Raw genomic sequence first — 54221 nt, 5'->3', positions numbered from 1 at the left:
AGGAATCACATCGATTGCCGATTCTGGAATCCCAGATTCAGCGTTCGAGTCAATCTGTCGCAGCAAAATGTGTGCATGCCCTAGTGCTTTCGCAGGGACGACGAGCGGAGAAAGCAGCGCGCGTCTCAATGCGACGCCAGCGGCACGTAGTCGTACTCTCCGACGCCTTGCAGGATCAAGAACGTCAGCGATGTCGTGCCGGCGTTGGTGACGAGGTGCGGGCGGGTCGGGCGGACGGCGTAGACTTCGCCGACCTTCAGGTTCACCTCCTCCTTCGGCTCCTGCAGGAACAGCCGCATCTGGCCCTCCAGCACATAGAACGTGTCGGAGATGTTGCTGTGGGTGTGCCACGGCACCTTCTGGGTCGGCGAGAGCTGCAGCTCCATGATGCGAAAGCCGGGGCGGGCGGCGTGCATGGCACGGTGCTCGACTTCGTAGAGGTGGCTGGCATCCTTGAGCGGTTGTCCTGACTTCACGGCGGCCTCCCGGAGATGTTCTTGTGACGCGCGATGCTAGTCCCGTTCGGCTGTCCGTGAAACGCTCGGAACGAGCATGACCGATGCGCGCGGACGAGGCCGTCGGGTCGTGATGGTTGCGTGACGTCACAACGTCGCGGACGACGCCCCCAGATGTCGAGTTCCGCGAAACGTGATCGTCTGGTTCAGCGAACGTTCAGGTCGGGGCGAAAAAACTCAGGGAGTGCAGTTGGTCCAACTCAGCAACAAAGGGAAACTCTCATGGAACGCCGCGATTTTCTGAAGATCGCCTTCGGTGTCGCCGCCGGAGCAGCCACGTTCGTAGCAACGGCCCAGGCGGCGCCGCTCGCGCCGCTTCCCCTCAACCAGGATGCACGCTCGCCGGCGACCAACGATGCGCATCCGGCCGTGACCACGGGCGACGAGGTCGATCGCCTGAAGCCCGAGCAGGTGCGCTGGCATCACGGTTGGCATCATCGGCGCTGGCACCACAGGCATTGGGGTTGGCGCCGCCGTCATTGGCGCCGTCACTGGCGCCGTCATCACTGGCGCCGCTGGTGATATCGACTCCATGTCGAAAAAGAAAAACCCCGCGCGAAGCGGGGTTTTGTTTGTTCGGAATGCGCCGCGATCAGATCGGGCGGCAACGGCCGTAGCGCCACATGAATCCGTAGGGGCAGGCGCGGACGCGCGGCGCCACCACGACGGGGCGCTCGACCACGACCGGCGGGCGGACGACAACGGCACCCGGAGCGACGACAACAGCGCCGCGGTTCCTGACGCAGCCGCCATAGGGACCACGATGCCAGCCGGGGCCGCAGCCACCGGCCGCATCAGCGGCGCTGATGCCAGCGAATGCGGTCGTCACCAAAACTGCTGCCGCAAAAAGATACTTCATGACTTCTCCTTTATTTAGGCCGCGCTGCGGCACCGCAACAAACTTTTAGATTACCGATTCGCCCGGCCGGATCATTGCAGAAGCCGTGCCCGATGTCGTCGACCATAATGTTGCGGACTGAATGCGACATGAATGTTGCGGGTCACACCTGCGTCAGTGCGTCGCAAGAACGCTCAGAATCATTTCGAAATATTTCGAAGCCGCGTGCGCAGCGTGCGTCACGATGCCGATGCAAATGTATCGGAGTGCGAGACAAGCGTGACGAGGGCGTGCGTGAAATAGCCGATGCCGATTTGAACGCGCGACGTTACTCGCCGGCGCCGAACAGCGCAGCGAACCGCTTCTCGCCGTTGCGCGAGAAATTGACGACGCGGCTGCCGGGCGTCGCGTCGCGCGCGGCCCATTTCAATTCGGTGAAGCGCTCCATCATCGCAGCGCCAAGCGTGCCGGCGAGATGATGCCGCCGCTCGCTCCAGTCGAGGCAGGCCTTGCACACCGGGCGGCGTGGATGCGTCAGCGTATCGGCGTCGATCTGCAGTTCCTCCGCCATGAAGCGTTTGCCTTCGCCGGTCAGCTCGATCGCCTGCTTGCTCTGGCGCACCAGCTTCTGCCGCTTCATGCTGTCGAGCATCTGCACACCGAGATCGCCGGCAAGATGGTCGTAGCAGATGCGGGCGCGGCGCAGCGCCGGATCCTTCGGCCCGGTGCGCACGCGCATGTGGCCGGCGCGGGCAGCGATGCCCTGCAGGCCTTCCAGCACATCGGCGACGTCGGGGTCGGAGAGGCGATAATAGCGGTGGCGGCCCTGCTTCTCGGGCTCGATCAGCCCGCCGGCCTCGAGCTTGGCAAGATGCGAGCTCGCCGTCTGCGGCGTGATGCCGGCCTCCTGCGCCAGCTCGCTCGCGGTCAGCGCGCGGCCGGTCATCAGCGCGGTCAGCATGTTGCAGCGTGCGGGATCGCCGACCAGGGCGGCGATCCGGGAGATGTCGGGTCCTGCTTTCATAGTTCGATGATAGCCGAAGCATCGAGGTCGGGCAAGGCGGTAGTGTCTCACCGTGCCGTTATTGCGAGGAGCTCGCGACAAAATGGCGAAGCGATTTTGCGCTGAAGCGACGAAGCAATCCATGCCAACGCGAGTGGAGCCGTGGATTGCTTCGCTGCGCTCGCAATGACCGAGAACAGAGGACATCCCAATGACCATCACCGTCTTCATTCGCTACCAGCTCGATCCGTTCAAGCGCGCGATGTTCGAGGAGTATTCGCGGAACTGGCTGTCGATCATCCCGCGCTGCGGCGGCGATCTGCTCGGCTACTGGATGCCGCATGAGGGCACCAACAACATCGGCTTCGCGCTGATCTCGTTCGAGAGCCTCGCCGCCTACGAGGCCTATCGCGCGCGGCTGCGCCAGGACAAAGAGGGCATGGCGAATTTCAACTTCGCGGAAGAAAACCGCTTCATCCTCGCCGAGGAGCGGACATTTCTGCGCAAGGTCGAGCTATAGTCGTTCCGCAACAAGAATGAGCGGAGGCGCCCATGATCGCCGTGATCTTCGAAGTCTGGCCGAAGCCGGAGCACCGGAATCTGTATTTCGACCTGGCCGCCGAACTGAAACCGATCCTGCAGGAGATCGACGGCTTCATCTCGGTCGAGCGGTTCGAAAGCCTCACCGAGAAGGGCAAGTTCGTGTCGCTGTCATTCTTCCGCGACGAGGCCGCGGTAGAAGCCTGGCGCAACACCATCGAGCACCGCCGCACCCAGGCCAAGGGCCGCGCGCGGATTTTTGACAACTATCGCCTGCGCGTTGCGAGTGTGATGCGCGACTACGGCCTGAACGAACGCGAGCAGGCGCCGAAAGACAGTCGCGCGGTACATGAGCCGCACTAGCGCGCAGCAGGGCTCGTGCCTATCTCTGCGCGGCCAACGAATCTAGGGAGCGACCGATGCCACTGCCAACTGCTGACAAACGCACAGCCTTCAAGAAGCTGCACGAGAGCGGGTGCTTCATCATTCCAAATCCGTTCGATGCCGGCAGCGCCCGCGCATTGCAGCATCTCGGCTTCAAGGCGCTGGCCTCGACCAGCGCGGGCTTTGCCTGGACCATCGCCAAGGCCGACAACCGCGTCACCATCGACGACGTCTGCGATCATCTGACAGCGGTGTGCGCGGCGGTCGATATTCCCGTCAACGCGGATTTCGAGGGCGGCTTCGCCGTCGAGCCCGAGAAGGTTGCGATCAATGTCGCGCGCGGCGTCAAGACCGGCGTCGCCGGGCTGTCGATCGAGGACTCCACCGGTGACGCGGCCAATCCGCTGTTCGAGCACAATCTCGCGGTCGAGCGCATCAAAGCGGCGCGCAAGGCGATCGATGCCGACAACAGCGGCGTGTTGCTCACCGGCCGCTGCGAAGCATTCCTGTGGGGGAAGAAGGACCTCAACCTGGTGATCGAAAGGCTGCAGGCCTATTCGGAAGCCGGGGCGGACGTCCTCTATTCGCCGGGCATCTCGACGAAAGAGGAAATTATCGCGGTCGTGAAGGCGGTAGCGCCGAAGCCGGTCAACCTCCTGATCGGCGGTGCGTCCGAGCTGACGCTGCAAGTGGTCGCCGACCTCGGCGTACGGCGGATCAGCGTCGGCGGGGCCCTTGCGCGAATGGCCTGGACCGGCGTCATGAAGGCGGCGAAGGAGATGGCCGAGAAGGGCACCTTCACCGAATTCGCCAACGGCTATCCCGGCGGCGAGCTCAACAAGATGTTCAAGTAGACCTTGCGCGCAAAAAGGCAGCGGACCGTTTCGGCCCGCTGCTCGCGCCTGGTAGTGTCAGTTATTGCTTCGAAGTCCCGGCCGGCGGGGCGGCGGGCTTGTTCATGTCAGACTTGTTCATGTCCGACGGCGGGCTGGCCGGCTGCGCCGGCGCCGCGCCCGTGGTCACGCCGGGCTGGCTGTTGGGCTTCGGCGTCACGTCGCGCATGCCCGGAGGCGCCCCGGCCGGATTGGCCGGCTGTTGCTGCGCGGTCTGCGTCGACGGCGTCGTGCCCGCCTCGTGGACCGACGTATTGTTCAACCCATAGAACAGCGCGCCGAGCACCACGGCCACCGCAACTGCGAACATCGCGATCTTGGTGCTGCTTGCCGATCCCTCCCGTAGTTCCGGATCGGGCTGCAACTCGTTGTCCAGGCTGTTGAAGCGCGCCTGACGGCGGATTTCGTCATCGGTCAGGTTGGCGCGATACGGATCGTCAGGGTTGTAAGCCATTGCAAAGTTCCTCCGTTAGCACCTCAAAGCTAAACGCAGGGGACAATGGCTGGCGCGTCGGGATGTTCCGCGCCAATGTTGCAACCAGTTCATGCAGGAACCGGCGATTCCCAGCGGTTCCAAACCTGTTCCATGAGGCCTTTTCCATGTGGACCATGCCGCCCACCGATTCGGTGCTGCACGTGCTCTCGTTCATTGCCGTTGCGGCGCAAGCGATGACGGCGGCGCTGGCGGCCGGTCGACGCAGCATGGATTGGGCCGGCGTCTGCATGTTAGGCGCAATCACCGCGCTCGGCGGCGGCACCATCCGCGACGTGCTGCTCGGGCATTATCCGCTGCTCTGGGTCGCGAACCCGATCTACCTCGCGGTCGCGGCGGCCAGCGCCTTCGCGACCATCCTGCTGGCGCGGCTGGTGGTCAGGCTCAATCTCGCATTCCTCGTGCTCGATGCGATCGGGCTCGTGGTGTTCACCATGGCGGGCTGCGACGTGGCCTGGCAGGTCGATGCCTCGCTGCCGATCGTGATCGTCTCCGGCATGATCACAGGCTGCGCCGGCGGCGTGCTGCGCGACATCCTCTGCAACGAGGTGCCGCTGCTGTTTCGCAGCGAGCTCTACGCCAGCGTCTCCGTGGTGACGGGGCTGTTCTATGCGACCGCGTTCGGACTGAACCTCAACCCGCCGATCTGGACCCTGCTGACCTTCGCGCTCGGCCTGAGCTTCCGGATGCTCGCGATCCGCTACAGATGGGAGATGCCGAAATTCGTGTTCTCTGACGAGGAGCGGTGAACCGCTATTTCGCCGTCCGCGCTTTGGCGACCTCGTCCGCGCTCACGGCCGGCGCCGAATTGCCCCAGGAATTGCGGATGTAGGTCGCAACGTCCGCGACCTCCTGATCGCTGAGTTTCGGATAGGCCGGCATCGACCCTGCGTTGGGCGCCCGCGGTGTGGTCACGGTCTGCGCACCGTCGAGGATGATGCGCAGCGTGCTCGCAGGATTGGCCGATTGCAGATTCGCGTTGCCGGGTAGCGGCGGATAGATCCGCGGCGCGCCGGAGCCGTCGAGCTCGTGGCAGGCGACGCAGGCCCCTCGATAGATCCGCTCGCCGTTGCTCATCTGCGCGGGCGAGGCTGAGGTGACCTGCGGCTCCGGTGCGCCGGCGGGCAGGCTCTTCAGATAGACGGCGATCGCGCGCACGTCGGCGTCGCTCATCTTCGAGGTCGAGTTGACCACCACCTCGGACATCAGCGGACCGGCATGGCTGTGCCCGTTGCGGCCGCTCTGCAGATATTCGGCGATGTCAGCTGCGCTCCAGGACTTCAGCCCGCCGCGCTCCGCGCCATCGAGCCGTGGCGCGAACATGCCCTGGACCATGCTGCCACTGAGCGCCTGGTCGCGCCTGTCGGCGCCGAAGGCATTCTTCGGCGTGTGGCAGGCGCCGCAATGGGCGAGTGCCTCGACCAGATAGCGGCCGCGATTCCATTCCGCGCCCTTGCTCTGGTCCGGCTGGATGATGCCGGACGTGAAGAACAGCGCATTCCAGGCGCGCATCAGGACGCGGTAGCAATACGGCCAGCGCAACTGGGCTGGCGGCGCCCTGTTATTGACCGGCGCCAGCGTCGCGAGATAGGCGCGGATCGCCAGGATGTCGTCGCGGATCAGCTTCGTGAAAGAGGGGTAGGGGAAGGCGGGATAATAATGCTTCCCGTTCGGCGAGACGCCGCTGCGCAGCGCGCGGAGGAAGTCGTCGTCGCTCCAGCCGCCGATGCCGGTATCGCGATCGGGTGTGAGGTTCGCAGAGAACACCGCACCGAACGGCGTGTCGATCCGCTTGCCGCCGGCGAAGGGCTTTGCCGGATCGGCGGTGTGGCAGCTCGCGCAGTCGCCGGCGACCGTGAGCGCCTTGCCGCGGGCGATGACGTCGTCGGTCGGCGCAGCAGTGCATTCGCGGGCCGCGAACGCACCGCACAACAGCACACCGGCCAGAATCGCACCTGTCGTTCGATGTCGTCGCCGCATCCATTCACCTTCCGCACCTTCCGGTCCACAAGACGCGTTACGCCATTTCGCCGCAGGCCTGTCCTGCGACAGAAACCGAAACCGCCCTCAGATATTCCCGGCACGATATTGCGATTTTTGAGCGACGGGCCTAGTCGCCCAGAATTGTGCTGCGCGGGCCGGAAAATCCGACATAGACTGGTTCTAACAAGTTCGGATGGCTAGCTAAAAAGCAGCCGTCGCGACCAGCGAAAAGAGGGCTAAATGGGAATCAACCAAGGGCCTATCAGCCTCGACCAGAAATATACCCAAGGCACCGGCCACGTCTTCATGACGGGCATCCAGGCGCTGGTCCGCCTGCCCATGGCGCAGATCAGACGCGACCGCGCCGCAGGCCTCAACACGGCAGGCTTCATCTCCGGCTATCGCGGTTCCCCCCTCGGCGGCTACGACCAGCAGCTGTTCGCCGCCCGCAAGCATCTCGAGCAGTACAACATCAAATTCCAGCCCGGCGTGAACGAGGACCTCGCGGCCACCGCGATCTGGGGCTCGCAGCAGCTCGGGCTGTCGGCCGGCGCCAAGTATGATGGCGCGGTCGGCATCTGGTACGGCAAGGGCCCCGGCGTTGACCGCTGCGGGGACGTGTTCCGCCACGGCAATGCGGCGGGCTCCGCCAAGCATGGCGGCGTACTCTGCCTTGCCGGCGACGACCACGGCGCAAAGTCCTCAACCGTCCCGCATCAGTCCGACCACGCCTTCATCTCCGCGCTGATGCCCTACCTCTATCCCTCCAGCATCCACGAAATGATCGAGATGGGCCTCTTGGGTATCGCGATGTCGCGCTACTCGGGCTGCTGGGTCGGCATGAAGGTGATCACCGAGACGGTCGAGACCACGGCCGAGATCGACCTCACCGACGAGATGACGCCCTTCATCATCCCGGCCGATTTCGAGCTGCCGCCGGGCGGGCTGAACATCCGCTGGCCCGACGATCGCTTCGAGCAGGACCGCAGGTTGCAGGACTACAAGGGCTTTGCCGCGATCGCCTTTGCCCGCGCCAACAAGGTCAACCGCATCACCATGGATTCGCCGAACGCGCGCTACGGCATCATGGCTTCGGGCAAGAGCTATGAGGACATCCGCCAGGCACTGCGCGAGCTCGGCATCACGCCCGAGATCGCCGCCAAGATCGGCATCCGCCTCTGCAAGATCGGCATGCCCTGGCCGCTGGAGCCGGAAGGCGTGCGCAATTTCGCTGTCGGCCTCGAGGAGATCTTCATCGTCGAGGAACGCCGCGAGATCGTCGAGAACCAGGTCAAGCAGGAGCTGTTCAACTGGCGCGACGACGTGCGCCCGCGCATCGTCGGCAAGATGGACGATCACGACAAGCGCTTCCTGACCTTCGCCGCCGAGCTCAGCGTGGCCTCGCTTGCGAGCTCGCTGACCGAACGGCTGCTTCGACTTAATCTCAATCCTGAAATCGCCGAGATGCTGCGCGCCAAGGCCGACTGGTTCAACGGCCGCCAGTCGACCCAGATGCAGGCGACGGCGCCGGTCAGCCGCACGCCGTATTTCTGCTCGGGCTGCCCGCACAATACCTCGACCAAGGTGCCGGAAGGCAGCCGCGCGCTCGGCGGCATCGGCTGCCACTTCATGGCGCTGTGGATGAATCGCTCGACCGAGACCTTCACCCATATGGGCGGCGAGGGCGTACCGTGGGTCGGCATCGCGCCGTTCACCAACGAGAACCACATCTTCGCCAATCTCGGCGACGGCACGTACTTCCACTCCGGCATTCTCGCGATCCGCCAGTCGATCGCCTCCAAAGCCAACATCACCTACAAGATCCTCTACAACGACGCGGTCGCCATGACCGGCGGCCAGCGCCATGATGGCGACCTGTCGCCGCAGCAGATCACCTTCCAGCTCCACGCCGAAGGCATTCGCGAGATCTATCTGGTCTCGGAAAATCCCGGCGCCTATCCGGCCGATACCATCGCGCCCGGCGTCAAGCTGTTCCATCGCGACGAGCTCGAGAACGTCCAGAAGATGTGCCGCGACACCAAGGGCACCTCGGCGATCGTGTTCGTGCAGACCTGCGCTGCGGAAAAACGCCGTCGCCGCAAGCGCGGCCTGATGGAGGATCCGGCGCGCCGCGTGCTGATCAATCCGGCCGTCTGCGAAGGCTGCGGCGATTGCTCGGTGCAGTCTAACTGCATCTCGGTCGAGCCGCTGGAGACCGAATTGGGGCGCAAGCGCACCATCAACCAGTCGACCTGCAACAAGGATTATTCCTGCGTGAAGGGCTTCTGTCCGTCCTTCGTCACGGTCGATGGCGGCACGCTCAAGCGTCGCGCGCCCACTGAACTCGGCGACATCGGCGCCTTGCCGGAGCCGGCCACCAAGCCCCCGCTGGATCGGCCCTACAACATCGCGGTCGGCGGCGTCGGCGGCACCGGCGTGCTGACGATCGGCGCGCTGCTTGGCATGGCCGCGCATATCGAGGGCAAGGCCTCGATGATTCTCGACATGTCGGGTCTGGCGCAAAAGGGCGGCGCGGTGCTCAGCCATGTGCGGCTCTCCGAGCATACCGCCGACGTGACCTGCTCGCGCATCGTGACCGGCACGGCGGATCTCGTCCTCGCAGCCGATGAAGTCGTGGCGGTGTCGAAGGACACCATGACGCTGTGCGAGGCGAGCCGCACCGTCGGCATCATCAACAGCCACGTCATCCCGACCGCGGACTTTATCCTGAACCGCGACTTCAATTTCCAGAGCCGCAAGGTCACCGGCGTGCTGGAGACTGAGCTGCGCAAGGACTCTGCCTTCTTCGACTTCACCAAGCCGGCCGAAGCGCTGCTCGGCGACTCCATCGCCACCAACATCATGATGATGGGCTTTGCCTATCAGCGCGGGCTGCTGCCGCTGTCGGCGGAGGCGATCCAGCAGGCGATCGAGGTCAACGGCGTCTCGATCAAGATGAACACGCAGGCATTCCAGCTCGGGCGTCTGGCCGCGGCCGATCCGGCGCGGCTCGCCGCGATGATGAAGGGTCAGGATGAGGACGCCGCGCCGGTCAAGTCGCTGGATGCGATGTCGCTCGACGAGATCATCACCCACCGCATGGCGCTCTTGACCGACTACCAGAATGCGCGGCTCGCCAAGCGCTACCGCAAGCTGGTCGACCAGGTGCGCGAGGTCGCCACCAAGGGCGGCTATGGCGAGGCGCTGCCGCGTGCGGTTGCGATCAATTACGCAAAACTGCTCGCCTACAAGGACGAGTATGAGGTGGCGCGGCTGTTCACCGATGGCCGCTTCGAGAAGCAGCTGCGCGACCAGTTCGAGGGCGAGTTCAAGTTCAACTTCAATCTGGCGCCGCCGATCCTCGGCGGCGGGCTCGATGCGCAGGGCCGTCCGAAGAAGCGGGCGTTCGGGTCGTGGATGATGTCGGCCTTCAGGGTGATGGCGCGATTCCGCTTCCTGCGCGGCACGCCGCTCGACATCTTCGGCTACAACGCCGACCGCAGGCTAGAGCGCGATTTGATCGCGGGCTACGAGAAGGATGTCGCGACGGTGCTGAGCCTGCTGTCGCCGCTCAATCACGACATCGCGGTCGAACTGCTGTCGCTGCCGGAGCGCATCCGCGGCTACGGTCCGGTGAAGGAGAAGGCGATCAAGGAAGCAAAGGTTCGCTACGCGCAACTCGCCGCCGACCTCGCCAACCCGCCGCCAGCGCCGCGGCAGATGGCGGCGGAGTAGGGTAGCCGCATATCGGATGTCGTCCCGGCGAAGGCCGGGACCCATAACCCCCGAACTTTATTGTCGCGCAGCGCTGAGGCCACAGCGCGTTCTAACCACAAAACTCTGTGGTAATGGGTCCCGGCCTTCGCCGGGACGACAGCAGTTTTGAGGCGCGCACAGTGCACGCTAACCGCAGTCTCGCCTGACGGAATATTTCCGCGCTTGCCAAGGTCGCGTCGCCGGTTCAGAAAAACGCTGGAGCGAAAAACGCCAGCGGAGAGCGATTTGACCATCAAGGGCAAGGCCTACATTGCCGGGATCTACGAGCATCCCACCCGGCATGCACCCGATAAATCAACAGCACAGCTACACGCCGAGGTCGCGAAGGGCGCGATCGAGGACGCCGGGCTCACCAAGGACGATATCGACGGCTATTTCTGCGCCGGCGATGCGCCGGGCGGGCTGTGGCCGATGGTCGACTATCTCGGCCTCAACACCAAGAAGCTGCGTCACGTCGACTCCACCGAAACCGGCGGCTGTTCCTATCTAATCCATCTCGGCCATGCCGCCGAGGCGATCGCCGCGGGCAAGTGCTCGGTTGCGCTGGTCACACTGGCGGGCAAGCCGCGCACCGGTCCGATGCCGCCGCGCGCCTCCGGCGCCGAGGCGGACTTCGAATTGGCTTACGGGGCTACCACGCACAATGCCTATGGTATGTGTGCCATGCGCCATATGCACGACTACGGCACCACCTCCGAACAGCTCGCCTGGATCAAGGTCGCGGCCTCGCATCACGCGCAATACAATCCGCATGCGATGCTGAAGGAGGTCGTCACCGTCGAGGACGTGCTGAACTCGCCGATGATCTCGGATCCGCTGCATCGGATGGATTGCTGCGTCGTCACCGACGGTGGCGGCGCGATGATCGTCACGACGCCGGAGATCGCCAAGAGCCTGAAGAAGCCGCTGGTGCGCCTGATCGGCCACGGCGAGGCGATGAAGGGGCCGCGCGGCGGCAAGGATCTCGATCTGACTTACTCGGCCGGCGTGTGGTCCGGTCCGCGCGCCTTCGAAGAGGCGGGCGTGACGCCGAAGGACATCAAATACGCCTCGATCTATGACAGCTTCACCATCACGGTGCTGATGCAGCTCGAGGATCTCGGCTTTTGCAAGAAGGGCGAGGGCGGCAAGTTCGTCGCCGACGGCAATCTGATCTCGGGCGTCGGCAAGCTGCCGTTCAACACCGACGGCGGCGGCCTCTGCAGCAACCATCCCGTCAATCGCGGCGGCATGACGAAAATCCTCGAGGCGGTGCGCCAGCTGCGCGGCGAGGCGCATCCGAAGGTGCAGGTGAAGAACTGCGACCTCGCGATCGCCCACGGCACCGGCGGCCTGCTCGGCGTTCGCCACGCCGCCTCAACCTGCATTCTGGAGCGTGCGTGATGTCTGAAGCCAAGAAGTACAATGCTCCGGTGACTAATCCGGAGACCGCGCCGTTCTGGGAAGCGGCGAAGGCGGGCAAGTTCATGATCAAACGCTGCACCACCTGCGGCGAGGCGCATTACTTCCCGCGCGCGATCTGCCCGTTCTGCTTCTCCGACAAGACGGTGTGGGAAGAGTCGAGCGGCGAGGCCACGGTCTACACCTACAGCCTGATGCGGAAGTCGCCGACCGGTCCCTATGCGATCGCTTACGTGACGCTGAAGGAAGGCCCGTCGCTGCAGACCAATATCGTCGATTGCGATCTGGAGACGGTGAAGATCGGCCAGAAGGTCAAGGTGGTGTGGAAGCCGACCGACGGCGCCCCGCTGCCGTTCTTCACGCCGGCCTAAGAAGTACCTTCCCCCCTTGTGGGAGAAGGTGGCGGCCGAAGGCCGCCGGATGAGGGGTTCTTTCCGCGAACGATGTTCTCTCTGCGGCGCGAACCCCTCACCGAAGTGAGTTTGCGATTTGCGCCGGTGTAGCCCTCTCCCACAAGGGGAGAGGGCGCAACAACGAGCAGCGGCGAAGAAGGAACAGAGTTCGGGGAGAAAACAACAATGCCAATCGTGTACGAACAGCTGATGGCCCTGAAGAATCTCGGCCAGAAATACAGCTACAGCGATCGCGACGTGATGCTCTATGCCTACGGCATCGGCCTCGGCGCCGATCCGATGGATGAGAAGGAGCTCGCCTTCGTCAATGAGGGCGTGCTGACGCCGCGTCCGCTCAAGGTGGTGCCGACCTTCGCGTCGGTCGCAGCCTGGGGCGCCGGCCCCGGCGAGATGAACCTCAACCGCGTGATGGTGGTCGACGGCGAGCGCGATATCACCTTCCACAAGCCGTTCGCGACCGCGGCCCACATCACGGCCGATTCCACTTTGCTCGACGTGTTCGACAAGGGCAAGGACAAGGGCGCGGTGATCCGCCACCAGACCGTATTGAAGGATGAGAAGGGCGAGAAGCTTGCCACGCTGGTGGCCTCGCGCTTCGCCCGCGGCGATGGCGGTTTCGGCGGCCCGTCCGACGGCCAGCCCGAGCCGCACAAGGTGCCGGAGCGCGCGCCGGACAAGGTGGTCGACATCACGACGCGGCCTGACCAGGCGCTGATCTACCGGCTCTGCGGCGACCGCAACCCGCTGCACTCCGATCCGGAGTTCGCCAAGAAGGCCGGCTTCCCGCGGCCGATCCTGCACGGCATGTGCACCTACGGCATCACCTGCCGCGGCGTGCTGCAAACCTATGCCGACTATGATCCGTCGGCCTTCAAGCAGCATGCGGCGCGGTTCTCCTCGCCGGTGTTTCCCGGCGAGACCGTGACCATGGAGCTGTGGAAGGATGGCAACGTGGTGTCGTTCGAGGCCAAGGTGAAATCGCGCGGCGTCACCGTGATCAAGAGCGGCAGGACGGTGCTGGCGTAGCCACTTGCGCTGGTCGTCGGCTCCCTCACCCCGCTCTTGCGGGGGAGAGGTGAAGAAGAAACAACAACGGAGAAACAACCATGGGATTACTCGACGGCAAGGTGGCGCTGATCACGGGCGCGGGCGGCGGACTGGGTGAGGCCTACGCAAAACTGTTTGCGCGCGAGGGCGCGGCTGTGGTGGTCAACGATCTCGGCGGCCCGCGCGACGGCTCGGGCTCCGACAAGTCGATGGCCGACAAGGTGGTCGATGCGATCAAGGCCGAGGGCGGCCGCGCGGTCGCCAACGGCGCCGACATCTCGACCTTGGCTGGCGGTCAGTCGGTGTTCGACGATGCCATCAAGCATTTCGGCCGCGCCGACATCCTGGTCAACAATGCCGGCATCCTGCTCGACGAGACTTTCCACAAGGCCAAGGAAGAAAACTGGGACAAGGTGATGAAGGTGCATCTCAAAGGCACCTTCTGCTGCACCCAGCCGGTGTTCAAATGGATGCGCGACAATGGCGGCGGCGTCATCGTCAACACCTCCTCGACCTCAGGCCTGATCGGCAATTTCGGCCAGACCAACTACGGCGCGGCCAAGGGCGGCATCTGGGGCCTCTCCAACGTGCTGGCGATCGAAGGCCGCAAGTACAACATCCGGATCTGGACGCTGGCGCCGGGCGCCTTGACCCGCATGACTGCGGACCTGCCGCGCTACAAGGAGAACCCGGGCGCGGCGCTCGGCCCGGATGGCATCGCACCGGCCGTGCTCTACATGGTCAGCGATCTCTCGGGCGACCAGACCGGCAAGGTGCTCGGCGTCTCGGGCCCGCGCGGGGTCCGCGAGATGCGGATGATGGAAATGGAGGGCTGGACACCGCCGTTCACGGGATGGAAGGCGGAGGATATCGTCACCCACGCCAAGGAGATCTTCTTCTCCGAAGAAGAGATCAAGAAGTCGGCGCGGCGGTTCAAGTAAGTCCTGGCAAATGCCGTTCCGGTGCGATGCGCGGCATCGGACCGGAATTGATGAGCCGCGTCCGGGGGTAGGGGCTTCCCGATGCGCAATGGCGCACCGGGGAATGACGCTGTATAGAGGGCGGAAACAGATGAGGCACAAATGACCAAACTCACCGCCCAGGCCGCAGGAACCTTTGCGATCGCGCCGACCCCGTTCCACGACGACGGCCGCATCGACGAGGCATCGATCGACCGGCTGACCGATTTCTACACCGAGGTCGGCTGCGACGGCGTCACGGTGCTGGGCATTCTGGGCGAGGCGCCGAAGCTCGATGCCGCCGAGGCCGAGCAGGTCGCGCTGCGCTTCGTCAAGCGCGCCAGGAAGCTGCAGGTGATCGTCGGCGTCTCGGCGCCGGGCTTTGCCACGATGCGCTCGCTGGCGAAGAAGTCGATGGATGCGGGCGCCGCCGGCGTCATGATCGCGCCGCCGCCGCATCTGCGCACCGACGACCAGATCATTGGCTATTTCAAGCAGGCGCAGGAAGCCATCGGCGACGACATTCCCTGGGTGCTGCAGGACTATCCGCTGACGCTCACCGTCGTGTTCACGCCCGCGGTGATCCGCAAGATCGTGATGGATTCGCCGTCCTGCGTCATGCTCAAGCACGAGGACTGGCCGGGCCTCGAGAAGATCTCGACCTTGCGCAATTTCCAGAAGGACGGCTCGCTGCGGCCGCTGTCGATTCTGGTCGGCAATGGCGGCCTATTCCTCGATTTCGAGATGGAGCGCGGCGCCGACGGCGCGATGACGGGTTATGCGTTCCCCGAGCTCCTGATCGACGTCGTCAATCTGTCGAAGGCCGGAAAACGCGATGCGGCGCACGATCTGTTCGACGCGCATCTGCCGTTGATCCGCTACGAGCAGCAGCCCGGCGTCGGTCTCACCGTGCGCAAATACGTGCTGCAGAAGCGCGGCATCATCTCCTCCAGCGCCCAGCGCAAGCCCGGTGCGGTGATTACCCCGCAGGCGAAGGCCGAGGTCGACTATCTGCTCTCCCGCGTGGCGCGGGTCGACCGCCGCGCCAATCTGCAACCGCAATCCAGTGCAGCAGGCTAAGTGATGACCGAGATTGTTGCCCCGCGCCTTGCCTCGACCGTGCTGCTGCTCCGTGACGGCAGCAGCAGCGAGATCGAAGTCTTCATGATGGTCCGCCATCACCAGATCGAATTCAACTCGGGCGCGCTGGTGTTTCCCGGCGGCAGCGTCGACAAGAACGACAAGGAGATCGCCGCCGATCCCGCGCTCTATTCGGGCGGCGAAGGGCTTGATGGCGACGCGCTCGGTTTCCGGATCGCGGCGATCCGCGAGACTTTTGAAGAGAGCGGCATCCTGCTGGCGCGGCCGCAAGGGTCGAAGGATCTGGTCGATGCGAAGCATGCGAACGAGATCGCGACCGCGCATCGCGCGGCGTTGAACGAAGGCAAGATCACGTTCCTGAAGGTGCTCACGGACAACGGCATGGTGCTCGCGCTCGACGAGCTCGTGCCGTATGCGCACTGGATCACGCCGGAGGGCATGCCTAAGCGCTTCGACACCTGGTTCTTCCTGGCCGCAGCGCCGCCCGAGCAACTCGGCGCCCATGACGGCAAGGAATCGACCGATTCGATCTGGGTGTCGACGCGCGAGGCGCTGGAGGGCGGCGAGACCGGCCGCTTCAAGCTGCCGTTCCCGACCACGCGCAATTTGATCCGGCTCGGCAAGCAGCCGAACGTCGGCGCCGCGCTTGCCGATAGCCGTGGCAAGTCGATCGTCACGGTGATGCCCGTGATGACCAAGACCGCCACCGGCCGTCAGCTCCGCATCCCCAGGGAAGCCGGCTACGACGGCGAGGTGTTCGACGTCGGGGCGCTGGGGTAATGCTTCCATAGGCGGCGCAACACATTCGGATGGGGTTCACACTTCGGTCTGAACCGAAGTATCGCCACCGGAAGCTCGCTATAACCACGTCGGTCACCGCGCCGGGGCAATTGCCCGGTGCAAGAGGAGCCGACGTGCAAGCATCGTTCGAAGCGCCGATATCCGACGAAGTCCATCTGACGTTGCCCGGCAGTGCCGACCGGCTGCTGCTGCGGCACTGGCCGGGCGAGGGCGACCCCGTGCTCTACGTTCACGGCGCGACGTTCCCGTCGTCGCTGTCGGTCGGCTACCGCTTCGGCGGGCGGTCCTGGGCGGACGATCTCACGGCCGGCGGTTTCGACGTCTGGGCTTTCGATTTCGTCGGCTTCGGCGGCTCGAGCAGGCCGCGGCAGATGTCCATGCCCGCAAGCGGGGTCGCGCCACTGGGGCGTGCGCCGGAAGCCGCCGCTCAGATCAGTGCGGTTGTCGATCACATCCGCCGCGCGCGGCCCGGCGTGCCGGTCCACATCGTCGCGCATTCGTGGGGCACGATCGCTGCCGGCCTGTTTGCCGGCCATCATCCGGATGCCGTCGGCCGCCTTGTGCTGTTCGGACCGATCGTTCGGCGGGCGCTGGAAGGGTTGCCGCCCCCTGAGAGCATCGGTGCATGGCGCGAGGTCACGATCCCAGATCAATTGAAGCGATTTGTCGAGGATGTCCCACCGTCGCATCCGCCGGTGCTGATCGAGCCTGACCTCGCCGCGTGGGGGCCGGCCTATCTGGCAACCGATGCCGGGGCGGCCGGACGCAACCCGTCGGCGGTCCGGATTCCAAACGGGCCGCAGGCCGACATCATCGCGGCGCTGTCGGGGCAGCTCCCTTACGACCCACGCCGCGTCCTGGCTCCGACGCTGATCGTGCGCGGCGAATGGGACAACCTCTGTCAGGAGGCCGACGCCGCCTGGCTGGCACGCGGGTTGGGCGCCACGGAGAAGGCCGATGTCGTCGTGCCGAAGGCAACGCATCTGATGCACCTTGAACACGGACGGGAAGGCCTGTTTGCGGCGACCGCTGGTTGGCTTGCGGGGAGCGCATCGTGAGTTGCCCCGCGACCGGCGACACGCGCCAACCGAATATGGGCCTCGAGCTCGCTCTGCTGCTCGCGCTCGCCACCCTCTGGGGCGGCTCCTACACCTTCATCAAGCTCGGGGTTGCGACCATCCCGCCGATCACGCTGATCGCCGCGCGCACCGCGATCGCGGGGCTCTTGCTGCTCGTCATCATGCGGATGCGCGGCGTGACGATGCCGACCGACGGCGCGACCTGGCGCCGCTTCATCTTTCAGGCCTGCCTCAACAGCGTGATCCCGTGGACGCTGATCGCCTGGGGCGAGCGCTACGTCGACGCCGGGCTGGCGACGATCCTCAATTCGGCGTCGCCGATCTTCACCTTCCTGTTCACCGCCGCGATCACCCGCCACGAGGCCGCGAGCCCGCGCAAGCTGGTCGGGGTGATCGCCGGGATGGCCGGCATCTGCCTGATCGTCGGCGTCGATGCCTTCCGCGATCTCGGGCAGGGCATCGTGGCCGAGGTCGCGATCGTCGCTGCCACGATCTGCTATGCCTGCGCCGCGATCTTCAGCCGCGGCTTCAAGGGGCTCGATCCGATGGCGCCGGCGGCGGGCTCACTGATCGCGGGCGCTGCGATCCTGATCCCGCTCAGCCTTGCCGTCGAACGGCCCTGGACCCTGACGCCGTCGACCAGTTCGCTGCTCGCCTTGCTGGCGCTTGCGGTGTTCTCGACCGCGATCGCCTTCGTGATCTACTTCCGCCTGATCCAGACCCTCGGTTCGGTCGGCACAACCGCGCAGGCCTACTTGCGGGTGCCGATCGGGGTCGCGCTCAGCGTCGCATTCCTCGGCGAACGGCTGAGCCCGACGGCGTGGGTCGGGCTTGCCTGTGTCGTCGTCGGCGTCGCCGCCATGACGATTCCGGCGCGAAAGATCGCCACGGCCTGAGACCATCGCCGCGACGACGATGCCCCGTGAAGGGGCGCCGCGGCCTGACGTTTGATCCGCCGAACAGCATCAGGACGCCGGCGTCCCGCCGGACCAGCTCGGCTGCCCTGTACCGGATCCGCCACCGGCGCCCGGCCGGGTGACAGACGTCACACCGCCGACAAGCCCGAGCTTGCAGCATGTTTCCCCAAAGCCCGTAATTTCCCGTATATTGGGGTGCATTGGACCCCGGCCTTGATGACATGACCGCTGAATTGCCGCCGAATTCGCAAGCGCCGCGTGCGTTCTCCCTCTCGATTGGCCAGCTCACGTTCGGCAGCTTCCTGCTGGTCCTGGCTGTGATCATCATCACATCCACGGCCAGCGTGATCGCGATCCGGCACATCGATACGACCTTTGCCGAGCTGCAGCGGCTGCAAAGCGTCGGCGACATCGCCGAGGATATCGACCGTCGCACCAACGAGCTGCGGCTGGCGGCGCGGGACTTCGTCACCGAGCCCGGCAACCAGTCGGCCCAGGTCGCGCAGGCGGCCCAGTCGCTGAGCGAGATCCTGAAGAAGACCCGGATCGAGCTGGCGCCCGAGCAGCAGGACATGATCGACGGCGTCACCCAGCGGCTGGCAACCTACCGCAGCGGGATCGAGCGCATCTCGGCGCTGCTCAGCCGCCGCGCCGAGATCGTCGCCGGACTGCCGCCGCTGCGCGACGCGTTCGACAAGGCGGTCGCCGAGAGCAATGACGCGGCGCTTGCGAACACGCTGTCGCAGGCCCAGAGCCGCATCGCCACCGCGCTCTTGGCGCACAACACGTCGGCCGCCGAGCAGGCCGCGCAAAGCATGCGGGCGATGGCGATCGCCGATCCCAGCCTGCGCAGCGCGGTCGACAATTATGCCGAGGCGATCAGCGCGATTTCGGTGCGCGAGGGCCAGATCGCCGACATCGACCGCGAGGTGCTCGGCGCCGAAGGCCGCCTGATCCAGAAGGTCACCGAGCTGTTGCGTGAGCTCAGCTCGCGCCGTGGCCATGTGCTGTCGCGCGATTTTGCCCGGACGCTGGCTGAGGCAAAATGGCAGAGCATCGTGCTCGGCACGGCGGGCGTGCTGATCGGCCTGTTCGCCGCCGTGCTGGTGGTGCGTCGCACCGTCCGCCCGCTGGCCAGGATCGCCGGGTCGATCCGCAAGGTCGCGGGCGGCGAGAAGAGCGCGTTCATCCCAGGTGCCGACCTCGACAACGAGATCGGCGACATCGCGCGCGCCGCCGAGGTGTTCCGCCAGACCCTGGTCGACGCCGACAGCGCGCGCGAGGCGGCACTGCGCGCGCTCGCCGAGCAGCGGCTCGCCGAGGAGAGCTACCACAAGCTGTTCGAGGCATCCGTCGACGGCATCTACGTCACGACGCCGGGCGGCACGCTGCTCAACGCCAATCCGGCGCTGGCGCGGATGATGGGCTATGCCACGCCGCAGGACCTGATCAACGGCATCGGCGACATCGCCTCCACCGTCTATGTCGATCCGGCTGCGCGGGAGCAGTACCAGCAATTGATGGCGCGCGACGGCACGGTGCGTGACTATGAGTATCAGGTGCGCTCGCGCGACGGCACCGTGCTGTGGCTGTCGGATTCCGCGACCGTGGTGCGCAACGATGAGGGCGAGGTGATCCGTTACGAGGGCACGGTGCGCGACATCACCGACCAGAAGCGCGCCGAAGATGCCATCGCTGAAGGCCGTCGCATGTTGCAGATGGTGATCGACACGGTGCCCGCCGTCATCAACGTCAAGGAGCGCAATCTGCGCTATGTGCTGATGAACCGCTACATGGCGGGCATCTTCGGCGTCGAGCCGCAGGACGCGATCGGCCGGACCACCGCCGAGCTGATGCAGCGCTATGGCGCCGCCAAGACTGACGAGAACGACAAGCGCGTGCTGTCGGTGCGGCGCGAGCTCGGCTTCTACGAGGAAGAGTACAAGGACGCGGCCGGCAACATGCGGCAATGGCTGGTCAACAAGCTGCCGATCCTCGATGCGCAGGGCGACATCGAGAACATCGTCACCGTGGCGCTCGACATCGGCGAGCGCAAGCGGTCCGAGCAGGAGATGCGCAAGGCGAGGGATTCTGCCGAGGCCGCGCTGCGCAATCTGCGGGAAACCCAGAACTCGCTGATCGAGGCCGAGAAGCTCGCCGCGCTTGGCCGCCTGGTGGCCGGCGTCGCCCACGAGGTCAACAATCCCGTCGGCATCAGCCTCACGGTGGCATCCGCGCTCGAGCGCAAGACCGCGAACTTCGAAGCCCAGGTCGAGCGCGGCGACCTGCGTCGCTCCAGCCTCAACGACTTCCTGAACACGGCGCGGGATGCCTCCTCGCAGCTCGTCGCCAATCTCAATCGCGCCGCGGAGCTGATCCAGTCGTTCAAGCAGGTCGCCGCCGACCGCAACTATTCCGACCAGCGCACCTTCGATCTCGGCGACCTCACCGAACAGGTGGTGATGAGTCTGCGGCCCGGCCTGCGCAAGCACAATCTGACGCTCAACGTCGATTGCGAGCCGAACCTGATGATGAATTCCTATCCCGGACCGTATGGCCAGGTGCTGACCAATCTGTTCCTCAACGCGGTCGCGCATGCCTTCCCGGACGGCAAGGCCGGCGAGGTCGAGATCCAGGTCCACGCCTCAGGCAACGATTATGTCGAGGTGATCTTCGCCGACAATGGCTGCGGCATGAGCCTCGACGTTCGCCGCCGCGCCTTCGATCCGTTCTTCACGACGCGGCGCGACCAGGGCGGCACCGGGCTCGGGCTGCACATCGTCTACAGCATCGTCACCACGCGCCTCGGCGGCCGGCTCTCGCTCGAGTCCGCGCCGGGCAACGGCACGCGCATCCAGATGATCCTGCCGCGGGTCGCCCCGCTGGAGCAGGCCGCGGAGTAGGCGGGCGCCGGCGCCGGCTCCGTCACCTCGAGGACTGCCGCTATTTCTTCATCTCGCCGGCAAGCAGGTTCTTGTAGATCTTGCCGTTCCTCATGATGACCAGGAAGTTCTTTGCGGGATCTTCGACCAGCCTGATGTTGTCGATCGGATTGCCGTCGACCAGCAGCAGGTCGGCCAGCGCGCCTTCCTGGACCACGCCAAGCTTGCCGGGATATGGATTTCGCGGCCCGGACAGACTGAGCAATTCAGCGTTGCTCGATGTCGCCATCGTCAGCGCCTCGGCCGCCGTGTACCAGCGGGTGAGGTCGGCCAGCATGGTGCCTTGCCGGTCGGCCAGCGCCTTCGAGAACAGGACATCGGTGCCGAATGCCGTCTTGATCCGGTATTTCCTCGCCAGCGCATAGACCCGTTCGGTCCCGGCAACCACTTGCCGCATCTTGTCCTGTTCCGCGGGCCCCAATGCGCTGGCGCCCGCCAGATCGAGGAAGGGCTGCGTGCTCAGCCAAATTCCCTTCTCGGCCATCAGGCGGGCCGTCGCGTCGTCCATGAGATGACCGTGCTCGATACACTTGACGCCCGCCGCGACCGACCGCTGGATCGCAACCGGCGTATAGGCGTGCACGGCAACGTAGGTGCCCCAATTCGCGGCGGCGTCGACGGCGGCACGCAGCTCCGGTTCGGTGAATGTCGATACGTCGAGCGGACTGAACGGCGATGCGACGCCACCGCCCGCGGTGAGTTTGACCTGCGAGGCCCCCTGCATGAGCTGCTCGCGCGCGCGCACGCGAACCTCGTCCGGACTGTCCGCGATCATGCTGCCGCCGATTTTCTCCATGCGGCTGAGCATGCCGCCGATCGTTCGTGGCAGATCGGACAGCTGCCGGAAATCGCCATGGCCGCCCGTGATGGTGATTACCGCGCCTGACGGGTAGATGCGGGGCCCGGCCACGAGTCCGTCGTCGATGGCCCGCTTGAGCCCGAAGGTGGGCCCGCCCATGTCGCGAACGGTGGTGAAGCCCCGCATCAATGTATCGGTCGCTTCAGCCGCAGCGAGCAGATTGTTGTAGCCGACGTCACCCGCGATCGCAGCCGCCGGCGTCGGGCGCACCAGCATCGCATGCCAATGCGCGTCGATCAGCCCGGGCATCAGGACGCGCTCGCCGCCATTGATCACCTGCGCATCGGCCGTGATCGCCGAGGTCGAGATCGTCTCGATCTTGTTGTTGCGGACCAGCACATTCGATGCCGCGGACAGTGTGCTGTTGTTGCCGTCGAAGATGCGGACGTTCTGGAACAGGACCGCGGAATCCTGCGCCTGCGCCGCCGGCAAAACGCCGAGGCTCATGCCGATCGCCGCAAGCAGCACGGAAATCCGGACGATCCCGCTCTGTATTCTCACACCTGACATGTTCGGTTTCCCCCAAAATGCTGCTACGCCGGCCGGTCGGCGGGCCGCAAGGCATAGGTCAACCAGCCGATGCCGTGGGACATCAGATCGATGCCCAGTAATAGTCCAAGCACCCAGAGGCCGGTTGCCGGAAATCCGCTCAAAATGATGAGGCCCGCGATGACGCCGAACATCCCGGAGGCCGCCAGGACCCAGCCGGACTGCCGCCAATGGCCGATGCCGATCGTCACGCGGACGAGCCCGGAGACCAGCAGCATCAGGCCGAGGACGTAGGTCAGGATCAGCGCGCCGGTCACCGGCTGGCTCAACAGCACAATTCCGGATGCGATGTAGAGGGCTCCGAGCAGCAGCTGCCACAGGAAACCTCCCCACCCCTTGGTCCAGAAGGCGTGCACGATCTCGAAGCCGCCTGCGAAAATCGCCGTCCAGCCGATGAAGATCGCGCTGACCACGGTGAAGAGCACGACATCGCCGAGGACGAGGACGCCCGCGACGATCATGGCGATCCCGGGCAGGACGCACATCCATAGCGGCGGCGGCGCGATGCCGGTCAGACCTAACGCGGAACTGTTGTCGGTGGTCGCCATGTTATTCTCCTCAATTCCCGGGCCAGGAACTTGCTCCAGCCGGTGATGCGCATGGATCTGCCGGTCAGGCCGGCTCGGATCAGCTGGTTCGTTCGCGGTTGTCCGCCGCGTTGTCATCCGGAATCTCTCCCGGCCGGTAGTTCGGCAGCTGCCCTGCCGGAATGACCGCGAGGAGAGCGAGGCCCGCCATGATCAACAGCCCGATCTTCAGCGCCCGCAGCCGGGCTTCGGTGTTGACCCGGACCGCTTCCTCGACCTGCTGTGGCGTGCCGCTCGTGGCTTCGAGCACGCTGCGCAGCCGGTCGTTGCTGATGAAGGTGATGTTGTTGAGGTCAACCTGGCTTTGCAGCTCCTTCGTCAGCACCGGACTGGCCGTGATCCTGCCGAGGGCGATCGTGCTCAGCAGACCAACGAGAAGTGCGCCGGCGACCGCCGTACCCACCGCCGCCGCGAGGTTTTGCGTGGTCCCGCGCAAGGACCCGACGTCTCCCGCCAGCGTCTTGGGCGAGGCCGTCACCAGGACGTTGAACAGCAGCGTCACCAGCGAGCCCTGGCCGATGCCAAACAGGACGAGACCAAGCAGAACGGGAATCTCGCTCCAGTCGTTGCGCACGACGAAGGCGAGCCACAGCAACGCGATGGTGCAGAGCGCAAAGCCGAAACGTCCGATCTGGCGCGGTGTCAATCTGTCGTAGAGATTGACGATCAGCATCGCCGAGAAGAAGACCGTGAGGTTGAACGGCATCATCGCGATCGCGGTGGCGATCGGTGAGCGTCCCTGCACGATCTGGATGTAGAGCGGCACCGTGAAGTTCAGTGCAGCCTCCAGCGCGACCACCGCGAACAGCGCATAGACCGCGCAGCGCTCCTCGGGTGAGTCGATCACCTCCAGTGCCAGCAGCGGGGTTTTTCCCGTGGCCTGCTGCCGGTGCGTCCAACTCAGAAATGCCTGTCCGAGCACGATGCCGATCACGATCATGACCGGCGCCGGCGAAACGCCCAACAGATCGAACGGCGCGTTGGGACGGGCGAGCGCCAGTCCCCAGCCGTTGAGATTGTTGAATCCGAAGCTGATCAGAATGATCGCGCTGGCGGCGAGGGCGACGCCAACCAGATCGATCTCGATGTCGGGACGGCCGCGGTCGGGCTTCAAGCGAAAGCTCAGCAGGAAGACGATCGCCGACACCGCGATCAGGATTCCGAACGCCGGCCGCCAGCCGATATAGGTTCCGAACACTCCGCCGATCACGAATGCGAGCACGCCGGCAGCCGCACGCGCCGAGCCCAGCGCGCCGAGGGCCGTGGCCTGCTGGCGCCCGGCATAATTCTCGGCGATCAGGGCGACGAGCGAAGGCACGATCACCGCTCCGGCGGCACCGCAAAGCGCCTGCGCCGAGATCATGGTGGTGGCCGTGGGGCTGAATGTCATCAGGAGCTGCGATGCGAAGAACAAGACGACCGCAAGGCGGAACACCTGCAGCGCGCCAAATCTTTGCGCGAGTTTCGCGCCAAGCATGACGAAGCCGGCCACAAGCATGGAATAGGCCACGATACCGGTCGCCACCGTGGTGGGGGGCACGCCGAAACTTGTCACCATGCCGCCCATGGCAACCGGGAGCGATGCGACATTGAACGACATGATCATCTGGCCGAGCGCAATCGCGATCATCGGAACCCATGATGCGCGCTCTTCCTGGTGGATGCCGCCGATCGATATTGTCTGCGCCATGGCGTCCTCCGATCTTCTCGGCTTCTGCGATCGGCCCGCCCGCGGGAATGCCGATCTTGCGACGGCCGCTCAGCCGTCCGGCTGCGACACGAGCAGATCCATCCCGAGTCGCTGTGACAGGAATTTTGCGGCGAGCTGGCCTCTCACGCTGTTGCCGGCGGCATCCAGCGGCGGGGCGAACGTGCCGAAGCCCCCTTTGCCCGGGGATACCGCGACGATGCCGCCTCCGATGCCGCTCTTTCCCGGTAAGCCGATATCGTAGAGCCAATCGCCCGACGTCTCGTACAATCCGGCGGTGACCATCACTGCCAGGGCGTAGTGGCATACGGCTGCGTCGACCACGCGTTGCCTGGTCACCGGGTTCACGCCGCCGTCGGCCAAGGTCGCGCCCATCACGGCCAGATCCCTGGCGCTGACATTCAGCGAACATTGCCGCGTGTAAAGATCAGTCGCCTGCCTGGCGTCGCTGTAGATCCGCTCATAGCTCTCCAGCAAGCGCGCGATGCTTCGATTGCGGAAATTGGTCTCGGAGGCGGATGCATAGACCTCCTCGTTGAGCGAGAGAGGCCGGCCGGCGAAGCGTGATAACCCGTCGTGGATGAATTGCCAGCGGTCCTCGAGGGACGGTCCCGGCGCGAGGCTGGTCGCAGCAATGGCGCCGGCGTTGACCATCGGATTGGTGCGCCCGTTTCCCCGCTCGATCGCACCGAGAGAGTTGAAGGGAAGACCGGTGGCGTTGGCGCCAAGCTTTTCGCGTGCCGCCTCCGGGCCGATCGTCTCGCAGATCAGCGCAAACAGGAACGGCTTCGATACGCTCATGATGGAGAATTCGTGGTCGACGTCTCCAGCGCCATAGAAACGGCCACCAGTTCCGACGACGCAAACACCGAACAGCTCCGCCGGAACCCGTGCGAGTGCCGGGTAAACCTGCGACGTCGTTCCATCGGTGTTCGACTTGAATCGCCGGTGCGCGTCTTCCACAAGCGCCTGCACCATCTCCGGACCGGGTAGATGACCGGTCGAGATGTAGGCCTGCTCTCGCTGATCGACCGAAAGCGACGCCATCGCATCACTCCTTCCGAACGGACCCAACGGTGGCCGGTTCCATTCTGGAACACGATGCGTTGGGGCAGTCAGCGCCAAAGTTTTAGTTGAGTCAACCTACAACCGCGCCTGGTGCTGCAACCCAGCCATCAACATTTGCGAACAATCCACCTGAGGTGATGTTCAAGTCAGTGAGGCTGACGCGATCGCTTTCCAGTCGCCGACGCAACACGCAGTCGCATCAGTTTGAATCAAACGGCGGACGTCGCTGCGGCGCGCAATCAACGACCGATTGCAACGTTTTCGCTTGAGGGAGTACGATTGCGGCGCGTGCGTGCGAGCCGAAGCGAGTGTGGGAGGCGCGGGGCATCAACCGTAGAAATGAGATGTACCATGGTGGCGCAAACAAGTGACGGACATCTGTTCCTGTTCAAGAAGCTTGGCGGCCTGTTCGCGATCATAGCCGGATGCTTGCTGACAGCCGTGGGTGTGACGTTCGAGTCCACCGATACGACAGTTATCGGCATCCTGCTTCTGGTGCTGGGTGCCGTCTTGCTCGTGTTCAAGATCATGCGACGAAATCAGCAGCCCGGATAACCGGGCTGCATCGGCGTCTCCTGCGGCGCTTGCGGAGCGGGCCTTGAGGATCAATGGCGCCCGATGGAGGCCGTCGATTCTTCGAGACGGTTGTGTTGCTCCCTCGGGATCACGGGCCGGACGATCGATATTCGATCAGTATCGATCGATGCGCGAACGGCATTGGACCGTCCGCGACAACACTCCTACGGCTCGGTCAACCGATCCAGCGATCAACGGGCGGTGCGAGCAGGGGAGGAAGACATGATCTCACGGCGCAATCTGCTGGCCGGCATCGGCGCGGGCATGGCAAGCGCAGCGGCCAGCCGCGCCATTGCGCAGTCGTTCCCGTTCAAGCCCAATCAGCGCTATCCGGATCCGGCGGTCGAAATCCTCGACCCGAGCTTTGCCAAGTACCGGCTCTACAGCTCTACGCTGGAGCAGGTCGCGACCGGCATGCGCTGGGCGGAAGGGCCGGCGTATTTCCCCGAAGGCGGCTGTCTCTTGTTCAGCGACATCCCCAACAACCGCATCATGAAGTACAGCGAGAAGGACGGCAGTCTCAGCGTCTTCCGCAGCCCCGCCAATTTCGCCAACGGCAACACTCGCGACCGCCAGGGGCGGCTTGTGACCTGCGAGCATTCGGTGACGCGGCGGATCACGCGCACCGGGAAGAACGGCAAGATCACCGTGCTGGCCGACGGTTTCGAGGGCAAACGGCTCAATGCGCCGAACGACGTCGTGGTGAAGTCCGACGACACGATCTGGTTCACCGATCCGGTGTTCGGCATCGCCGGCGAGTGGGAGGGCTTCAAGGCCAAGCGCGAGCAGGACAACACCAACGTGTTCCGCATCGGCACCGACGGCAAACTGACCGCTGTCATCACCGATCTGGTCAATCCGAACGGACTTGCGTTCTCGCCGGACGAGAAGAAGCTCTACGTGGTCGAGTGGAAGGGCACGCCGAACCGCAGCATCTGGAGCTACGACGTGAATGCCGACGGCACCGTCTCCAACAAGTTCAAGCTGATCGACGCCGCCGACCAGGGCTCGCTCGACGGCTTCCGCGTCGATCGCGACGGCAATCTGTGGTGCGGCTGGGGCAGCAACGGCGCGCTGCAATCGGAGCCGACGGATGTCAACGGCCGCAAGGTCTATCAGCTCAAGGGCCGGCCTGAGGATCTCGACGGGGTGATGGTGTTCAACCCGCAGGGCAAGCCGCTCGGCTTCATCCGCCTGCCGGAGCGCTGCGAGAACCTGACCTTCGGCGGACCCAAGAACAACCGCCTGTATATGGCGTCCTGCCATTCGATCTACGCGCTCTACGTCGACGCGCACGGCGCGACGTGAGGCGTTGTCACGGCCGTCATTGCGAGGAGCGATAGCGACGAAGCAATCCATTTCTCCGCTCGGGGCGTTATGGATTGCTTCGCTTCGCTCGCAATGACGTGGATCGGCCGACGCAATATCCCCGTCATCCTGAAGGTGCGGCGAAGCCGCGTCTCGAAGGATGCGCGGCCCCGCCACTGGCCGTCGACCCTTCGAGACGCGCGTTCCGCGCTCCTCATCAGGGTGACGGGTCCAGCAGCGATTCCCGAACCGCTAATTGATATCCGCGAGCTTGTGCAGCGTGGCGCCGAAGATCAGGCTCGCCTTGCCGACCAGCGCGGTTCCACTCATGGTGCCGCGGGTGTCGGTGAAGGTGCCGGAGACGCCGATGCCGACCGGCGCGGGCCCGCCGAACAGCGGGTTGTCGGTGTCGCGCGGCGTGGTGTGGCGTTGCACAAGGACCTCGCCCTTGAACGCATCGCCCTTCACCGTGTAGCTGCCGGTGTAATAGAGATAGGCATCGCCGCCGAGAATTTGTCCGTCGCGGAAGAGAATCACTCCGCTGCCCTTGCCGACGCGTCCGTCCAGCAGGGTGACGTGGATTGAGTACAGCCCGTTCTTCATAACGTCCCATTGACCGGCTGCCACGCCCGCAGCAATCCGGATTGGTTTTTTATGCCAAAGCGAGCAACCTCGTGCAATGCGGCAGGTTGATTCCGGGGTGTCCGGAGTGGCCGTGAACCCTCGGTTCCTGCCAGGCGGTGTGACGGCGCGATGACAGCGGACCATGCGCGCGAATCGAACTGGCCCGCGAAATGCATAGCTCTGGTTGCACTGGCCGGTGAGTGCTGGAGCAACACACATGACAGACAGGATGGAAGCTGGCGGCCGCTTGGCGGACCTCGACGACGATTCCGAAACCTTGGCCCGCCGTCGCAGGGGCCGGATGCGGGTGTACCTGCCGCTCGGTCTCGTCGCGCTCGTGTCGGTGGCGGCTGCGCAGCTAGCGCAGGCCCGCGATCCCGATGGCCGCTACGCCAATTCGCCGCTGAAGGAATGGTTCGACGGTCTGCGCAGCGGCAAGGGGCCGTGCTGCTCCGATGCCGACGGCACTGCGGTCAGCGATGTCGATTGGGAGTCGAAAGACGGACACTATCGTGTGCGCCTCGAGGGGACGTGGATCGACGTCCCCGACGAGGCCGTGGTCACCGAGCCCAACCGGGCCGGCCGCGCGATGGTGTGGCCGATCAAGAGCTACATGGGAGTGACGATCCGCTGTTTCATGCCCGGCAGCATGACGTAGCGCGGCATTCGCTCACACGTACTTCTTGTCGCGCTCGAGCAGTTCGATCGAGATGCCCTGCGGACCGCGGATGAAGCAGATCCGCACGCCTGGGCGGATCGTGGTCGGCTCCTTGGTGAACTCGACGCCCTTGGCCTTGATCTCGGCCGCGACCGCGTCGATGTCCTTCACGGTCAGCCCGAAATGATCGAGCCCCTGATAGGGCGTCACCGGCGGGGTGTTGACGCCGTCGCCTTGCATCACCTCCGCGATGAAGACCTTGGCGCCGCCGAGCTGGACGTCGATGCGGCCTGGGCCACGGATGATCTCGCCGCCGAGAATGTCACGCAGCCAGGTCGCGGTGGCCTCGGGATCGGGACTGCGCAGATGGACGTGGTCCCAGGTGACGACAGGCATCGCGATCTCCTTGTTGTTCTCGCGCCGCGTCGGCGCGCGGCACTCGCTCTCGGGCGGTGCAAATCTTAGCGATCGGCCGGCTGTGATGCCATCCCGTGCTGCACGTCGCAAGATTGTCGTCCCGGAATGAAACCATTCGGGCCGATGGCGATTGTTTTCGCGTGGCCGCTCGGCCTGCGGCCGTCCCGGATGCCGCATGTGGCGATCGCTGCGGCCTCTGTGCTGGCGGGGGTCTGGTCGGGCGTCGAGGGTGAGGGCACGACGATGCGGATCGGCTTGGCGTCGTTTCGAAATGTTGCCGCCGCACGTCTCGGTGACGGCGGCTTCTACGCCAGCCTGCTGCTGTCGTTGATCGCAATCGCCGGGATCGCCGCCTGGTTCATGCTCCCCGAGCCGAGCGACGCTGGAGACCAGGATATCGGGCCGGTGTCTTCGACCGTCATCCGTACCGCGCAGGATGTGCCGACCGGGGTGCAGTCTGTCCAGGCCGCAAGGGAGGCGCTGGCCGCACCGCCAGACGAGCCGGCCACGGTCGGCGTGGCCGCCGCCCCGCAGCCGGCCGAGGAGGCCAGGACGTCGCAGTCGGGCGCCGAACGATCGCCGCTGGACCGGGTGCGGATCGCCTCGCAATCGTGGCGCCGCGGCGGTCTCGGATCCAAGATGCTGGTCACCCTGACGCTGCGCAACGCCAATGATTTCCCGGTCAAGGATATCGAGATCGCCTGCGCCTTCATCCGCCGCGACGGCAGTCCGATGACCGAGCGCAAGCGCCTGATCCCGGACACTATCGCCATGAAGAGCCGCAAGACCTACTCGCAGATGTTGATCGGCTTCGTAAATGTTAACGCAAACAAGGCGAAATGCTCTGTCGTGACCGCCAGCCGCGCCTAAACCCTGCATCTCGAAAAAGTGAGCGGGAATTGACTTGCCCGGTGAACCGTAACGGCCAGGCAGGAACTAACTAATAAGCCGACCGTTAGAGGACGACCCGGAAGCGCGGGATGGCGACTGTCCGGGTGATCATGCGCAGACGATGAATTCGCTGCGCGATGACTGATGTCATCGCGCCGAGATGAACCGCGCCCGTAGCGCGGGGGGAGCTACCAAAATGCCTGTGGCGCGTTATTTCCTGTACGTTGGTGGAGTGCTGCTCGCGTTGCTCTTCGTCGTCAATGCCATCATGCCGCAGGAGGCCGTGGTTCCCGGCCAAAGCCAGACCATCTCGTCGCCGGGCGTCGACAAGACGATGGTCCGCATCAGGTCGACGCAGAAATTGCCGGAGCGGGTGGTATACGATACCAGCCAGCCGATCATCGTTCCGGCGCAGGTGAACGCGGTTGCCGCGGCCGTCCCGCCGGCAACGGGCGACGCATCGGCACAGGCCCGCGTCCGCAACACGTTTGCCCAGTTCATTCCCGAGAAGGCTGACGCGCAGAAGGCTGTGGCCGAGGCGAAACCGGCCGACCAGCGGGCGCAGGCCCAACCGCAGGCACCGAAGAAGCACAAGGTTGCGCGTTACCATGCCCATCCCCAGCAGCCGATGCGGCTGGCGCAGCCGGGCATGTATCAGCCCTACCGCGTCGCGCAGCAGCAGCCGCGCATGGGCTTCTTCGGCGGTTTCGGCACCTGGTAAGCAGGGTCGCGCCGTAGCCGGCAACCGACACGCCGCCGCAAATGCTTGCGGCGGCATTTTCATGTCCGCGAGATTCAGGCGGGGGCCGGACGCAAATAGGCGTCCGTGCCGTTCACGCCGTTTAGCGCGGCAGGCGCGGAATCTTGTCGGCGAAGCCGTTGTAGCAGGTCAGCCGCTCGTCCTCTTCCTTCACGAACCGGCATTCGTTGACGCCCTTGGCGGGGGCGGCCTTCGGCTTGGGCTGCGGCTTGAAGATCTCGTCGTAGCACATCAGCCGCTCCTTGGTGGCGTCGTCGATGTCCTGGCAGGCCTGGAGCTTCTGCGCGACCGATTGCGGCTTGCCGGGCGCGGCGGCCTTCTCGCCCTTCTTGGCCGCCGACTTCTTGCCGACCTGGACCAGCGGCTTGTCGCCGACCATCGGCTGCGAGGCCGCCGCCGGCTTGTCGGCCGCGGGCGGTGGCGTGGTGGCTGGAGCGGTGCCTTGGGCAAGCGCGGCAGCCGGGCAGAGAAGCGCCAACGCGAGGATGATATGTCTCATGTTGAAAATGTCCGAAATGGCGTGATGACCGGAAGGATGGCACCGGGGATCGGAAAAGCCCGGCAAGCGCCGAGGCTTATCGCAAGTTCTGCCCGAATCCTACCCCCAGAGATGACCCACCCGGCACCGATCCACCGGCAAAAACAGGGGCAATTGGTCGCCGGTCCGACCGCAACCGAGCGTGATTTGCCTTTGCGGGGCCCACCGGCTATCAGGGCGCCATCTGCGCGACTGGCGCTTGGATGGACCACCATCGGGGAGCGCAGAGACTGAACGCCGCGCGCCTGGGCACCGCTTCGAAACGGAGGTGCCATGACGGCGAACATTCTTGATGGGCATGCACATGCCCAAATTGTCATCGACAAGGTTGCAAGTGAACTGGACCGGCTCGCCCCGCGCGCCCGGGCTTACGGTCGTGCTGGTTGGTGACGATCAGGCCAGCCAGATCTATGTGCAGAGCAAGGTCAGGATGGCCGAGCGGCTTGGCCTGCACGGCGAGGTCGAGCGCCTGCCGGATGACGCCAGCGAGGCCGACCTGCTTGCCAGGATTGCGGCGCTCAACGCGCGCGACGATATCGACGGCATCCTGATCCAGCTGCCGCTGCCGGCGCATATCGACGCCCTGCGCGTGATGGCCGCGGTCGATCCCGCCAAGGATGTCGATGGCCTGCATGCGCTCAACGCCGGCCGGCTGTTTCACGGCGACGATGCTTTGGTGCCGTGCACGCCGCTGGGCTGTCTCAGGCTGATCAAGTCGATCCGATCGGATCTCACCGGCGCGCATGCCGTGGTGATCGGCAGCTCCAACATCGTCGGCAAGCCGATGGCCGCGCTGCTGCTGCAGGAGCAGGCGACCGTGACGCAGACCCACATCCACACCCGCGGCATCAGCAGCATCTGCCGTCAGGCCGATATCCTGGTCAGCGCTGTGGGCAAGGCTGGGCTCGTGCGCGGCGACTGGATCAAGCCGCAGGCGATCGTGATCGACGTCGGCACCACGCGCGTCGAGAAGCCGGAGGGCGGCTACGCGGTATGCGGCGATGTCTCCTTCGACGAGGCGGTGCAGGTTGCCGGCGCGATCACGCCGGTGCCGCGCGGCGTCGGACCGATGACGATCGCATGCCTGATGGAGAACACCGTGAAGGCCGCCAAGGCGAGGGCGGCCCGGCTGCAATAGCGCGGGACGCCCGCGGCGAGACGCGAGCGGCCGGTGCCGCTCGCGTGCCGTGCGCGAAGTTCATGACCTCAGAGGTAATGGAAAGCCCGCAGCGCTTGGCTATCGTCATGCGACAGACGGAGGCGCGCGATGCTGTATGCGGAAGATCTCACCGAGGGCCAGACATTCCGGCTCGGGACTTACACGATCGGCGAGGTCGAAATCCTGGAGTTCGCCGGCAAGTATGATCCGGTGCCGATCCATACCGATCCCGTCGCCGCTGCGGCGGGCCCGTTCGGCGGGCTGATCGCGAGCGGCTTCAACACCATTGCGATCTATCGGCGGCTCGTCGTGGAGGCGATCTGGAGCAAGGTGGCGGGCATCGTCGGGCGGAGCTTCGAGATCCGTTTGCCGAGCCCGGTCCGCCCGGGAACGACGCTGACCGGCCAATCCCAGATCCAGAAGATCACCATCAGGCCGGAGCGACGCGACGCCGTCGTGATCTTCAAGACCGAGCTCGTCAACGACGAGCAGCGCCCCGTGCTCGTCCTCGTGCTCGATGCCCTGATTCATATGCGCCCCGTGGAGCAGGCGCGGACATAGGCGCCGCACCGATCGTTGGTCGTCGATCTGGTCGTCGCGCAATGCCGCGGCTAGTATGGCGGGCCTGCGGCCGAACTGTAGCGCATCAATGACGTCGTCCGGCAGCAAGTTCGCCGATGTGGTGCAGGGCGGATGGTGCAGACGTGAAGCGGAGCAAGCAGACGCGTGGAGAGATCGAGGCCAAGCAGCGCAAGGCCGCGGCATGGCACCACGCGCTGGCACAACGCGCCGCCGAGCGACAGCGCCTTCGCAACTACAAGATCGCGCTGGCGCGCGACGAGGTTCCGGTGGTGACGAGCCAGCTCGCACCCTCGAACAGCTATTCGATTCCTGATTTCGTCGAACGCGGAACCTATCGGCCCGAGCCTTTCGTCTGCAAGGATTGCGGCGTTGCCGAGGTCTGGACGCCGTTGCAGCAGAAATGGTGGTACGAGACCGCGAAGGGCGACGTGTTCACCAAGGCCGTGCGTTGTCGCGCCTGCCGCACCAAGGAGCGCGTGCGTAAATCCGCCGCGCGCCGCGTGCATCTGGAAGGGCTCGCCAGGAAGAAGAAGCCCTCCGCCGCGTCATGAGCGGATGCGCGTGACGCCGCGCTGCTGCTTCACAGAGATGTGGATGTGGAACCTGCGCGCGGGCGGTCAATGCGTCGCGCGCGCGGAACGTTTCGTTGCCTGATCGGTTCGAGACTTTGAAGCCCCCGGCGAGGGGTGCGGGCGGGGAGGAACCAGCCAGGGAAGCAGTCACGGCCGGAACCAACGAGAAGGAGCAGCGGATGAAGCTTAATTCCACGCAAGTCAAGCAGACCATGTCGCAAATGAACGCACAGGTGCTTCCGGACGATCATCCGGCGGTGGCGCAACTGAACAGCGTGTTTGGCGAGCACACATTCTTCGTCGATACCAGCGGACTCAAGGTCCTCGAACCCGCGCAGAGCTCCGACATGCCGGGACAGACCGGCGAGGTGGTGAGCCTTGCCGAATGGAGCGACCCGGAGCTGACGTCGCTGCGGCCGCACGAGCCCGAGCCGACCGGCGTGCTCATCATGCTTGAACCCAGCAAGCACTGAAGTGCGTTTCCGAGCGAAGCCGGTACCGGCTCGCGCAAGGAGAATGCGACCAGACCAGTGGATTGAGAGCATGATCCGATTCAATCGGACTCATGCTCTGAGTGCCGCATCGGTCGGCACCGCAATCGGCCTTCCTGATGGCGACAGTCTCCAACGTCACGTCAAGAGGTGCCGAAAGTCACATGGCAAATCAGCGCCGCCTGCGTATGCATCGTTCGAGATGGATATCCAGGCGGTGAGGGGCAGATGGGGATCGTGCGGCGCTGGAGCTCTGACGAGGACGAGAAGCTCAGAGAACTCGCCAGGGCCGGCAAGAATGCTCTCGAGATCAGCAACGAACTGACCCGCAGCGCTTCGGCGGTGCGGCGGCGCGCCGAGGTCCTGTCGGTGCTCATCATGGCGAAGGCGTTTCGCGCGCGCCCGTCGCATGTCGCCACCCATCTCGAAAGAGTAGCGATCGACGCGATCCGAACCCGCCGCTCGTTTCCCGCGGGCGTCGGCCCGAGCACTATTGCCGGAATGATCGACAAGGGCTGGATCGTCCCGGAGCTGGGGCGGCGATATCGCGTCACCGATGCCGGCGTGGAGGCGGTGCGCCGGAAGATCCCGAGCGGCTGAGGGCTGCGCAGCAACCCGGCGGACGGCGGGGCGGCGGACGGACGCAGCATCTGCTACGGAAAGCAAGATTCTGCGCCCGAGACGGGCGGTTGCGCCGTTGAAGCATCGGGGACACTGACAGCCGGCAGGTCTCCGGCGTGTCCAACCGTCCGGCCCGATCGCACCGATGCTCAACGCCCAACAGGCTCCAGACGACCGATACCAGCGTTTCGCCGATCTTGCGCCCTTCGTCCGTGAAGCGATCGACACCATTGCCGCGTTGACCCCGGCCCAGCGGGTCGATGTTGACTTCCTCGAACGGGAGTTCATCCCGGCGCTGGGACTCAATGACGAGCTGCTGCACGAGCAGCCGCCGGAGCTTGCGCCGAGCTTTGGCAAGGGCCTGCACCTTTGGCAGTATCCGAACCAGCTCGCGCCGTATCTGGCCTGGCTTGCGCGCAACGCGGCCGGCATCACCTCGTACATGGAAATCGGCTGCCGCTGGGGCGGCATGTTCATCCTGGTCGCGGAGTGGCTCAGGACCAGCGGCGCCGACCTTCAGGAGGGTGATTGCACTCGATCCGATCGCGCCGACGCCGTTCATCGCGACCTATTTCGAACTGCTGCAGGAGCAGGCGCGCATCGAGCCGATCTACATGCAGGCGTTTTCAACCTCGCCGCTGGTCGCCGCGCATGTCGACCGGCTGAAGCCCGACTTCGTTTTCATCGACGGCGATCACAGCCTGCGCGGTGCGATGCAGGATCACCTGCTGGTGCGCGCCACGCCCGCATCATCGTGCATCACGACATCCACTCCCAAGCCTGTCCGGATACGACATGGCTCTGGAAGGCGCTCAGGGAATTCGAAGCACCGAGCTTCGATGCGTTCGAATTCACCAGCCAGTATGCGTCGGTCAACGGTTCGTTCCTCGGCATCGGCGCGATGAAGCGGCGGTCAGCGCAGGCGTAGGGACGGACGCCGGCGCTTGTCGCGATCACGCATTCGCCGGCCGCTCGCCCAGGTTCAGCTTGCTCTTGTCGCCGCCGGCCCACGCCAGTGTTTTCGGGTCCATCACGCGGAACCAGAGCGGCGGGATCGCGGCGAGCCCGAACATGCCGGTGTAGCCGTTCGGCAGCCGCGGGATGTCGTCGAAATCGCGCAGCGACTGGTAGGGGCGCATCGGGTTGGCATGGTGGTCCGAGTGACGTTGCAGGTGGAACGTCATCAGGTTCGAGACGATGTGGTTGGTGTTCCAGGAGTGGCGCGGTTCGACCGCCTGGTAGCGGCCGTTCGGCAGCTTCTCGCGCAGCAGGCCGTAGTGCTCGACATAATTGGCCTGGGTCAGCGCGTACCAGCCGAGGAAATGATGCGCGACGATGAACGGCGCGACCTTCCAGCCGAACAACGCAATCAGGATGGCCGCGACGACCAGCGTCAGCGCAAAGCCCTGCAGGATCTCGTTGTTGACCGACCAGACCGGTTCGCCGCGCCGGGTCAGCCGCTCGGCCTCGTTGCGCCAGCCGCGCTTGAAGGCGCCCGGCAGTTCGCGCGTTGCGAACGCATAGATCGATTCACCGAACCGCGCGCTGGCGGGGTCTTCCGGCGTTGCGACCCAGGTGTGGTGGCCGCGATTGTGCTCGACGCGGAAATGGGCGTAGCCGACCGCGCAATTGGCGAGCATGCCGAAGAAGATGTTGAGCCGATCAGATTTGTGGCCGAGCTCGTGCCCGATCAACAGTGCGCCGCCATTGATGGTGCCGACGCCGAGCAGCAGCGCGACATAGGACCACCACGGCAGCTCTTGCGTCCCGAAGAAGGCGATCAGCGCGACGTAGTTGATCCAGGGAAACGCCACGGTGATGCGCGCAAGCCGCAGGTAATACGGATCGGCCTCCATCGCGGCGACCACCTCCGCCGGCGGATTGTGGGTGTCTTCACCGAAGAGGACATCGAGCAGCGGGATCAGGATGAAGATGAAGACGAAGGGGATCAGCGTCACCAGCGGATTGTGTGTCCGCAGGAACAGCCAATAGGACAACAGCGGGATCAGCGGCGGGATGAACGAGAGCATCCAGAGATAGCGCTTGCCGTCCTTGTAGGTGATGGTTTCGCCAGCGGCGTTGGTGCCCGTGAAGATCATCGCATTCCCTCCAGCTGCTCTTTCGAGGCGGCATCCGCCGTTGTTTCACTAAGCTTGCCGCGAGGCGGGCCTGCGCCGCCAGTTCCCAACAGGCCAATTTTGTGGCATTTTGCGCCAAGCCGTTCGGCTGAACGCTCGCGAGGGAGGGCGCCGACGCAATGCAGGGATCGGAGGCGGATGCCCTTCGGGTGCCGGTGTCCGCGAGCTACGCGCGGGCGCTGGTGCGGGCGTTCGGCAAGACGCGTGGCGAGCGCAACGAACTGCTCAGGGGCACCGGCGTCGAACAGGAGCTGCTCGACCAACCGGGCGCCCAAATGCCGGTCTCCGCGCTGGTGATGCTGGCCGCCAACATCACCCGTACCCATGGCGAGCTGTGGCCGTTGTCGGCCGCGGCGGTCTGGTCGACGTCGCTGCAAGGCGCGCTCGATGTCGCGACCAGGACGGCGCCGACCATCGCAGATGCGATGAACATCGGCGCGCGCTTCGGATCGACCCGCGCGCCCTTCATCCGCAACCGGTTGCGCAAGACCGCGCGCTCGATCCAGATTGAAATCGCTCCGGCGGTGCCCATGGAAGGCGCGTTGTGGCGGGCCGTGGCGCTGGCCGTCAGTCTCAATATCCACGCAACCTATGTGCAGCTGCTCGAGGATGCGATCGACGAGGCGACGCTGAAATTTCCCTGGCAGCCGCCTGCGGGCGCGGAGCGGCTGGCGCAGCATTATTCCTGCGCCGTGGAGTTCAATGCGGCGGCCTTCATCTTCGACGTGCCGAACGAGCTGTGCGCGCGGCCTTCGCCATTTGCCGATCCGGAATTGCACGCCAAGGCGATCGAAGCCCTGGAAGCAGTCGAGAAGCCGCGCTCGGACACTGCGGCGCTGGCGCGGATGGTTGAGAGCCTGATCGCGGCGCGGCTGCCGCATCGTCTGGCCGAGGAGGAGGCCGCGCGCCTCGTCGGCACCTCGCGGCGAACGCTGGTGCGGCGGCTGGCAGAGGCGGGCTGCGCCTTCCGCCCGCTGCTCGATGGGGTGCTGCGCGAGCGTGCGCGGACCATGCTCGCGGAAGGCACGCAGTCTCGCGACGAGATGGCGGCTGCGCTCGGCTACACCGATGCGACGAGCTTCAGCCGCGCCTGCCGGCGCTGGTTCAGCGCGAAGGGCGTACGGGCCTAGCTCAGCGGCGCGCTGTGGCGCGGCTGCGCGGGCTCGCCGCCATTCGACAGCTGATGTTGCACGGCCGAGGGATCGTTGCTCCGCGGCTTCGAGGCCCACGCAATGAACGGGTAGGCGAGGAGCGCCAGATATCTGGTGGGCATTGGATGATCGACGCCGAACGTCGTCGCCTTCTTCTTCGGCAGGTAGGCGCTCCCGAACAGCACATCGTAGAACGAGATGAATCCGGCGAAGTTCTTGTCCCTGGCTTCGGCCTCGCTGCTGTGGTGCCAGTGGTGAAATTCCGGCGACACCAGGATGTAGCGCAGTGGTCCGTAGTTCAGGCGCACATTGGCATGAACCAGCCAAGTCTGCCAGAAATAGACGAGGAGGTAAGTGCCGATCGCTTCCGTGGAGAAGCCGAGCGCGTAGAGCGGAAACAGCGCGCCGGCCTTCATGAAGATCACATCGAGCGGGTGCTGGTGGATCGCCGCGAGCCAGTCCAGCTCCTCGACCGCATGATGAACGGAATGGATCTGCCACATGGCGGGTACGATATGCAGGATGCGGTGCGTCCAGTAGATGCCGAGGTCCGCGATCAGGATCACGATGGGCACCTGGACCAGATATGGAAGATTGCCGATCGTCTGCGTCACCGCCGCAGGCAGGACCGAGTGATTGACCAGAATGGCCACCGTCGTGATGGCGATCACGCCGGCCAGCACCAGCCATCCGTTGATGAACAGGAAGGCCATGTCAGTCAGCAGGCCACGCCTGAAGATCTTCTGAGGCCTCGCAGCGAACAGTCGCTCGAAAGGCACGAAGATCAAAACTGCCAGCAGAAGCTGGTTCACTCCCAATAAATCGCGCATTTCAAAATGGCCGCCCTGAAATGCCGGTAGCCTATCACCTTGGCTCCCGACTGCGTCAATAGGAAGGAAAGCCCAAGCGGTGGCAGCGTTAAACGGGACGGTTAAGCGGGAACACGAACCGGCATGCTCCAGCTGCCGGTCGGGGCAGAAGACGAGGCAAGTCCACGCGACAGGTCAAAACGGTCTGGGTGGTGCGCCAATGGCGCGCTCGGAGAGATTCGAACTCCCGACCCTCGGAATCGAAATCCGATGCTCTATCCAGCTGAGCTACGAGCGCCGCGGGGGTCGATTATCAGACTTGGGCTGACAGGGCTAGCGGCCTCGCGCGGTACCGGGCGGGGTCTGCGCCGAGCGGCGGCCGTTGCCCGCCGGCCTTCAGAAGCAGGGATGCCGGCGGTGATCCTGGCCGATATAGGCCGCCGAGCTCTGGTAGCACTTGTTGGTCGACGGGCCGTCGTAATAGGCGAAGCTGCCGGCCGCCGGGCCCGGGCCGTAATTGTGCAGATAGCTGATGTGGTAGGGCAGGCCCCAATCGGCGTGCCGGTGATGGTGATGCCGGTGGTGCGGGGTGGCCGTGAGATCGGCCGCCGCGGCCGGGACAGCCAACGAAACCGTCAGGGCGAGGGCGGCGAAAAGCTTGGTCTTGGTCATTGGCGGCCTCCGGGCATTCACGATGGAATCGGCCACTTCAGCCGGTCCAAGGTCCTCTAACGACTCATTTAACCCGGAATCCGGCCAAAAGCTGCGGGAAATCAGTCACAGCGCGCCAAATTTTGCCTTTTTGCGGATGCTTAACGGATTGCCAACACAGTCCGGCCAGAGTCTTGCGGTCAGGTCCGCCCGGGCCGCCTTTCCCTCGGTTTCGAACATTCCATGCGCATCACGCCCCTTGTCGCCTTGCTGCTCTCGGTCCTGGCGGTCACGCCAGCACGGGCCGTGCTGCACATCACGCGCGACCATGGCGGCTATGTCGAAGAGTACAAGGCCAAGTACAAGTTGATCCGCGACCGCCGCGAGCGCGTCGTGATCGACGGCATCTGCAACTCGGCCTGCACGCTGGTGTTCGGCATCGTGCCGCTGAACAAGATCTGCGTGACGCCGAAGGCCAGCATCGGCTTCCACCAGGCCTATTACGACAAGGCCTTCACCTTCGGCATCAAGGTCACCAGCCGCGAGGGTACCTCGGACCTGATGTCCTATTACCCCGATACGGTGAAGGACTGGATCCGCCGCAATGGCGGGCTCACCACCGAGATGAAGAAGATCAAGAATGGGGTCGATCTCTGGAAGATCGTCGATCCCTGTCCGGAAGAGTGGTAGGCGCGAGCCGTTCCCGCCTGAGGTCCTGCCGTCAGGTTTTCGGCCTGACGTCGCCATCCGACACCAGCAATACCGAGGCTTTCGACTTACCGAGCACGGCGGCCGCGACGCTGCCGAAATTCAGGCTGTCGCCCTGGATGCGGTCGACGCCGACGACGACGAGATCGGCCCGGCTTGCCGTGATCTCCTGCAGGATCGCGACCTCAGGCGCGGTGCTGGCGCGCAGCCGCGTCGCGACATTGATGTCGTAGCGCGCAGCGGTCGCCGCGATGTCCTTCAGGATCGCTTCCTCCGGCGCCAGCGACATGCTCGGGCTGGAGCGGCGGGCGCCCTTGTCGCGCGTGGTCGAGACGTAGACCACCTGCAGCGGCTCGGCACTGAGGCGGGCGAGGGCGATCGCGACCTCGGCGCCGCGCCGCGACACGTTGCTGCCCGAGACCGGCACCAAAATCTTCCGCGCATTCGCCGTCGGCTCCTTCTCGTGCACACCCTTGGCGGCCGCGATCGCCAGCGGGCCGTCGAAGCCGGAGGTCAGCTCGTCGATCCGCCGGTCGAAGCCGCCGTCGGGGCCTGCGACCGCGTCCATGCCAACCACGAGCAGGTCGAAGCCCTTTCTGGCTTCCTCCGCGATCGCCTCCGCCGCCGTCTCCTCGCGGGCGCGGCTGATGACGTCGACATTGTCGTCGGCGCCGCCGTCGGCCTCGGCGCTGGCCCTTGCACTCGCCTTGGCGGCGTTGATGACCGCGGCCTCGGGGCTCTCCTCGTCGGCGCGGTTCTTCTCCTGCAGCTTGGCATTGGCGCCGACATGCAGCACCGTGATCGGCAGGCCGCGCCCGCCGGCGAGCAGGCCAGCGACATGGGCGGCGAATTTCGCGTTGTTGCTCTCGTCGACCGCGAGCAGCAATCGCTCGAGATTGGCGACGAAGCCGCGCTGCTCGACTTCCTCGCGCTCCAGCCGTTCCTTCTCGTCCTTGCCGAGCGGCAGCCGCGCCAGCGCGCTGCGCAGCATCGGCGGCATCGCCATCGTGGTCAGGATCGCCATGGTCACGATCATCGAGAACATGGTCTGGCTCAGCACGCCCGTCGACAGGCCGATGGTGGCGATGATCACTTCGGTCGAGCCGCGCGCGTTCATGCCGCTCGCCAGCGCATAGGATTCCGGCCGCGTCAGCCCGCCGAGCGCGCCGCCGACGAAGGCGCCGCCGAACTTGCCAATGCTCGCGATCAGGATCAGCGCCGCGGTCAGCAGCAGGAGTTGCGGATCCCTGAGCACGGTGAGGTCGGCGGCGAGGCCGGCGAGGCCGAAGAACACCGGCATGAACAGGCTCGAGATCAGCCCGCGCAGCCGCTCGTCGATCTGCCGGGTCAGGATCGGGGATTCTCCGACCAGCACGCCGGCGATGAAGGCGCCGAGCACGGTGTGCACGCCGATCAGATGCGTGATCATCGCCATCACGCACATCAGCAGCAGGATCACGGCGATGACAGCGGCCGACGAGACCAGATTGTCGTTGGCCCAGCGGATCAGCCGGAACACCAGCCTGCGGCCGATCGTGAAGCTGACCACGAGGAAAGCCAGCGTGCCGAACAGCGCCTGCGCGACCGAGAGGACATTCAGGGTGCCGCGCGAGGCGAGGCTCAAGATCACTGCGATGATGATCCAGCCGATGGTGTCGTCAATGATCGCGGAGGCGACGATGATCTGGCCGACATTGCGGCGCATGAAGTTCATTTCGCGCACCACGACCGCGACGATCTTCACCGATGAGATCGACAGCGCGGTGCCGAGGAACAGCGATGCGATCAGCCGCGCTTCGGGATGCGGCAACAGGCTGTCGGGCAAGAATTCGCCGAGCGTAAAGCCGCAGACGAACGGCACCGCGATGCCCGCAACCGAGATCGTCGTCGCGGCGCGGCCGACCTTGCGCACCAGCTTGAGGTCGGTCGCCATGCCGGTCAACAGCAACAGCAGCAGGATGCCGAACTGCGCGATGCCGTCGATCAGTGCCTTCTGCTCGCCGGACGGCGGAAAGACGACGCTGTGCGCCGACGGCCACAGCCAGCCGAACAGCGACGGGCCGAGCAGCAGGCCAGCGAGCAGTTCGCCGATCACGGAGGGCTGGCCGATCCGCTGCATCACCTCGCCGAGGCCGCGTCCGACCGCGATCAGCAGCGCGATCTGGGCGAGCAGGATGAACTCGGAAGGTTTCGCTGCCTCGTCGCCGGCGGCGTCGGCTGCGGTGACGGCCGCAAGCAGCATGACGACCGCCCAGATCGTCGGTTGAAGCCGCCCCCAGCGGATCAGCATTGCGTCTCCGATTGCCAAACTCCAGCGCGGCTCGGCCCGTTTGCCGCAAGCGGTCAACGCCCGGGTTCCGAAAGCGATCCACCCGGGTCAGATTTTGGAACCGGCGCACCGTCCGTTCGTTTCACTCATGATGCGTTCATCCTCGTGATGCGATTGTGGTCCCAAGAGTGAACCCGAGCGCGAGCCGCACCGCCGAGGCGGTCAGGCCTCGGCTCGCACGCACAGGAGGTTGTGATGGCAACCAGATCCAATCTTTCGAAGGCTGAACTTGCGCGCAGCGTCGCCGGCGCTACGTCAGCGCTGGTGCTGAGCGCGCTCGCTTTGTTCGTCGCCGCCCATCATCTAAGCGGCGGGTAGGGCTGGCGGCGTGTCTGCCGGACCAACTATCAGAGCAGGAAGGTCCCGATCAGGAGGCCGGCCGCGAATGCCCAAAGACCGAGCGTACAGGCCGATATGACCCGGACGAGATTGCGCAGATCCACGTCCTGCCAGCTGCTGTGGGATCGATAGGTCAATTGCAGGCACCCCCTGCGGCGGCCGCCTTTGCTTCTCGCCCGGCAAGCCTGTTCCCGATCGGTGCCCAAATGAAGGCAACCGGGGGTGGCGCCCGATCACGCGTTCGCGAGGCGCCGCCTCAGGCGCCTGGTCATGCCTGCCGGCTGGGGTGACGATGCCCGGCACAGACCTCCCAGGCTATCTTGCCGGGCTATCTCGACCCTGACTTCCCGCGGACCTCGGCAGCGTTCGGCGGCTCTACGACCTCGAATCTGGACCGGCTGAAGCGCCCCAGTCCACTGAGCTCGTAATAGCCGTCACGTTCGTTTTCCTGCGTCACGTCGTAGACACGGCCGAGCGAGAGCGTGTCCCGCTGCAAGGTGTTGTCGACGCAGCGAACACGAAAGATCTTGCCGGTTTCGACCATGCGCTCATCCTGAATTGTTGGTCTGGTTCGGTGACGTGCCAGCTCGCTGTGTGACGTCGCGATGACCCCGCATTGGGCCGGCATGCGGTGCGCCTCCGATGGTTTGAAAACGCCCGTGCCGGGCGGGCGTTCCTATCATCGGAAGCTGCGCCGGTACGCGTCACGCCGCGAAAGCCGAGCCGTGGCCCTGCACGAAAGTCGCCGAGATATGCTGCAGGCGGATCCGTGCCTCTGCCGTACCGGTCCTGCGGCAGTCGCCGGCTGTGAACCATGCTTGGCGGTTGCCCGTCGGTTGTATGCGACGAAGACGCGCGCTACAGAGACGCCTCGCAAGCAAGAACCTGGGACAAACGTCGTTGAGGATATCCGCCAATACCGGCATCGTGATCGGATCGACGCTTTTTGCCTTGGCGTCGAGTGCGTTCCTTTATCTGCTTCCTCCAAGCCCGATCGACAGGAACCTGCTCCGCGGCAGCTTCTATTTCTTGAAGGGGCACGCGTACCAAATTCCCGTCAAATTTCTGGATGGCGAGCTCGGTGCTGCCCGGCTGTATGAAGATGACAAGCTGCTCGGCCCGGCAGGCAGCGACCTGGAGGAGATCGCCGCCAAGGGTGGCGGCCGATTCCTGCTCTTCCGGGACAACAAGAGCTTTTTCGGTCCCGTCCTGTTGCTCTCGACCAGCGACAATAGCGATCCGAACACGAACGGCAGGAAGTATCACCTCCGATGACGATCGGCGCTATGCGGCGGTCGAACCGGAGCCCGCGCCGGTCACATGAAGCCCGGGTTGCGCGGCAGATACTGGGCCCAATCGCCGAACTCCCGTGACGACATCAACAGCATCGGACACTTGATCCGCATTCCCAGCGCCATCGCGGTATCGAGCGCCGCCTTGCCTGTGCCGGGCAGAAACGCCGATATCCGCGACGCGCCGCTCTCGGCCGCCAGGTAGAGCGCTGTTCTCAGGGCTGGAGCCATGGCGTGCGGCTCCATGACGGCGAGCGGTCCGATATGACCGCCGGCATCCACGTAGGCGTAGCCGATCCAATCGTTTCCATCGTGGAGACTGAACCCGGTCGCCGCGCCGCCGCTGATCAGATAGCGATGATGCTTTTCGCGCGAGACGCCGAGGATCCGCTCGTCCGCTTGCGCGAGGCGGCGCAGGGTCGCGGCCTCCAGCGTGAGCGGCGTGACGGCATATCGTGGACCGTGCAAGTGAGCGAGCAACTGTTCGCGCGATGCACCGACACTGTAGATCGGAAATCGCGGAAGCAGTCCGTGACGGATGTAGAGCCCTTGCGATACCGTGTTGAAGCTGAAGGTGATGAGCACGCGGTTGGACGCGCCCGATTTCTCGGCGTGCGCGATGGTCCGCTTGATCAGCTCGTTGCCGATGTTTCGCCCCTGCTGATCGGGTGACACGAACAGCTGCGCCAGAAACCACATGTCGCCGCACACCCAGCTCCACGCGAAGCCGAGGATCTGCTCGTTCTCCTCCGCCACCCAGAGCCCGTCGGGATCGTCCTTCATGGAGAACAGCTGGAATTTGGGCGGGGACGAAGCCGCCATCGGTCCGAAGCCGTGCCGTTCGGTCAGATCGTTGATGCTGGCGACGACGAGGGCGTCGGCAAATTCCAGATCCGCTGCGCGGGCCGGTCGGCAAATCACTGACATCGGCAGCTCCGTTGGTAGCCGGGTATATTCAGAACCTCGCCGTGCCGGGATCGAGCCCAAGCGCCAGCCGGCCGGCGGTGATGTAATTGTTCGGACTCATCGCGATATGCTTCGCCGCGGCGCGCACGTCGCCGACCGCACGCTCCAGGGCGCAGGTCTCGAAGATAGCGACGGCGCCCGCACTGGCAGCCAGCATCTCGGTGACGGACGTCGCAGTCTCCGCGGCATGTGCGTTGGCGAGCCGAATGTCCGCGCGCGCCAGCACCAGCCGTTGGCCGCCGATGTCGGTCGCGGCCATCAATTCGGTCATGGCATCGATCAGAAAGGCGTGGGTGGCGCGAAGCATTGCGCGCGTCCGCCCGACCGTCGCCTGAACGATTTCGCGATCGCGGAGCGCGGCTCGGCTTCCGGCGCGGCCCTTGGCGAGCTCCGCGAACGAAGTGATGGCGCCGGACGCGATGCCGAGCGGCGCCCCGCAGATGCTCCAGGCGAACACCGATGACGGCGGCATGCGATAGAGCAGTCCGGGTTGGGTCGGTCGTAGTCCGAGAAAGGGATGGACGTGCGCGGCCGGCACGAGAATATCCCGTACCTCGAAATCGCAGCTGCCGGTGCCGCGCAGTCCGGACACGTGCCAATTGTCGAGGATGGTCACATCCTCCCGCCCGGGATAGCAGCAGAGAAGCGGCGAAGCCGGATCGTCGGGCTTGACGCTTGCCAGCACCATGAAGCGCGTCGCGTGATGCGCGCCGCTGCCGAACGGCCAGCGCCCGGACAGGCGATAGCCGCCTGCAACCACGGTCGCCGTGCCCACAGCTCCGGTCGCGCTTGCGACAAATGCACGCGGGTCGGCATACCACGCGCGTACGACGGACTGGTCGAGGTAACCTCCGATCCGGCTCATGCCGGCGCCGTTGCCGACCAGCCAACCGACCGAGCCATCGACCGCCGAGGCGGCTTCGACGACGCGCGCGAATGCGAAGGGAGATAGCTCGGGTCCGCCGAGCGCTTGCGGCAGCCACAAGCGGAACAGGCCGGCATCGGCCAGCGCAGCGAAAACCGCGTCGGGCAGCCGCCGTTCGCTGTCGAACGCGTTGCGGTGCGCGGCGATCAGCGGGGCCAGCGCCTGGACGGCTTCGAGCTCGCGGTGCCCCCGGTCCGGGGCACCGGCCATCACGTTCGAACCGGGACGAGGCGTCAGCTCGTCCGTCTCCACCGCATGGGATGAATCGCGCATCGTGTAGTCCTCGATGTTGCTCGGCCCGCAGCATGATCGTCCGCTTTCCGGAGGTCCTGAATCCGTTCCGAAAAAGTTGCAAAAAATGTAGTCTCCAGAGCCATGGCGACGATCCACCAGTTCGGTCCCTTCCGCCTCGACGCAGGGGCCGAGACGCTGTTCCGGGAGTCCGAGCCGGTCGCGCTCGGACGGCGCGCGGTGGTGCTGCTTCGGCTGCTCGTCGAGCGGGCCGGATCGCCGGTTTCCAAGGACGCGTTGATGCAGGCGGCGTGGCCGGGGCTTGCCGTTGAGGAGAGCAATCTGACGGTGCAGATCGCCGCGCTGCGGCGGGCCTTTGCCGACCTCGACGGTGGCGCGGCCTGGATCGAGACGCTGCCGCGCCGCGGCTATCGCTATGTCGGACCCCCGGTTGCGAGCGTGTCCGAACCGAGCTCGCCCGTATCGTCAGCGCCGGCGCTGTCCGACAAGCCGTCGCTCGCGGTGCTGCCGCTGTCAAATCTGAGCGGCGATCCCGCGCAGGATTATTTTTCCGACGGGATCACGGGAGACATCATCGCCGAATTGTCGCGGTTCAGGTCACTGCTCGTCGTCGCCCGTCACTCCAGCTTCGCCTACAAGGGGCAGACACCCGAGATCAAACGGGTCGGCCGCGAGCTCGGGGTCCGCTACGTGGCCGAAGGGAGCGTGCGCACGATCGGCAGCCGAATGCGAGTGATCATCCAGCTGCTCGATGCCGCTAGCGGGTACAGTCTCTGGACCGAACGCTACGACCGCGATCTCGAGGACATCTTCGCCCTGCAGGACGAGATCGTCCGGGCGATCGTCGCGGCGCTGCCGGGCCGGATGGAGGACGCCGGTCGCGAGATCGCAAGGCGCAAGCCGACCTCCAGCATTACCGCCTACGATCTGGTTCTGCTCGGCAACGAGCGATGGCGTCAGCTGACCGTGGCGGCGATGGCGCAGGCCAGGGACTATTTTCGAAACGCCGTCGCGCTCGACCCGCAATATGCCCGCGCCCACGTCAACATCGCCTGGACCATCGTCTGTGACGTGTTTCTCGAATCGCCCACCACCGCGACGCTGGAAGAGGCGCGGAGTGAGATCGAGACCGCGCTCGATATCGAGGATGGCGACGCCTGGTCGCATGGCGTGTTCGCTCAGCTGCTGTTCCTGAGCAAGGATGACGCCAAGGCCGAAATCCATTTCAGCCGCGCGCTTGCACTCAATCCAAACGACGCCGACGTCGCCGCGGTCTTCGCTAACATCCTGGTCTACTGGGGACGGTGGCGCGAGGCGCTGACGTGGATCGGGACAGCCAAGCGGCTCAATCCGTTTCCGCCCAACTTGTACCATTGGTATCACGCGCTCGCCCTCTATTCGGGGCGCGAGTACGAGCAGGCGGTCAAGGCGGTGATGGAAGCGCGGTCGTTCGACAGGTGGTCGCATGGCCTCCTTGCCGCCTGCTATGCGCAGATCGGACGGATCGACGAGGCGCAGGCCGAGGCCGCCGCGTTCGTCAGCCAGCGATGTCGCGAATTGCATGCGAATGGCCGCGCTGTGCCCGCGAGAACCCTCGACCTCGCGCAGGCCAGGGCCGACCGATATCGCAATCCCTCCGATCGCGAACATTTCCTCGACGGATTGCGCAAGGCGGGTCTCACCGGTTGACGGATCACGGCCGCTTGCGTCTCGAATCCGCAACTCGACGTGCGCATGTCTAGGCGCACGGATGTCGTGCGTATCACACAGTTCCTTCGTTCGATTGCTGGAGAAGCATCGGCCGGTAGGGCGGGAAGGGCCGGCCGCAGCGCTGGTTTGATCCGCATCAAGTTCGAGGACGGCGGAACGGCCTAGGCTTACCTTTGAGAGGTGAGTCGTGATGCGAGCGCGTGACGAATACGGTCCGGTGGCCAAGACTCTGCACTGGGTAACCGTGCTCCTGGTGGTCATCGCTTGGACCCTGGGTATTTTTAACGAAGATGCCACCCGGCCGCTGGGCCTGCTAACCCATATCTGGGTCGGAATGAGCATTCTGGTGCTGGCAGTGGTGCGAATTCCGTGGCGAATTGCCAATCCACCGCCCAAGGTCGTTCCTACCGAGTTTGGCAGGTGGCTGATCGAGTGGACCGATCCGGTGTCCCGGGTGATGCACTACGTGCTCTACGGTTTGCTGCTCGCCGTACCGGCCTTCGGTATTGCGTTGCAGTTTGCAAAAGGCCACCCGCTGCCGCTGTTTGGTCTCGGAGAAATAGCTTCACCATGGCATGCCGACAAGGCACTCGCTCACAACATCAAGGAAATTCACGAAGTTCTGGCTAATCTCCTGGTGATCCTCGCAACGATCCACATGACAGCTGCGCTGTTGCATCACTTGGTGTTCGGCGACGAGACTCTGAGGCGAATGCTGCCGGGCGCCGGCAAGCGGACGGAACGCGGGGCGCAATGAGTATCATCCTCCGCATCCTCTTCGTCATTGCTGGTGCGATCGTCGCCTTGTTCGTCGCGCGCGACAGCCTGCACTTCGACTTGATCCAGACGTGGGTATCTATTGTGCTCGTGGTCGTGGTGGCAGGCATTGCAAGCTTCTGGGCACGACGGCGCAAGGCGTGAGCGCGCAGGCTTCACGAACCGGGCTGAGCCAGGCCGAGGCCGAGGCCAGGTTGGTCGGGGAAGGCTACAACGAGCTGCCCCGAGCCCAACGCCGCACGCCGCTTCGAATTCTGGTGGAAGTATTGCGCGAACCCATGCTCGCACTTCTGGCTTGCGGCGGGCTGATCTACCTCTTGCTTGGCGATCTCCAGGAAGCGCTCCTGCTCCTCGTGTTCGGTGCCATGTCCATCCTCATCACGGTGGTGCAGGAAGCGCGAACCGAGCGCGTGTTGGAGGCACTGCGTGACTTGACCAGTCCGCGCGCGCTCGTCATTCGCGACGGCGAACGTCGGCGTATCGCGGGCCGGGAGGTGACGCGGGGTGACCTCGTGGTGCTGGCGGAGGGGGATCGGGTCCCGGCCGACGCCATGCTCGCCGATTGCAGGGATCTGCAGGTGGATGAGTCGCTGCTCACTGGCGAGTCGGTGCCGGTACGCAAGCAGGTGGCTGGAGCGCCGGCAGAGGATCGCCGGCCGGGTGGTGATGATCAGCCTTTCGTCTATTCGGGCTCGCTCGTGGTGCGAGGTGAAGGCATCGCGGTGGTTACTGCGACCGGACCTCGCAGCGAGATTGGCAAGATCGGACAATCGCTGCAGGCCTTGCAGGCGGAGCCGCCGCGCCTGAAGCAGCAGATGGCGCGCTTGGTGCAACTTTGCGCCATTGGCGGTGCGGCGGTCAGCCTTGCCGCGGTCGTGCTTTACGGGACGTTGCGCGGCGAATGGTTGCAGGCCGTCCTGGCCGGTATCGCGATCGGCATGTCGATGCTTCCGGAAGAATTTCCCGTCGTGCTGACCGTTTTTATGGCGATGGGCGCGTGGCGAATTTCAAAGGCCCGCGTGCTGACCCGGCGTGCGGCTGCAATTGAAACGTTGGGCGCGGCCACCGTTTTGTGCACGGACAAGACCGGTACTCTCACGCAAAATCAGATGTCGGTCGCAGAACTTCGGCTTGCCGACGGAACTTGTCTGCGAACCTCGTCGATCGAGCCGGCCCACATCGAGCCGAATGTCGTCGAGCTGGTACGATGTGCTGCCATGGCGAGCTCGCCCGAGCCATTCGACCCGATGGAAAAGGCCTTTCATGACCTTGTCCGCGCGTGGCCGACCAATGATAGGGCGTCCTCCGGATGGAGGCTGACCCGCAGCTATGGACTACGCCCGGAATTGCTCGCCATGACGCAAGTCTGGGATAACGTCGATGCGCCCGGATATCTTGTTGCAGCCAAGGGAGCACCAGAGGCGATCGCCCGCCTGTGCAAATTGTCCGAGTCGGATCAGACATCCATGCGCGAGAACGTCGACGTCATGGCCGGGAACGGATTGCGTGTGCTGGCGATCGCCATTGCGGACCACGACAGGGAAGCGCTTCCTTCATCCCAGGAAGGCTTCGCCTTCCGATTCCTCGGTTTGATCGGCATTGCCGACCCCATCCGCAAGAGTGTGGCAGCCGCCGTACGCGAATGCCGTTCGGCCGGAATTCGCATCACCATGATAACGGGTGACTATCCCGCCACCGCGCGGGCCATCGCGAGGGAAGCGGGGCTGGAGGCTTCCAGCGTGTTGACGGGGGCACAGATCGCAGCCATGGACGATGCGGAGCTGGGCAAGTTTACCAAGAGCGTGAATGTGTTTGCGCGGATCACGCCTGATCAGAAGCTACGCATTGTCCAGGCAATGAAGGCCGATGGCGAGACCGTCGCGATGACGGGTGATGGCGTGAACGATGCGCCATCCCTGAAGGCCGCCCACATCGGAATCGCGATGGGCGGGCGCGGGACGGATGTGGCGCGCGAGGCATCGTCAATCGTTCTGCTCGACGACGACTTTGGATCGATTGTCTCGGCCATTCGCCTTGGCCGACGCATCTATGACAATCTGCGCAAGGCGATGACGTTCATCTTTGCGGTGCACGTGCCTATCGCCGGGCTGGCGCTGTTTCCCCTCGCGTTCGGGTTACCTCTGATCCTCGGTCCCGTGCACATCGCTTTTCTGGAGCTGATCATCGATCCTGTTTGCTCGCTTGTCTTCGAGGCGGAGCGGGAGGAGCGTGATGTGATGAGCCGTCCCCCGAGGCGCGCGGATGCTCCGCTGTTCACGTGGGCTCTGATCTGCTGGAGCGTTCTGCAAGGCGTGGTGGCATTGACATTCGCAATTGCGCTTCGTGGCGATATGCCCCCGGACGAGGCTCGCGCACTTGCGTTCTTTTCCCTGGTCCTGTGTATCGTTGGTCTCGTCCTCGTCAACCGATCCTTCAGCGCTTCGTTCGCCTCAGCACTCTTTCGTCCGAATGCCGCGCTGGTCTGGATCTTGTCGGCCGTCGCCGCCATTCTCGCCACTTCGCTGCTATGGGGGCCGGCATCTGCGCTGTTCCGCTTCGGGCCTTTGCACCTGGATGACCTGACCGTGACGCTCGGCGCGGGATTGGTGCTGCTGGTTCTGCTCGAACTGCTAAAGCCGATCTGGGCCGCACGTCTCCGTTCCTAGCGCCCCGGCGGGCAACGCAGCAAATGCGTCAAGCCCCCTGCAACAAAAATATTTCTCTTTATCAGAAAGAAAGAGAAATGCTATAAATCCGAAGTCTCACCCGACACGAGGGGCGCTTCGCGGTCGTCACGAAGGTGGGTCGAGATGCGGTGGACGTTGAGCGTGGCCCTGACGAGAGCACGCGAAGCGGACGGCGAAGTCGTGCAGGCCTGACGCCCTAGCGGTAGGTGTCTTTTCGCATTGCGCAGTGCGCGTTGTGAAGACGGTGACAAAAAAGCCCAGTCTCGCCGGGGAGAGCACGTATAAGCCGTAGCCCATCGCGCAGGGAAAGCCGGGTTACCCCGGTTACACCTGTGGTCCTACCCCCGAGCTTTCTACCTTTTGCTCGGGGCCCATGGGTGCGATCGGCACCCGGCTTTCCCTGCGCCCTCTGTTCTCAGAGCGGCGAAACGAAATGCAAAAGCTCGGACAAACATGTCGCGAGAATGTAGCGCTGTGGCCCACCGCCCGCGCAACACGTTCAGTGTCGTCCCTGCGAAAGCAGGGACCCATAACCACCGATGCTCATCGCTGCACGATGCTGTGGCCACGTTCCCTATTACAATCCGATGCGGTGGTTATGGGTCCTGGCTTTCGCCAGGACGACGAACGGCGAGTCCCGCTCACAATATCCGCCGCGGCGTATGGGTCCCTGCTTTCGCAGGGACGACGGGTCTGTGTGCAGCGGAGACCTTTAGCCTAACTACTGTTGCCGCCGGCGCCGCGCACCACGCGCTTGATCTTGTCGGTGGTGTAGGTCTGGCCGCCGATCGAGAGCAGCGGCGGGGAGGCGGTCAGGTCGACGGAGTCGACCACGCCCTGAATCTCGGTCGAGATGGCGAGGTCGTTGCCCTTGGAATCCTTGCCGGTCGCGGTCAGCGTGTAGGAGCCGGCAGGCCATTGCGTGCCGTCATTGCCCTTGCCGTCCCAGACGAAGCTGGCATTGCCCTGCTTCAGGTTGAAATTGCCGGAATAGGCGGTCTGGCCGGTCGCGCTCGTGATCGTGATCGTGGCGCTGGTGGCTTGCGGCGACACCAGATTCCAGGTCGTGGATTTGTCGAGCTGCGTCTTGCTGCCGTCGACCGCGACCGTGTTGCCGACATAGACCAGCGCCTGCGTCGACTGTGCACTCTTCTCGATTGCGATCAGCTGCTTGAGCTGATCGTTGGACTTCAGCTGCTGCTCGACACCGGCGAACTGCACGAGCTGCTGGGTGAACTGGTTGGTGTCGAGCGGATCGAGCGGGTTCTGGTTCTGCAACTGCGTCGTCAGCAGCGTCAGGAAGGTCTGGAAATTGTCGGCGATGCCCTGCGACGAGGTCGTCAGGCCGCTGCCCGTGCTGCTGCTTCCGGAGCTCGTTCCGTTGCTGGTGCCCGGTGCCGAGACGACGGGCGTTGGCATGGTTGCATCGACTGCCATGGTGAACTCCTTACACTCTGATATCGACGCCGCCGAGGGCGCTGCTTGCGCGGCCGTAGGAGCGGCCTGCCGCGGCGGCGGGAACGCTGTCCTCTTCGGCGACGATCAAACGATGGGCGTTCGGATTGGGCTGGCCGTTGTTGTTCTGCCCGGACTGCGACTGGTCACGCAGGCTGAACTGCAACCCGCCATTGCCGGTCGACAGGCCGGCGTTGTCGAGCGCGCGCTGCAGCTGGTTGGCGTCCTGGCGCAGCATCGACAGTGTCTCCGGGCGTTCGACGGTGAGATGCGAGGTCACCTGGCCATTGCGATCGACATCGATGCGGACATCGATGCGGCCGAGCTCGGCGGGGTCGAGCCGGATCTCGAAGCGGCTCTTGCCGCTCTTGGCGGAGGCGGCGATCTGCATCGCAAGCCCGCTGAGCGGCACGGCGGCGCTTTGCGCGGCGTTGGTCACGGTCAATTGCGCGGTCGCCGACGGCGTCGTCTGGGTGGCGAGTTGTGGCTGGAGTGCATTCGCCGCCTGCGCGCTGGGATCGGGCGTCGTGACCTGGGTCTGCGCAGCGGCCTGGCCGCCGGCCGTCGGCGCGGCCTTGCCGTCGCCGCTCGCATCGGCCTTGATCGCATCGGCTGCGCCGTCTGTGGCGGCCTTCGCCTTGCCGGCAACCGCAGCCGGCTGCGCGACGGCGGGAACGATGTTGGTCGGAGTGGCCTGCGCGGTGGCGTTGCTGCCCTGGGCTGTGCTGTCCTGGTCGGCAGGCGCGGTCGCAACCGCGTCCTTGGTGGTCAGCTGTGTCTTGGCTTGCGGCGTCGTCTTGGTGGCGGGCGTTCCGGCAGCGACGGTGGCGGCGAGTGTCGCATCGCCGGTCGCGGTCGATGCGCCCGCAACCGTGGCCGTATCGGTGGCGGTGACCTGCCCCTCGCTCTTGACGCCGGCCGCCTTGGCGACCTTGTCGGCATTCGCGGCGGTGGTCGCCGCGGTTGCGGTGTCGGCGC

General features: G+C 64.9%; 55 protein-coding genes, 1 tRNA gene and 1 riboswitch. Of the genes, 34 read left to right on the top strand and 22 right to left on the bottom strand.

Going from position 1 to position 54221, the window contains the following annotated elements; all coding sequences use genetic code 11:
• Positions 1 to 125: 125 nt before the first annotated feature.
• Entirely contained in the window at positions 126 to 476 is a 351-nt protein-coding gene (locus AC628_RS04795) for a cupin domain-containing protein (RefSeq protein WP_083632578.1), read from the bottom strand.
• Between the two features lie 261 nt (positions 477 to 737).
• On the opposite strand from AC628_RS04795, the gene AC628_RS04790 reads away from it, so the two are divergent.
• Positions 738 to 1037: a twin-arginine translocation signal domain-containing protein gene (locus AC628_RS04790; protein ID WP_074125593.1), complete on the top strand. Its 300-nt coding sequence runs from the start codon at positions 738 to 740 to the stop codon at positions 1035 to 1037.
• A 70-nt stretch (positions 1038 to 1107) separates the two neighbouring features.
• Here AC628_RS04790 and AC628_RS04785 read toward each other — a convergent pair whose 3' ends face one another.
• Together AC628_RS04785 and AC628_RS04780 are read right to left on the bottom strand one after the other, a co-directional pair.
• Positions 1108 to 1374, bottom strand: a complete 267-nt coding sequence (locus AC628_RS04785; protein WP_074125592.1) for a GCG_CRPN prefix-to-repeats domain-containing protein — start codon at positions 1372 to 1374, stop codon at positions 1108 to 1110.
• A 307-nt stretch (positions 1375 to 1681) separates the two neighbouring features.
• Positions 1682 to 2377, bottom strand: coding sequence for an ArsR/SmtB family transcription factor (locus tag AC628_RS04780; protein ID WP_074125591.1), 696 nt, complete (start codon positions 2375 to 2377; stop codon positions 1682 to 1684).
• 190 nt (positions 2378 to 2567) lie between these two features.
• On the opposite strand from AC628_RS04780, the gene AC628_RS04775 reads away from it, so the two are divergent.
• From AC628_RS04775 to AC628_RS04765, 3 genes are read left to right on the top strand one after another with little or no spacing between them, the layout of a single operon-like run.
• A complete protein-coding gene (locus tag AC628_RS04775) occupies positions 2568 to 2876 on the top strand; it encodes an NIPSNAP family protein (RefSeq protein WP_050420444.1) in 309 nt (102 codons plus the stop codon).
• Between the two features lie 32 nt (positions 2877 to 2908).
• A complete protein-coding gene (locus AC628_RS04770; RefSeq protein WP_074125590.1) occupies positions 2909 to 3259 on the top strand; it encodes an antibiotic biosynthesis monooxygenase family protein in 351 nt (116 codons plus the stop codon).
• A 56-nt stretch (positions 3260 to 3315) separates the two neighbouring features.
• On the top strand, positions 3316 to 4134 hold the full coding sequence (locus AC628_RS04765; RefSeq protein WP_074125589.1) for an isocitrate lyase/PEP mutase family protein: 819 nt from the start codon (positions 3316 to 3318) through the stop codon (positions 4132 to 4134).
• Positions 4135 to 4195: 61 nt separating this feature from the next.
• On the opposite strand, the gene AC628_RS04760 is transcribed toward AC628_RS04765, so the two are convergent.
• Entirely contained in the window at positions 4196 to 4627 is a 432-nt protein-coding gene (locus AC628_RS04760) for a hypothetical protein (RefSeq protein WP_074125588.1), read from the bottom strand.
• Positions 4628 to 4773: 146 nt separating this feature from the next.
• On the opposite strand from AC628_RS04760, the gene AC628_RS04755 reads away from it, so the two are divergent.
• A complete protein-coding gene (locus AC628_RS04755; RefSeq protein ID WP_074125587.1) occupies positions 4774 to 5415 on the top strand; it encodes a trimeric intracellular cation channel family protein in 642 nt (213 codons plus the stop codon).
• Positions 5416 to 5419: 4 nt separating this feature from the next.
• Here AC628_RS04755 and AC628_RS04750 read toward each other — a convergent pair whose 3' ends face one another.
• Positions 5420 to 6646 (bottom strand): cytochrome c, encoded by a 1227-nt coding sequence (locus AC628_RS04750; RefSeq protein ID WP_074125586.1) that lies wholly within the window; start codon positions 6644 to 6646, stop codon positions 5420 to 5422.
• 243 nt (positions 6647 to 6889) lie between these two features.
• On the opposite strand from AC628_RS04750, the gene AC628_RS04745 reads away from it, so the two are divergent.
• The 10 genes from AC628_RS04745 to AC628_RS04700 all read left to right on the top strand — a co-directional run bounded on the left by AC628_RS04745 (position 6890) and on the right by AC628_RS04700 (position 21047).
• The gene (locus tag AC628_RS04745) at positions 6890 to 10384 is read left to right on the top strand and encodes an indolepyruvate ferredoxin oxidoreductase family protein (RefSeq protein ID WP_074125585.1); all 3495 of its coding nucleotides are present in this window, start codon (positions 6890 to 6892) and stop codon (positions 10382 to 10384) included.
• A gap of 267 nt (positions 10385 to 10651) precedes the next feature.
• Positions 10652 to 11809 carry a thiolase family protein gene (locus AC628_RS04740; RefSeq protein ID WP_050625784.1) on the top strand — a complete coding sequence of 386 codons (1158 nt, stop codon included), beginning with the start codon at positions 10652 to 10654 and terminating at the stop codon, positions 11807 to 11809.
• Positions 11809 to 12198, top strand: a complete 390-nt coding sequence (locus tag AC628_RS04735) for a Zn-ribbon domain-containing OB-fold protein (RefSeq protein WP_021080623.1) — start codon at positions 11809 to 11811, stop codon at positions 12196 to 12198. Before AC628_RS04740 ends, AC628_RS04735 begins: the two co-directional genes overlap by 1 nt.
• Positions 12199 to 12405: 207 nt before the next feature.
• Positions 12406 to 13266 carry a MaoC family dehydratase gene (locus tag AC628_RS04730; protein ID WP_074125584.1) on the top strand — a complete coding sequence of 287 codons (861 nt, stop codon included), beginning with the start codon at positions 12406 to 12408 and terminating at the stop codon, positions 13264 to 13266.
• A gap of 80 nt (positions 13267 to 13346) precedes the next feature.
• On the top strand, positions 13347 to 14228 hold the full coding sequence (locus AC628_RS04725; protein WP_074125583.1) for an SDR family oxidoreductase: 882 nt from the start codon (positions 13347 to 13349) through the stop codon (positions 14226 to 14228).
• Positions 14229 to 14369: 141 nt separating this feature from the next.
• Positions 14370 to 15326 carry a dihydrodipicolinate synthase family protein gene (locus AC628_RS04720; RefSeq protein WP_074125582.1) on the top strand — a complete coding sequence of 319 codons (957 nt, stop codon included), beginning with the start codon at positions 14370 to 14372 and terminating at the stop codon, positions 15324 to 15326.
• A 3-nt stretch (positions 15327 to 15329) separates the two neighbouring features.
• Positions 15330 to 16127, top strand: a complete 798-nt coding sequence (locus AC628_RS04715) for an NUDIX hydrolase (protein ID WP_074125581.1) — start codon at positions 15330 to 15332, stop codon at positions 16125 to 16127.
• A 134-nt stretch (positions 16128 to 16261) separates the two neighbouring features.
• The gene (locus tag AC628_RS04710) at positions 16262 to 17206 is read left to right on the top strand and encodes an alpha/beta hydrolase (protein WP_074125580.1); all 945 of its coding nucleotides are present in this window, start codon (positions 16262 to 16264) and stop codon (positions 17204 to 17206) included.
• A gap of 35 nt (positions 17207 to 17241) precedes the next feature.
• Positions 17242 to 18123, top strand: a complete 882-nt coding sequence (locus tag AC628_RS04705) for a DMT family transporter (RefSeq protein WP_074125579.1) — start codon at positions 17242 to 17244, stop codon at positions 18121 to 18123.
• 242 nt (positions 18124 to 18365) lie between these two features.
• Positions 18366 to 21047 (top strand): PAS domain S-box protein, encoded by a 2682-nt coding sequence (locus AC628_RS04700; protein ID WP_074125578.1) that lies wholly within the window; start codon positions 18366 to 18368, stop codon positions 21045 to 21047.
• A 40-nt stretch (positions 21048 to 21087) separates the two neighbouring features.
• Here the strand turns inward: AC628_RS04700 and AC628_RS04695 are convergent, their stop codons facing one another.
• The 4 genes from AC628_RS04695 to glsA form a co-directional block, all read right to left on the bottom strand.
• Complete coding sequence (locus AC628_RS04695) at positions 21088 to 22455, bottom strand: metal-dependent hydrolase family protein (protein WP_074125577.1); 1368 nt, start codon at positions 22453 to 22455, stop codon at positions 21088 to 21090.
• 23 nt (positions 22456 to 22478) lie between these two features.
• Entirely contained in the window at positions 22479 to 23042 is a 564-nt protein-coding gene (locus AC628_RS04690) for an HdeD family acid-resistance protein (protein ID WP_074125576.1), read from the bottom strand.
• Positions 23043 to 23121: 79 nt separating this feature from the next.
• Complete coding sequence (locus AC628_RS04685) at positions 23122 to 24771, bottom strand: MFS transporter (protein ID WP_245321029.1); 1650 nt, start codon at positions 24769 to 24771, stop codon at positions 23122 to 23124.
• A gap of 69 nt (positions 24772 to 24840) precedes the next feature.
• Complete coding sequence (gene glsA / locus AC628_RS04680; protein ID WP_074125575.1) at positions 24841 to 25836, bottom strand: glutaminase A; 996 nt, start codon at positions 25834 to 25836, stop codon at positions 24841 to 24843.
• Between the two features lie 372 nt (positions 25837 to 26208).
• On the opposite strand from glsA, the gene AC628_RS04675 reads away from it, so the two are divergent.
• Both AC628_RS04675 and AC628_RS04670 read left to right on the top strand, forming a co-directional pair.
• Positions 26209 to 26412 carry a hypothetical protein gene (locus tag AC628_RS04675; RefSeq protein ID WP_074125574.1) on the top strand — a complete coding sequence of 68 codons (204 nt, stop codon included), beginning with the start codon at positions 26209 to 26211 and terminating at the stop codon, positions 26410 to 26412.
• A gap of 285 nt (positions 26413 to 26697) precedes the next feature.
• The gene (locus tag AC628_RS04670; RefSeq protein ID WP_502689534.1) at positions 26698 to 27741 is read left to right on the top strand and encodes an SMP-30/gluconolactonase/LRE family protein; all 1044 of its coding nucleotides are present in this window, start codon (positions 26698 to 26700) and stop codon (positions 27739 to 27741) included.
• Positions 27742 to 27993: 252 nt separating this feature from the next.
• Here AC628_RS04670 and AC628_RS04665 read toward each other — a convergent pair whose 3' ends face one another.
• Positions 27994 to 28344 carry a GrlR family regulatory protein gene (locus tag AC628_RS04665; protein ID WP_026192881.1) on the bottom strand — a complete coding sequence of 117 codons (351 nt, stop codon included), beginning with the start codon at positions 28342 to 28344 and terminating at the stop codon, positions 27994 to 27996.
• A gap of 322 nt (positions 28345 to 28666) precedes the next feature.
• Between AC628_RS04665 and AC628_RS04660 the strand changes: the two genes are divergently transcribed.
• On the top strand, positions 28667 to 29023 hold the full coding sequence (locus tag AC628_RS04660) for a hypothetical protein (RefSeq protein ID WP_074125597.1): 357 nt from the start codon (positions 28667 to 28669) through the stop codon (positions 29021 to 29023).
• A gap of 12 nt (positions 29024 to 29035) precedes the next feature.
• On the opposite strand, the gene AC628_RS04655 is transcribed toward AC628_RS04660, so the two are convergent.
• Positions 29036 to 29419: a VOC family protein gene (locus tag AC628_RS04655; protein WP_074125596.1), complete on the bottom strand. Its 384-nt coding sequence runs from the start codon at positions 29417 to 29419 to the stop codon at positions 29036 to 29038.
• A gap of 144 nt (positions 29420 to 29563) precedes the next feature.
• Here AC628_RS04655 and AC628_RS04650 point away from each other — a divergent pair, with 144 nt between their 5' ends.
• Entirely contained in the window at positions 29564 to 30310 is a 747-nt protein-coding gene (locus AC628_RS04650) for a hypothetical protein (protein WP_074125572.1), read from the top strand.
• Between the two features lie 217 nt (positions 30311 to 30527).
• Positions 30528 to 31052, top strand: coding sequence for a hypothetical protein (locus AC628_RS04645; protein WP_074125571.1), 525 nt, complete (start codon positions 30528 to 30530; stop codon positions 31050 to 31052).
• A gap of 121 nt (positions 31053 to 31173) precedes the next feature.
• Here AC628_RS04645 and AC628_RS04640 read toward each other — a convergent pair whose 3' ends face one another.
• Positions 31174 to 31590, bottom strand: coding sequence for a hypothetical protein (locus AC628_RS04640; RefSeq protein WP_050420461.1), 417 nt, complete (start codon positions 31588 to 31590; stop codon positions 31174 to 31176).
• Positions 31591 to 31807: 217 nt separating this feature from the next.
• Positions 31808 to 31887, top strand: a riboswitch (ZMP/ZTP riboswitch).
• 46 nt (positions 31888 to 31933) lie between these two features.
• Here AC628_RS04640 and AC628_RS04635 point away from each other — a divergent pair.
• The 6 genes from AC628_RS04635 to AC628_RS04610 all read left to right on the top strand — a co-directional run bounded on the left by AC628_RS04635 (position 31934) and on the right by AC628_RS04610 (position 35982).
• A complete protein-coding gene (locus AC628_RS04635; RefSeq protein ID WP_349510101.1) occupies positions 31934 to 32767 on the top strand; it encodes a bifunctional 5,10-methylenetetrahydrofolate dehydrogenase/5,10-methenyltetrahydrofolate cyclohydrolase in 834 nt (277 codons plus the stop codon).
• A 129-nt stretch (positions 32768 to 32896) separates the two neighbouring features.
• Positions 32897 to 33349 (top strand): MaoC/PaaZ C-terminal domain-containing protein, encoded by a 453-nt coding sequence (locus AC628_RS04630; protein WP_074125570.1) that lies wholly within the window; start codon positions 32897 to 32899, stop codon positions 33347 to 33349.
• A gap of 143 nt (positions 33350 to 33492) precedes the next feature.
• Complete coding sequence (locus tag AC628_RS04625; protein ID WP_210190160.1) at positions 33493 to 33921, top strand: zinc-ribbon domain containing protein; 429 nt, start codon at positions 33493 to 33495, stop codon at positions 33919 to 33921.
• Positions 33922 to 34121: 200 nt separating this feature from the next.
• The gene (locus tag AC628_RS04620; RefSeq protein WP_050420464.1) at positions 34122 to 34415 is read left to right on the top strand and encodes a hypothetical protein; all 294 of its coding nucleotides are present in this window, start codon (positions 34122 to 34124) and stop codon (positions 34413 to 34415) included.
• Between the two features lie 246 nt (positions 34416 to 34661).
• Positions 34662 to 35033: an SANT/Myb-like DNA-binding domain-containing protein gene (locus AC628_RS04615; protein WP_074125568.1), complete on the top strand. Its 372-nt coding sequence runs from the start codon at positions 34662 to 34664 to the stop codon at positions 35031 to 35033.
• A 166-nt stretch (positions 35034 to 35199) separates the two neighbouring features.
• Positions 35200 to 35982: a hypothetical protein gene (locus AC628_RS04610; RefSeq protein ID WP_074125567.1), complete on the top strand. Its 783-nt coding sequence runs from the start codon at positions 35200 to 35202 to the stop codon at positions 35980 to 35982.
• Between the two features lie 25 nt (positions 35983 to 36007).
• Here AC628_RS04610 and AC628_RS04605 read toward each other — a convergent pair whose 3' ends face one another.
• A complete protein-coding gene (locus AC628_RS04605) occupies positions 36008 to 37153 on the bottom strand; it encodes an alkane 1-monooxygenase (protein WP_074125566.1) in 1146 nt (381 codons plus the stop codon).
• Positions 37154 to 37311: 158 nt separating this feature from the next.
• On the opposite strand from AC628_RS04605, the gene AC628_RS04600 reads away from it, so the two are divergent.
• A complete protein-coding gene (locus tag AC628_RS04600) occupies positions 37312 to 38322 on the top strand; it encodes a helix-turn-helix domain-containing protein (protein WP_074125565.1) in 1011 nt (336 codons plus the stop codon).
• Here AC628_RS04600 and AC628_RS04595 read toward each other — a convergent pair.
• The 3 genes from AC628_RS04595 to AC628_RS04585 form a co-directional block, all read right to left on the bottom strand.
• The gene (locus AC628_RS04595; protein ID WP_245321028.1) at positions 38319 to 39155 is read right to left on the bottom strand and encodes a sterol desaturase family protein; all 837 of its coding nucleotides are present in this window, start codon (positions 39153 to 39155) and stop codon (positions 38319 to 38321) included. The two genes, AC628_RS04600 and AC628_RS04595, sit on opposite strands and share 4 nt — an antisense overlap.
• 218 nt (positions 39156 to 39373) lie before the next feature.
• Positions 39374 to 39450: transfer RNA gene (locus AC628_RS04590), tRNA-Arg, on the bottom strand.
• A gap of 98 nt (positions 39451 to 39548) precedes the next feature.
• Positions 39549 to 39824, bottom strand: a complete 276-nt coding sequence (locus tag AC628_RS04585; RefSeq protein WP_074125563.1) for a hypothetical protein — start codon at positions 39822 to 39824, stop codon at positions 39549 to 39551.
• 222 nt (positions 39825 to 40046) lie between these two features.
• Between AC628_RS04585 and AC628_RS04580 the strand changes: the two genes are divergently transcribed.
• Entirely contained in the window at positions 40047 to 40493 is a 447-nt protein-coding gene (locus tag AC628_RS04580) for a hypothetical protein (protein WP_074125562.1), read from the top strand.
• A 31-nt stretch (positions 40494 to 40524) separates the two neighbouring features.
• On the opposite strand, the gene AC628_RS04575 is transcribed toward AC628_RS04580, so the two are convergent.
• Positions 40525 to 42801, bottom strand: a complete 2277-nt coding sequence (locus tag AC628_RS04575) for a cation:proton antiporter domain-containing protein (protein ID WP_083632576.1) — start codon at positions 42799 to 42801, stop codon at positions 40525 to 40527.
• Positions 42802 to 43035: 234 nt separating this feature from the next.
• On the opposite strand from AC628_RS04575, the gene AC628_RS45765 reads away from it, so the two are divergent.
• Positions 43036 to 43158, top strand: a complete 123-nt coding sequence (locus AC628_RS45765; protein ID WP_274613371.1) for a hypothetical protein — start codon at positions 43036 to 43038, stop codon at positions 43156 to 43158.
• A gap of 349 nt (positions 43159 to 43507) precedes the next feature.
• Here AC628_RS45765 and AC628_RS04570 read toward each other — a convergent pair whose 3' ends face one another.
• Complete coding sequence (locus AC628_RS04570) at positions 43508 to 43723, bottom strand: hypothetical protein (protein WP_074125561.1); 216 nt, start codon at positions 43721 to 43723, stop codon at positions 43508 to 43510.
• A 356-nt stretch (positions 43724 to 44079) separates the two neighbouring features.
• Here AC628_RS04570 and AC628_RS04565 point away from each other — a divergent pair, with 356 nt between their 5' ends.
• Positions 44080 to 44454, top strand: a complete 375-nt coding sequence (locus AC628_RS04565; RefSeq protein WP_245321027.1) for a hypothetical protein — start codon at positions 44080 to 44082, stop codon at positions 44452 to 44454.
• A gap of 41 nt (positions 44455 to 44495) precedes the next feature.
• Here AC628_RS04565 and AC628_RS04560 read toward each other — a convergent pair whose 3' ends face one another.
• Together AC628_RS04560 and AC628_RS04555 are read right to left on the bottom strand one after the other, a co-directional pair.
• Positions 44496 to 45398, bottom strand: coding sequence for a GNAT family N-acetyltransferase (locus AC628_RS04560; protein ID WP_074125560.1), 903 nt, complete (start codon positions 45396 to 45398; stop codon positions 44496 to 44498).
• Positions 45399 to 45426: 28 nt separating this feature from the next.
• Positions 45427 to 46635 carry an acyl-CoA dehydrogenase family protein gene (locus AC628_RS04555; protein ID WP_074125559.1) on the bottom strand — a complete coding sequence of 403 codons (1209 nt, stop codon included), beginning with the start codon at positions 46633 to 46635 and terminating at the stop codon, positions 45427 to 45429.
• A gap of 102 nt (positions 46636 to 46737) precedes the next feature.
• On the opposite strand from AC628_RS04555, the gene AC628_RS04550 reads away from it, so the two are divergent.
• The 4 genes from AC628_RS04550 (at position 46738) to AC628_RS04540 (ending at position 51767) form a co-directional block, all read left to right on the top strand.
• Complete coding sequence (locus AC628_RS04550) at positions 46738 to 48303, top strand: winged helix-turn-helix domain-containing tetratricopeptide repeat protein (protein WP_074125558.1); 1566 nt, start codon at positions 46738 to 46740, stop codon at positions 48301 to 48303.
• 211 nt (positions 48304 to 48514) lie between these two features.
• Entirely contained in the window at positions 48515 to 49081 is a 567-nt protein-coding gene (locus tag AC628_RS04545; protein WP_074125557.1) for a cytochrome b, read from the top strand.
• The gene (locus AC628_RS43735; protein ID WP_168193303.1) at positions 49078 to 49245 is read left to right on the top strand and encodes a hypothetical protein; all 168 of its coding nucleotides are present in this window, start codon (positions 49078 to 49080) and stop codon (positions 49243 to 49245) included. The genes AC628_RS04545 and AC628_RS43735 overlap by 4 nt, the downstream gene beginning before the upstream one ends.
• Complete coding sequence (locus AC628_RS04540) at positions 49242 to 51767, top strand: cation-translocating P-type ATPase (protein ID WP_074125556.1); 2526 nt, start codon at positions 49242 to 49244, stop codon at positions 51765 to 51767. Before AC628_RS43735 ends, AC628_RS04540 begins: the two co-directional genes overlap by 4 nt.
• A 738-nt stretch (positions 51768 to 52505) precedes the next feature.
• Here the strand turns inward: AC628_RS04540 and AC628_RS04535 are convergent.
• Complete coding sequence (locus tag AC628_RS04535; protein WP_074125555.1) at positions 52506 to 53225, bottom strand: flagellar hook assembly protein FlgD; 720 nt, start codon at positions 53223 to 53225, stop codon at positions 52506 to 52508.
• Positions 53226 to 53235: 10 nt separating this feature from the next.
• Positions 53236 to 54221 (bottom strand): flagellar hook-length control protein FliK (locus AC628_RS04530; protein WP_210190159.1); only part of this gene is annotated, 986 nt, incomplete at its 5' end.

The sequence above is a fragment of the Bradyrhizobium sp. NAS96.2 genome (assembly GCF_001908235.1).
Classification (GTDB): Bacteria; Pseudomonadota; Alphaproteobacteria; order Rhizobiales; family Xanthobacteraceae; genus Bradyrhizobium.
This window is presented reverse-complemented; position numbering and strand designations above follow the sequence as displayed.

What these genes read in the sequence shown, in the direction of transcription:
- AC628_RS04670 (WP_502689534.1), top strand. Translation starts at nt 26,698, where the DNA reads ATGGCAAGCGCAGCGGCCAGCCGCGCCATTGCGCAGTCGTTCCCGTTC.
- AC628_RS04635 (WP_349510101.1), top strand. Translation starts at nt 31,934, where the DNA reads ATGCCCAAATTGTCATCGACAAGGTTGCAAGTGAACTGGACCGGCTCG.
- AC628_RS04550 (WP_074125558.1), top strand. Translation starts at nt 46,738, where the DNA reads ATGGCGACGATCCACCAGTTCGGTCCCTTCCGCCTCGACGCAGGGGCC.
- AC628_RS04665 (WP_026192881.1), bottom strand. Translation starts at nt 28,344, where the DNA reads ATGAAGAACGGGCTGTACTCAATCCACGTCACCCTGCTGGACGGACGC.
- AC628_RS04760 (WP_074125588.1), bottom strand. Translation starts at nt 4,627, where the DNA reads ATGGCTTACAACCCTGACGATCCGTATCGCGCCAACCTGACCGATGAC.
- AC628_RS04765 (WP_074125589.1), top strand. Translation starts at nt 3,316, where the DNA reads ATGCCACTGCCAACTGCTGACAAACGCACAGCCTTCAAGAAGCTGCAC.
- AC628_RS04605 (WP_074125566.1), bottom strand. Translation starts at nt 37,153, where the DNA reads ATGATCTTCACGGGCACCAACGCCGCTGGCGAAACCATCACCTACAAG.
- AC628_RS04755 (WP_074125587.1), top strand. Translation starts at nt 4,774, where the DNA reads ATGTGGACCATGCCGCCCACCGATTCGGTGCTGCACGTGCTCTCGTTC.
- AC628_RS04690 (WP_074125576.1), bottom strand. Translation starts at nt 23,042, where the DNA reads ATGGCGACCACCGACAACAGTTCCGCGTTAGGTCTGACCGGCATCGCG.
- AC628_RS04790 (WP_074125593.1), top strand. Translation starts at nt 738, where the DNA reads ATGGAACGCCGCGATTTTCTGAAGATCGCCTTCGGTGTCGCCGCCGGA.
- AC628_RS04650 (WP_074125572.1), top strand. Translation starts at nt 29,564, where the DNA reads ATGGCGATTGTTTTCGCGTGGCCGCTCGGCCTGCGGCCGTCCCGGATG.
- AC628_RS04630 (WP_074125570.1), top strand. Translation starts at nt 32,897, where the DNA reads ATGCTGTATGCGGAAGATCTCACCGAGGGCCAGACATTCCGGCTCGGG.
- AC628_RS04675 (WP_074125574.1), top strand. Translation starts at nt 26,209, where the DNA reads ATGGTGGCGCAAACAAGTGACGGACATCTGTTCCTGTTCAAGAAGCTT.
- AC628_RS04610 (WP_074125567.1), top strand. Translation starts at nt 35,200, where the DNA reads ATGCTCAACGCCCAACAGGCTCCAGACGACCGATACCAGCGTTTCGCC.
- AC628_RS04580 (WP_074125562.1), top strand. Translation starts at nt 40,047, where the DNA reads ATGCGCATCACGCCCCTTGTCGCCTTGCTGCTCTCGGTCCTGGCGGTC.
- AC628_RS04735 (WP_021080623.1), top strand. Translation starts at nt 11,809, where the DNA reads ATGTCTGAAGCCAAGAAGTACAATGCTCCGGTGACTAATCCGGAGACC.
- AC628_RS04585 (WP_074125563.1), bottom strand. Translation starts at nt 39,824, where the DNA reads ATGACCAAGACCAAGCTTTTCGCCGCCCTCGCCCTGACGGTTTCGTTG.
- AC628_RS04615 (WP_074125568.1), top strand. Translation starts at nt 34,662, where the DNA reads ATGGGGATCGTGCGGCGCTGGAGCTCTGACGAGGACGAGAAGCTCAGA.
- AC628_RS43735 (WP_168193303.1), top strand. Translation starts at nt 49,078, where the DNA reads ATGAGTATCATCCTCCGCATCCTCTTCGTCATTGCTGGTGCGATCGTC.
- AC628_RS04640 (WP_050420461.1), bottom strand. Translation starts at nt 31,590, where the DNA reads ATGAGACATATCATCCTCGCGTTGGCGCTTCTCTGCCCGGCTGCCGCG.
- AC628_RS04750 (WP_074125586.1), bottom strand. Translation starts at nt 6,646, where the DNA reads ATGCGGCGACGACATCGAACGACAGGTGCGATTCTGGCCGGTGTGCTG.
- AC628_RS04660 (WP_074125597.1), top strand. Translation starts at nt 28,667, where the DNA reads ATGCGGGTGTACCTGCCGCTCGGTCTCGTCGCGCTCGTGTCGGTGGCG.
- AC628_RS04645 (WP_074125571.1), top strand. Translation starts at nt 30,528, where the DNA reads ATGCCTGTGGCGCGTTATTTCCTGTACGTTGGTGGAGTGCTGCTCGCG.
- AC628_RS04705 (WP_074125579.1), top strand. Translation starts at nt 17,242, where the DNA reads ATGGGCCTCGAGCTCGCTCTGCTGCTCGCGCTCGCCACCCTCTGGGGC.
- AC628_RS45765 (WP_274613371.1), top strand. Translation starts at nt 43,036, where the DNA reads ATGGCAACCAGATCCAATCTTTCGAAGGCTGAACTTGCGCGCAGCGTC.
- AC628_RS04770 (WP_074125590.1), top strand. Translation starts at nt 2,909, where the DNA reads ATGATCGCCGTGATCTTCGAAGTCTGGCCGAAGCCGGAGCACCGGAAT.
- AC628_RS04620 (WP_050420464.1), top strand. Translation starts at nt 34,122, where the DNA reads ATGAAGCTTAATTCCACGCAAGTCAAGCAGACCATGTCGCAAATGAAC.
- AC628_RS04730 (WP_074125584.1), top strand. Translation starts at nt 12,406, where the DNA reads ATGCCAATCGTGTACGAACAGCTGATGGCCCTGAAGAATCTCGGCCAG.
- AC628_RS04780 (WP_074125591.1), bottom strand. Translation starts at nt 2,377, where the DNA reads ATGAAAGCAGGACCCGACATCTCCCGGATCGCCGCCCTGGTCGGCGAT.
- AC628_RS04575 (WP_083632576.1), bottom strand. Translation starts at nt 42,801, where the DNA reads ATGCTGATCCGCTGGGGGCGGCTTCAACCGACGATCTGGGCGGTCGTC.
- AC628_RS04720 (WP_074125582.1), top strand. Translation starts at nt 14,370, where the DNA reads ATGACCAAACTCACCGCCCAGGCCGCAGGAACCTTTGCGATCGCGCCG.
- AC628_RS04775 (WP_050420444.1), top strand. Translation starts at nt 2,568, where the DNA reads ATGACCATCACCGTCTTCATTCGCTACCAGCTCGATCCGTTCAAGCGC.
- AC628_RS04535 (WP_074125555.1), bottom strand. Translation starts at nt 53,225, where the DNA reads ATGGCAGTCGATGCAACCATGCCAACGCCCGTCGTCTCGGCACCGGGC.
- AC628_RS04570 (WP_074125561.1), bottom strand. Translation starts at nt 43,723, where the DNA reads ATGGTCGAAACCGGCAAGATCTTTCGTGTTCGCTGCGTCGACAACACC.
- glsA (WP_074125575.1), bottom strand. Translation starts at nt 25,836, where the DNA reads ATGGCGTCGCTTTCGGTCGATCAGCGAGAGCAGGCCTACATCTCGACC.
- AC628_RS04695 (WP_074125577.1), bottom strand. Translation starts at nt 22,455, where the DNA reads ATGTCAGGTGTGAGAATACAGAGCGGGATCGTCCGGATTTCCGTGCTG.
- AC628_RS04655 (WP_074125596.1), bottom strand. Translation starts at nt 29,419, where the DNA reads ATGCCTGTCGTCACCTGGGACCACGTCCATCTGCGCAGTCCCGATCCC.
- AC628_RS04555 (WP_074125559.1), bottom strand. Translation starts at nt 46,635, where the DNA reads ATGCGCGATTCATCCCATGCGGTGGAGACGGACGAGCTGACGCCTCGT.
- AC628_RS04715 (WP_074125581.1), top strand. Translation starts at nt 15,330, where the DNA reads ATGACCGAGATTGTTGCCCCGCGCCTTGCCTCGACCGTGCTGCTGCTC.
- AC628_RS04600 (WP_074125565.1), top strand. Translation starts at nt 37,312, where the DNA reads ATGCAGGGATCGGAGGCGGATGCCCTTCGGGTGCCGGTGTCCGCGAGC.
- AC628_RS04560 (WP_074125560.1), bottom strand. Translation starts at nt 45,398, where the DNA reads ATGTCAGTGATTTGCCGACCGGCCCGCGCAGCGGATCTGGAATTTGCC.
- AC628_RS04745 (WP_074125585.1), top strand. Translation starts at nt 6,890, where the DNA reads ATGGGAATCAACCAAGGGCCTATCAGCCTCGACCAGAAATATACCCAA.
- AC628_RS04725 (WP_074125583.1), top strand. Translation starts at nt 13,347, where the DNA reads ATGGGATTACTCGACGGCAAGGTGGCGCTGATCACGGGCGCGGGCGGC.
- AC628_RS04785 (WP_074125592.1), bottom strand. Translation starts at nt 1,374, where the DNA reads ATGAAGTATCTTTTTGCGGCAGCAGTTTTGGTGACGACCGCATTCGCT.
- AC628_RS04700 (WP_074125578.1), top strand. Translation starts at nt 18,366, where the DNA reads ATGACCGCTGAATTGCCGCCGAATTCGCAAGCGCCGCGTGCGTTCTCC.
- AC628_RS04545 (WP_074125557.1), top strand. Translation starts at nt 48,515, where the DNA reads ATGCGAGCGCGTGACGAATACGGTCCGGTGGCCAAGACTCTGCACTGG.
- AC628_RS04685 (WP_245321029.1), bottom strand. Translation starts at nt 24,771, where the DNA reads ATGGCGCAGACAATATCGATCGGCGGCATCCACCAGGAAGAGCGCGCA.